Source organism: Glutamicibacter sp. BSL13 (genome assembly GCF_052928425.1).
Genome location: NZ_JAVGCZ010000022.1, coordinates 1 through 43,673, shown reverse-complemented (window position 1 = coordinate 43,673; position 43,673 = coordinate 1). Strand labels below are relative to the sequence as shown.

General features: G+C 63.2%; 40 protein-coding genes. 33 read left to right on the top strand and 7 right to left on the bottom strand.

From position 1 onward, the window contains the following. The 4 genes from RCJ92_RS06325 to RCJ92_RS06310 form a co-directional block, all read left to right on the top strand. Positions 1-469, top strand: a 469-nt coding sequence (locus tag RCJ92_RS06325) for a glycerate kinase (RefSeq protein ID WP_446754061.1), incomplete at its 5' end; no start/stop codon positions are given. A gap of 262 nt (positions 470-731) precedes the next feature. After that, positions 732-2,123, top strand: coding sequence for an exodeoxyribonuclease VII large subunit (locus RCJ92_RS06320; RefSeq protein ID WP_446754060.1), 1,392 nt, complete (start codon positions 732-734; stop codon positions 2,121-2,123). 359 nt (positions 2,124-2,482) lie between these two features. Next, positions 2,483-4,708: a polyribonucleotide nucleotidyltransferase gene (locus tag RCJ92_RS06315; RefSeq protein WP_346923109.1), complete on the top strand. Its 2,226-nt coding sequence runs from the start codon at positions 2,483-2,485 to the stop codon at positions 4,706-4,708. Positions 4,709-4,876: 168 nt separating this feature from the next. Next, positions 4,877-5,182, top strand: a complete 306-nt coding sequence (locus tag RCJ92_RS06310) for a hypothetical protein (RefSeq protein WP_446754059.1) — start codon at positions 4,877-4,879, stop codon at positions 5,180-5,182. A 46-nt stretch (positions 5,183-5,228) separates the two neighbouring features. Here RCJ92_RS06310 and RCJ92_RS06305 read toward each other — a convergent pair whose 3' ends face one another. Together RCJ92_RS06305 and RCJ92_RS06300 are read right to left on the bottom strand one after the other, a co-directional pair. After that, a complete protein-coding gene (locus RCJ92_RS06305; RefSeq protein ID WP_138925907.1) occupies positions 5,229-5,399 on the bottom strand; it encodes a DUF4236 domain-containing protein in 171 nt (56 codons plus the stop codon). Between the two features lie 102 nt (positions 5,400-5,501). Further along, positions 5,502-6,122 (bottom strand): phosphorylase family protein, encoded by a 621-nt coding sequence (locus RCJ92_RS06300; RefSeq protein WP_446754058.1) that lies wholly within the window; start codon positions 6,120-6,122, stop codon positions 5,502-5,504. 139 nt (positions 6,123-6,261) lie between these two features. On the opposite strand from RCJ92_RS06300, the gene RCJ92_RS06295 reads away from it, so the two are divergent. From RCJ92_RS06295 to RCJ92_RS06285, 3 genes are all read left to right on the top strand, one after another. Beyond that, on the top strand, positions 6,262-7,683 hold the full coding sequence (locus RCJ92_RS06295) for a 3' terminal RNA ribose 2'-O-methyltransferase Hen1 (RefSeq protein WP_446754057.1): 1,422 nt from the start codon (positions 6,262-6,264) through the stop codon (positions 7,681-7,683). Further along, positions 7,680-10,202 (top strand): polynucleotide kinase-phosphatase, encoded by a 2,523-nt coding sequence (locus tag RCJ92_RS06290; RefSeq protein ID WP_446754056.1) that lies wholly within the window; start codon positions 7,680-7,682, stop codon positions 10,200-10,202. Before RCJ92_RS06295 ends, RCJ92_RS06290 begins: the two co-directional genes overlap by 4 nt. Positions 10,203-10,374: 172 nt before the next feature. Continuing rightward, complete coding sequence (locus tag RCJ92_RS06285) at positions 10,375-11,745, top strand: M16 family metallopeptidase (RefSeq protein WP_446754055.1); 1,371 nt, start codon at positions 10,375-10,377, stop codon at positions 11,743-11,745. Between the two features lie 48 nt (positions 11,746-11,793). On the opposite strand, the gene RCJ92_RS06280 is transcribed toward RCJ92_RS06285, so the two are convergent. Continuing rightward, positions 11,794-12,174 carry a hypothetical protein gene (locus tag RCJ92_RS06280; protein ID WP_054820585.1) on the bottom strand — a complete coding sequence of 127 codons (381 nt, stop codon included), beginning with the start codon at positions 12,172-12,174 and terminating at the stop codon, positions 11,794-11,796. A 232-nt stretch (positions 12,175-12,406) separates the two neighbouring features. On the opposite strand from RCJ92_RS06280, the gene dapB reads away from it, so the two are divergent. Then, positions 12,407-13,165, top strand: coding sequence for a 4-hydroxy-tetrahydrodipicolinate reductase (gene dapB / locus RCJ92_RS06275; protein ID WP_054820584.1), 759 nt, complete (start codon positions 12,407-12,409; stop codon positions 13,163-13,165). Next, the gene (locus tag RCJ92_RS06270) at positions 13,162-13,614 is read left to right on the top strand and encodes a hypothetical protein (protein WP_054820583.1); all 453 of its coding nucleotides are present in this window, start codon (positions 13,162-13,164) and stop codon (positions 13,612-13,614) included. Before dapB ends, RCJ92_RS06270 begins: the two co-directional genes overlap by 4 nt. Positions 13,615-13,689: 75 nt before the next feature. Here RCJ92_RS06270 and RCJ92_RS06265 read toward each other — a convergent pair whose 3' ends face one another. Next, positions 13,690-14,841, bottom strand: coding sequence for a heparan-alpha-glucosaminide N-acetyltransferase domain-containing protein (locus RCJ92_RS06265; RefSeq protein WP_446754054.1), 1,152 nt, complete (start codon positions 14,839-14,841; stop codon positions 13,690-13,692). A gap of 67 nt (positions 14,842-14,908) precedes the next feature. On the opposite strand from RCJ92_RS06265, the gene dapA reads away from it, so the two are divergent. The 13 genes from dapA to dapF all read left to right on the top strand — a co-directional run bounded on the left by dapA (position 14,909) and on the right by dapF (position 30,761). Next, entirely contained in the window at positions 14,909-15,820 is a 912-nt protein-coding gene (dapA, locus tag RCJ92_RS06260) for a 4-hydroxy-tetrahydrodipicolinate synthase (RefSeq protein ID WP_446754053.1), read from the top strand. Between the two features lie 20 nt (positions 15,821-15,840). Continuing rightward, a complete protein-coding gene (locus RCJ92_RS06255; RefSeq protein WP_054820580.1) occupies positions 15,841-17,547 on the top strand; it encodes a ribonuclease J in 1,707 nt (568 codons plus the stop codon). Between the two features lie 391 nt (positions 17,548-17,938). Next, positions 17,939-19,915, top strand: coding sequence for an ATP-dependent nuclease (locus tag RCJ92_RS06250; RefSeq protein WP_446754052.1), 1,977 nt, complete (start codon positions 17,939-17,941; stop codon positions 19,913-19,915). A 159-nt stretch (positions 19,916-20,074) separates the two neighbouring features. After that, positions 20,075-22,960, top strand: coding sequence for a DNA translocase FtsK 4TM domain-containing protein (locus RCJ92_RS06245; protein ID WP_446754051.1), 2,886 nt, complete (start codon positions 20,075-20,077; stop codon positions 22,958-22,960). A 3-nt stretch (positions 22,961-22,963) separates the two neighbouring features. Further along, positions 22,964-23,560, top strand: coding sequence for a CDP-diacylglycerol--glycerol-3-phosphate 3-phosphatidyltransferase (gene pgsA / locus RCJ92_RS06240; protein ID WP_446754050.1), 597 nt, complete (start codon positions 22,964-22,966; stop codon positions 23,558-23,560). Positions 23,561-23,644: 84 nt separating this feature from the next. After that, a complete protein-coding gene (locus RCJ92_RS06235) occupies positions 23,645-24,142 on the top strand; it encodes a CinA family protein (RefSeq protein WP_346921806.1) in 498 nt (165 codons plus the stop codon). 193 nt (positions 24,143-24,335) lie between these two features. After that, entirely contained in the window at positions 24,336-24,764 is a 429-nt protein-coding gene (locus tag RCJ92_RS06230; protein ID WP_054821044.1) for a helix-turn-helix domain-containing protein, read from the top strand. A gap of 91 nt (positions 24,765-24,855) precedes the next feature. Then, positions 24,856-25,077, top strand: a complete 222-nt coding sequence (locus RCJ92_RS06225; protein ID WP_138173214.1) for a DUF3046 domain-containing protein — start codon at positions 24,856-24,858, stop codon at positions 25,075-25,077. 215 nt (positions 25,078-25,292) lie between these two features. Then, positions 25,293-26,345 carry a recombinase RecA gene (gene recA, locus RCJ92_RS06220; protein ID WP_138173212.1) on the top strand — a complete coding sequence of 351 codons (1,053 nt, stop codon included), beginning with the start codon at positions 25,293-25,295 and terminating at the stop codon, positions 26,343-26,345. Positions 26,346-26,351: 6 nt separating this feature from the next. Further along, positions 26,352-27,230 (top strand): regulatory protein RecX, encoded by an 879-nt coding sequence (locus RCJ92_RS06215; RefSeq protein ID WP_446754049.1) that lies wholly within the window; start codon positions 26,352-26,354, stop codon positions 27,228-27,230. Between the two features lie 114 nt (positions 27,231-27,344). After that, positions 27,345-28,874 carry a tRNA (N6-isopentenyl adenosine(37)-C2)-methylthiotransferase MiaB gene (miaB, locus tag RCJ92_RS06210; protein WP_281283957.1) on the top strand — a complete coding sequence of 510 codons (1,530 nt, stop codon included), beginning with the start codon at positions 27,345-27,347 and terminating at the stop codon, positions 28,872-28,874. A 7-nt stretch (positions 28,875-28,881) separates the two neighbouring features. Beyond that, positions 28,882-29,802 carry a tRNA (adenosine(37)-N6)-dimethylallyltransferase MiaA gene (miaA, locus tag RCJ92_RS06205; protein ID WP_446754048.1) on the top strand — a complete coding sequence of 307 codons (921 nt, stop codon included), beginning with the start codon at positions 28,882-28,884 and terminating at the stop codon, positions 29,800-29,802. A gap of 29 nt (positions 29,803-29,831) precedes the next feature. Then, positions 29,832-30,761: a diaminopimelate epimerase gene (gene dapF / locus RCJ92_RS06200; protein ID WP_446754047.1), complete on the top strand. Its 930-nt coding sequence runs from the start codon at positions 29,832-29,834 to the stop codon at positions 30,759-30,761. 64 nt (positions 30,762-30,825) lie between these two features. On the opposite strand, the gene RCJ92_RS06195 is transcribed toward dapF, so the two are convergent. Continuing rightward, a complete protein-coding gene (locus RCJ92_RS06195) occupies positions 30,826-31,431 on the bottom strand; it encodes a class I SAM-dependent methyltransferase (RefSeq protein ID WP_446754046.1) in 606 nt (201 codons plus the stop codon). A 430-nt stretch (positions 31,432-31,861) separates the two neighbouring features. Here RCJ92_RS06195 and hflX point away from each other — a divergent pair, with 430 nt between their 5' ends. Both hflX and RCJ92_RS06185 read left to right on the top strand, forming a co-directional pair. After that, positions 31,862-33,430 (top strand): GTPase HflX, encoded by a 1,569-nt coding sequence (hflX, locus tag RCJ92_RS06190; protein ID WP_343831293.1) that lies wholly within the window; start codon positions 31,862-31,864, stop codon positions 33,428-33,430. After that, positions 33,423-35,414: an ATP-dependent DNA helicase gene (locus RCJ92_RS06185; RefSeq protein ID WP_138174305.1), complete on the top strand. Its 1,992-nt coding sequence runs from the start codon at positions 33,423-33,425 to the stop codon at positions 35,412-35,414. Before hflX ends, RCJ92_RS06185 begins: the two co-directional genes overlap by 8 nt. Before the next feature lie 25 nt (positions 35,415-35,439). On the opposite strand, the gene RCJ92_RS06180 is transcribed toward RCJ92_RS06185, so the two are convergent. After that, positions 35,440-36,423 (bottom strand): NADPH:quinone reductase, encoded by a 984-nt coding sequence (locus tag RCJ92_RS06180; protein ID WP_446754045.1) that lies wholly within the window; start codon positions 36,421-36,423, stop codon positions 35,440-35,442. A gap of 141 nt (positions 36,424-36,564) precedes the next feature. Here RCJ92_RS06180 and RCJ92_RS06175 point away from each other — a divergent pair, with 141 nt between their 5' ends. Together RCJ92_RS06175 and RCJ92_RS06170 are read left to right on the top strand one after the other, a co-directional pair. Further along, positions 36,565-37,638, top strand: a complete 1,074-nt coding sequence (locus RCJ92_RS06175; RefSeq protein WP_446754044.1) for a glycoside hydrolase family 76 protein — start codon at positions 36,565-36,567, stop codon at positions 37,636-37,638. Continuing rightward, positions 37,635-38,108, top strand: coding sequence for an NUDIX hydrolase (locus RCJ92_RS06170; RefSeq protein ID WP_446754043.1), 474 nt, complete (start codon positions 37,635-37,637; stop codon positions 38,106-38,108). The genes RCJ92_RS06175 and RCJ92_RS06170 overlap by 4 nt, the downstream gene beginning before the upstream one ends. Before the next feature lie 126 nt (positions 38,109-38,234). On the opposite strand, the gene lexA is transcribed toward RCJ92_RS06170, so the two are convergent. Further along, entirely contained in the window at positions 38,235-38,954 is a 720-nt protein-coding gene (gene lexA / locus RCJ92_RS06165) for a transcriptional repressor LexA (protein WP_054820783.1), read from the bottom strand. A gap of 260 nt (positions 38,955-39,214) precedes the next feature. Between lexA and RCJ92_RS06160 the strand changes: the two genes are divergently transcribed. From RCJ92_RS06160 to RCJ92_RS06130, 7 genes are all read left to right on the top strand, one after another. Next, positions 39,215-39,571 (top strand): LysM peptidoglycan-binding domain-containing protein, encoded by a 357-nt coding sequence (locus RCJ92_RS06160; RefSeq protein ID WP_171021121.1) that lies wholly within the window; start codon positions 39,215-39,217, stop codon positions 39,569-39,571. 73 nt (positions 39,572-39,644) lie between these two features. Continuing rightward, on the top strand, positions 39,645-40,769 hold the full coding sequence (locus RCJ92_RS06155) for a histidinol-phosphate transaminase (RefSeq protein WP_138174317.1): 1,125 nt from the start codon (positions 39,645-39,647) through the stop codon (positions 40,767-40,769). Positions 40,770-40,781: 12 nt separating this feature from the next. Beyond that, the gene (gene hisB, locus RCJ92_RS06150) at positions 40,782-41,402 is read left to right on the top strand and encodes an imidazoleglycerol-phosphate dehydratase HisB (RefSeq protein WP_138174319.1); all 621 of its coding nucleotides are present in this window, start codon (positions 40,782-40,784) and stop codon (positions 41,400-41,402) included. Beyond that, positions 41,403-42,038 (top strand): imidazole glycerol phosphate synthase subunit HisH, encoded by a 636-nt coding sequence (hisH, locus tag RCJ92_RS06145; protein WP_446754042.1) that lies wholly within the window; start codon positions 41,403-41,405, stop codon positions 42,036-42,038. 2 nt (positions 42,039-42,040) lie between these two features. Beyond that, the gene (locus tag RCJ92_RS06140; protein ID WP_171021122.1) at positions 42,041-42,190 is read left to right on the top strand and encodes a hypothetical protein; all 150 of its coding nucleotides are present in this window, start codon (positions 42,041-42,043) and stop codon (positions 42,188-42,190) included. A gap of 33 nt (positions 42,191-42,223) precedes the next feature. Beyond that, on the top strand, positions 42,224-42,964 hold the full coding sequence (gene priA, locus RCJ92_RS06135) for a bifunctional 1-(5-phosphoribosyl)-5-((5-phosphoribosylamino)methylideneamino)imidazole-4-carboxamide isomerase/phosphoribosylanthranilate isomerase PriA (RefSeq protein ID WP_138174323.1): 741 nt from the start codon (positions 42,224-42,226) through the stop codon (positions 42,962-42,964). 126 nt (positions 42,965-43,090) lie between these two features. Further along, the coding region (locus tag RCJ92_RS06130; protein WP_446754041.1) for an SseB family protein at positions 43,091-43,673 on the top strand (583 nt) is incomplete at its 3' end.

Sequence of the window (43,673 nt, the reverse complement as noted above, 5' to 3'; positions counted from 1 at the left end):
CACCGATTTCGCCACCGCCCCGGGCACCGGGGCCTCCGGGGGACTGGGGGCCGGCCTGGCCGCCGTTGGGGCCAGCCTGCTGCCGCGCTTTGAGGCCTTGCTGGACTCCGGGCTGGCGGGAATCGACCTGGACGGGCTGCTGCGCGGGGCGGACCTGGTGATCACCGCAGAAGGGGCGATCGACTTCCAGACCCCGCGCGGCAAGGTGCCGGCCGAGGTGGCCCGGCGCGCGGCCCTGCACGGCGTGCCGGTGGTGGCGCTGGCCGGCACCCTGGGCCGCGGCTGCCGCGACGTACACGATATCGGCATTGATGCCATCGCCTCGATCGTGCCGATTCCCATGACGCTGCGCGAAGCCGTTGACGACGGGGAGCGCCTGCTGGTTGAAGCGGCCGAACGCTTCATGCGCACCATCATCCTTGGCGCCTCCATGGCCGCGGCCCGGCTAAGTGCGCGCGACGCCTGGTAACTTGCTAGCTGACGCGAGGAACCGTTCCTGAAGGAAACGCTTCCTCGCTCAGAAATCAGGTCGACCCTTGAAAGCCGTGTAGCAGTCGAAAGGAACAGATAACTGCCTGCTGTGTCGGCTGGAAGCAAAGAATTAGCAGGATCTCCGGTCTCGGATTTTTTGGCCCCAGACCGGAGGTCGGCTACCGCAAATAGGCGTTCAAAAGGGGCCCTCGTATACATGTGCACCCTTGTCTGTCGGGGCCGTCGACTAGGGTGCTGTCATGGATTCAACTCGATGGCAGTATCAGGATCGCCAAACATCATCACTCCAGGAGCAGCGACGAAAAGTTGCGCAGGCTGTATCGAGCGTTGGCCGTGCGGAATTCACCGGCGAAGTTGTTGGCAAAGTAAGTACCTATGGCTCCACTAGCTATCTCACCCTAAGGGACGAGAAGACGGATATCCGGCTGAAAGCCCACTCTTCTTTACTGCCAGCCGGAACGGCAGAGGGATCTGTACTACAGGTCAACGCGCGACCAGAGTACGATCCTTCGCAACGGATCCCTGAGTGGATAGTGGGCTCGAACGAATCGCAAGAGACAAATCGAATTCCGGTACGGAAAATCTCAGCCAAGGGGCCTATCGCCCGCTATCGGGAATCAGTTTCACGGCACTTTAACCTACCGGCCAAACCCAACACTAAGATTTCTCTCAGCGGGATTAATCAAGAGGTTTTGCGGATACGGCTACTGTGCGGTTACCACTCGCAGGTGTTAGACGATTTTAGAAATGCAGTAGGTGTGGCAGCAGACACACGCATAGAAATAGTGCAGGAGGTCACCGGAGTACAGGGGGATCATGCAATAGACCGAATAGCAAAGGCCATCAGTTCGGAAAACAACCGAACCAGCTCAGAAGCGGCTGACATGATCGTGATTCTCCGGGGTGGCGGCTTTGATTCAGATTTCCTAATCTTTGATGATGCGCAAATGATCGACGCGATCGCTAAAAGTAAAATTCCGGTTGCTACCGCAATTGGTCACAGTCAGCATGTTCCACTTGCTGCATTAGCTGCCGCCGTCAGTTTCGACACGCCGAGTACAGCGGGTAAGGAAATACGGAGCTTCAACTTTCGACAGGCCCGCAAGGATCGTCCTTCTTACCCGGACCTCGTCAGCGACAACGAGCGTCTCACGAAAACGGTGAGGCGGCTGGAAGAACTGAACAGAATTGACAAAAACTCACTGGCCGAAAAAGACGGCATGCTGGAGCGAATCACGGCCCGGGAGCAAGAGTTAAGCTTGCAACTCCAACGCTCGCATGATGCCCTCGATATTTTTTCAACGCAGGTGTTTAGCAAGACACAGGACTCCGCATTAGATACTGTGCGGCTCAAGGCTGTAAAGAACGGACTATGGTGGACCTTGTGGACAGTACTTTTGGCATCCGCAGCAGTTCTAGGAAGCCCACTGACGACCATGGAAGTTATGTGGTTGAGTGCTGCTCCCGCCGGCTGGGCAATGTTTACGTTCAGCGGAGGAGCGAGAGCCGCGAAATGGCTTCGAATCCATCAAGCGCAAATGCACACAGCGCAGGGTAGAGACCGAGCCATTCGACTGCTATCAAGGGCAACGGCACCAAGACATATTCGTCGAGCACTGCGCAACCGATAGCTATCGATGGCCATCGGACAGAGCGGTGAATCGCTTGAATTTGGGTCGAAACGGTAAATGAATCGAAGTACTCCTTCACGGCGCGCCGCACAGTAAGTGTTGTGGGTGACTGCGACTTTTTGCAATTCCCGGTACGCTTATATGTGGGTCTCCAGGTTGTACCGGAACCCATGATGAAAAATATCTCCCAAGACTGCGACACCGTAGGTCCCGACCGCTTCTAGATCGCGGTCCTCGGTAGTGGCTTTCGCTTTGGAACGCACCGAAGCGCGAGTCTCGATCGAAGACCAGATCTGGGTAGGGCTACACGGTTCGCCATGTCCCAAGCATTGGGAGCGACCGAAAGGAGCACCCCCTTAATGGAGGGTCCAGAAATCCAATTTGCCGAGGCAGTCATTGACAATGGCCGCTTCGGACAGCGCACCATCCGCTTCGAGACCGGCCGCCTGGCCAAGCAGGCCGCTGGTTCGGCAATGGTCTACATTGACGAAGAAACCGCACTGCTTTCGGCCACCACTGCCGGCAAGCACCCGCGTGAGGGCTTCGACTTCTTCCCGCTGACCGTGGACGTCGAGGAGCGCATGTACGCTGCCGGCCGCATCCCGGGCAGCTTCTTCCGTCGTGAAGGCCGTCCCTCGACCGAGGCCATCCTGGCCTGCCGCCTGATGGACCGCCCGCTGCGTCCGGCCTTCGTCAAGGGCCTGCGCAACGAGGTCCAGGTAGTCGTCACCGTCATGGCCATCCACCCGGATGAGCTCTACGACGTGGTCGCCATCAACGCCTCCTCCATGTCCACCCAGCTCTCCGGTCTGCCGTTCTCCGGCCCGATCGGTGGCGTACGCGTGGCCCTGGTTGACGACGGCAACGGCCCGCAGTGGGTTGCCTTCCCGCGCCACTCCGAGCTGAAGAACGCCGTGTTCAACATGGTGGTTGCCGGCCGTATCGCCGGTGACGATGTCGCCATCATGATGGTCGAGGCCGAAGCCACCGACCACGCCTGGGAACTGATCAACGAGCGCGGTGCCCAGGCCCCGACCGAAGAGGTCGTCGCCGAGGGTCTGGAGGCTGCCAAGCCGTTCATCAAGGTGCTGTGCGAGGCCCAGGCCGACCTGGCCTCCCGCGCCGCCAAGGAAACCGTTGAGTTCCCGATCTTCCGCGACTACGAGGAAGACGTGTTCGCAGCCGTCGAGGCCAAGGCCACTTCCAAGCTGACCGAGATCTACCAGATTGCCGGCAAGCAGGACCGCGACAACGCGGCATCGGCCTACAAGGAAGAGATCGTCGCCGAACTGTCGGGCGAAGGCGCAGAATTCGCCGATCGTGCCGGGGAAATCTCCAAGGCCTTTGGCGCCGTCACCAAGCAGGTGGTGCGCCAGCGCATCCTGACCGACCAGGTGCGCATGGACGGGCGCGGTCTGGCCGACATCCGTCAGCTCTCGGCCGAGGTCGAGGTGCTGCCGCGTGTTCACGGTTCGGCCATCTTCGAGCGCGGCGAAACCCAGATCATGGGCGTGACCACCTTGAACATGCTGAAGATGGAGCAGCAGATCGACTCGCTGAGCCCGGTCACCTCCAAGCGCTACATGCACAACTACAACTTCCCGCCGTACTCGACCGGTGAAACCGGCCGCGTCGGTTCGCCCAAGCGCCGCGAAATCGGCCACGGTGCCCTGGCCGAGCGTGCGCTCGTGCCGGTGCTGCCGTCGCGCGAGGAGTTCCCGTACGCGATCCGCCAGGTCTCCGAGGCGCTGGGCTCCAACGGCTCGACCTCGATGGGTTCGGTCTGCGCCTCGACCCTGTCGCTGCTGAACGCCGGTGTGCCGCTGAAGGCACCGGTGGCCGGTATCGCCATGGGCCTGGTCTCGGACACCGTGGACGGGGAAACCCGCTACGCCGCCCTGACCGACATCCTGGGCGCCGAAGACGCCATGGGTGACATGGACTTCAAGGTGGCCGGTACTTCCGAGTTCATCACCGCGATCCAGCTGGACACCAAGCTGGACGGCCTGCCGGCCTCCGTGCTGGGCGCCGCACTGACCCAGGCCCGCGAAGCGCGCCTGCACATCCTGAACGTGCTCAACCAGGCCATCGACACCCCGGATGAGCTCAGCGTCAACGCGCCGCGCATCATCTCGGTGAAGATCCCGGTTGACAAGATCGGCGAGGTCATCGGCCCCAAGGGCAAGATGATCAACCAGATCCAGGAAGACACCGGCGCGGACATCTCCATCGAGGACGACGGCACCGTGCTGATCGGCGCCACCGACGGCACCGCCGCCGAGGCTGCCCGTTCGGCGATCAACGCGATCGCCAACCCGCAGGTTCCCGAGGTGGGCGAACGCTACCTGGGCACCGTCGTGAAGCTGACCACCTTCGGTGCGTTCGTTTCGCTGACCCCGGGCAAGGACGGTCTGCTGCACATCTCCGAGCTGCGCAAGATCAACGACGGCAAGCGCGTCGAAGATGTTGAGGACGTTGTCTCGGTGGGTCAGAAGATCCAGGTTGAGATCACCAAGATTGATGACCGCGGCAAGCTCTCGCTCGCCCCGGTCGTGGAGGAAGAGGCACTGGCTTCGGCCGAGTAAGCTTCCCACTTCATTACGCCAGGCCCTGGCCCGCTACTTGCGGGCCAGGGCCTGGCGTTTAATGGTGGCGCTGAGCCGAAGGATAACAAGGAGATTGAGCAGCAGTGCCCGCGTCGGGAGGAAAGCCAGGGAAGGGCGCGTAGCTCCGAGACGGGCTACGATCATCTGATGACAAACAAAAAAATGCCATCGATTCCGTCCACGGAGTTCGTGCTCACCAGCGGAGATGGCCTAGAGCGTACAGGTCTGGTCGTCTCGGGTTTGGGCACGGTGCTGGGCATCCTGTTGTTGGTAACCTCCGGCTCCCCGGTGCTGCTGGGGCTAATTCCCATTGGACTGCTGCTGATGATCACCGGCTATACCAAAAAGTCTTCAACCGCGAACGTAGCCGCGTTCATTTTGGAAATGGAACGGTTCGAAGCCAGCCATGCAACTGATGGACGCACGCACCAGCCACCGGCAGCAGTCGAATAACCCTCGGGCCGCTCACCCACGCCTCGTCCCGTGCAGACAGAGGGTCCTAGAAGATCTTCTTGCGGAATCCCAGGCCCTTGCCGAGGCGAATACTGAGATTGCCGCGGGAAGACAGGGTAAACGGGCCGGCCTTCTTGGAAACAGATGGTCCGGACTTGTACACGTTCAACGTCAGACCCTTACCGAGCTTCTTACGTTTGCGAAAGACAAAGCCCACAGCAATCCCCGCCTTAAATCGATGTATACCGACACCATCAGCGTACGTCGCTGGTGGCAAAGAGGCGAGGGCTGAGCTGCAAATTCAACTTTGGGCGGGAAGCTAACCGACCAAAGCGCCATCGTTCAGGTGCTGTTCCCAGAACGTACGCAGTTGTGCGCTCTTACGGGCCACCACAGCCAACCAGTCTTCGATGGTGGTACTGCTGTCCGCGAAGTCTGAAGGCACCTTGAAGATCTGCAGCGGTACATTGAAGCGTTGGCAGATGCTGGCGTAGGCGTAGCCTTCCATGTCCACCAGGGCGGCACCCAACCCGGCGATGCGAGAGCGCTGATGATCATCACTGACGAAGACATCGCCGGTGGCCATGGTCAGTTGGTGTTCGGGAACGATGAGTTCACCCCTGGGGGCAAGCGGTTCAGTTTCCAAGGGAAAATCGTGCTGCAGCACCCTGGTCACCTGGTAGACAGTGTCCATGTCGGGGCGATCCGCACCGTCCGCGACAACCCCAGCGGTCCCGAGCACGACGACTCGTTGGAAATCGCCCTGGGCGAGTGCCCCGGCCAGCGCTGTTGCCGCGTTGATTTTCCCGATGCCAGTGACCAGATGTTCGACATCGCTGAATGCGGTAGCTTCTCCAGGATGGGCGAACACGTACAAGGACTTCTGGTCCGGCATGGATTTCCCTTCGTCTGTGGTCTCCGGGCGTGCGCCGCAGAGCATCCAATCCATTTTAGCGCCGACTAAAAACAGTCAGAACTGACGCAGTATTCCGATATCCACGAATCCTCGGTTCAACTGGGCGTTTATCGGCGTAGGCCAAGTAGCATAGGCTCAACTGTCGCACGCGAGAGGACCACAGGTGCTGTTGACCATTACTTTGGAGTCGAACCCGGAAACCGAGATCGATGCGACGGCACTGTCCCACTTGCTACGCAAGCATCCGGCGAAGGTCCAGTCCTTCAACCTGCCCGTCGGGCAGGCCCACATCTTGTACCCTGAGGTCTCAGCCCAGCTCACCACCGCGGCATTGCTGCTCGAAGTTGACCCCATCGGGCTGGTCCGCAACCGACGTTTCCGCGGCGATTCCGGCGTGCTGGACTACTACGTCAACGACCGGCCCTATGCCGCATCCAGCCTGATGTCTGTGGCGCTGGGAAAAGTACTTCGAAGTGCCATGACTGGCATGAGTGAAATGTACCCGGAATTGGCGCAGGCACCTTTGCCATTGAGGCTTGAATTGCCGGTGATTTCGGCTCGCGGAAATCAGCAGGAGGATTTGATTCAGCGGCTTTTTGAGCCACTGGGATGGTCGGTCGAAACTAGAATGCTTCCCTTGGATCCCAACTACGAGAATTGGGGCGCATCCAGGTATCACCACCTGAAGCTGGAGGGGCAGATCCGTCTTGATCACGCGCTGCGCCAACTCTATGTGCTGCTTCCGGTACTGGATGACTCGAAGCATTATTGGGTCAACGATGATGAAACCGAAAAGCTTGCCCGTCAGGGCGAAGGGTGGCTCGCTCAGCATCCGGAACGTGAATTGATCCTGCAGCGCTACCTCGCCCATCAAAAGGCTCTGGTCGGTCTGGCGCAGGAACAACTGACTGTCGCTTCTACGGAGCTCGGTGGGGAATCGGCAGATGACCTTCGGGAGTCCCCGGCCACCGGTCAAACGCCGTTGCGAGTACACCGCGCCAACACCGTTCTCAGCGTCCTCAAGGAATGCGGCGCACAAAGCGTGGTGGATGTGGGATGCGGTGCTGGAGCCTTGCTGCGTCGTCTGCAGCAGGACCGGTTCTTCACCCGCATTGTCGGCACTGATGTCTCGGTCCGCTCCCTGCAACAGGCAGCACGCAACCTTCAGCTGGAGGAGCGCTCTGACAGTGAACGAAGCCGTATCGACCTGCTGCACAGTTCGGTTCTCTACACCGATGAACGTTTGCGGAATCACGACGCACTCGTGCTGATGGAGGTCATTGAGCACATCGACCTGTCGCGGCTTCCAGCATTGGAGAACTCTGTCTTTGCCGAGGCATCTGCGGCGGTCGTGATCGTCACCACCCCAAATTCGGAATTCAATGAACTTTACCCACGGCTGGCGGCTGGCACGATGCGGCATGAGGATCACCGTTTTGAATGGACCCGCGAGCAGTTCGCGACGTGGTGCTCCGAGATCACTTCACGCTACGGCTACGCAGTGGAGATCCGGGGGATAGGCGATAACTCACCAAGAGCCGGAACACCAACCCAAATGGCAATCTTTCGAAAGGAGCAGGCATGAGTCGGTTATTGATCCCGGAGGTCGGCCTGGTTCTATTGATCGGTGCTTCAGGCTCTGGGAAGTCGCGCTTCGCTGCCGAACACTTTGGCAAGTTCGAGGTACTCTCCAGTGACTACTTTCGGGGACTGGTAGGTAATGACGAGACCGACCAATCGGTGACGGCCGCGGCCTTCGAAGCGCTGAACTTCGTGGCCGGCAAACGGCTGGAAGCGGGTTTGCTCACGGTGGTTGATGCGACCAGCGTGCAGCACTCGGCGCGCCAACAGCTGATTGAGGTCGCTCGCGCCCATGACGTGCTCGTCTCAGCCATCGTGTTGGATATGCCTTTGCGGCTGTGTCTCGAACGCAATGAGGCGCGGGTCGAGTATCGGGTTCCGCCCGCGGCCATCGAGCGCCAACATCAACAGCTGCGCAAGTCCTTGAAGGGTCTGCGCAAGGAAGGCTACGCGCGCCTTCATATTCTAAGTACTCCTGAGGAGGCTGCGCAGGCGACGGTCGTGCGGCACAAGCTGCTCAACGACTTCCGGGATCAGCATGGCCCCTTTGACGTCATTGGGGATGTGCACGGCTGTCTGGAAGAACTGGTTCTGCTGCTGCAGCGGCTGGGGTATCGGATTGGCCGCGACAAGCTGAACCGTCCGGTGGATGCGCTGCCGCCAGAGGGTCGCAGGGCGATCTTCGTCGGCGACTTGGTGGACCGCGGGCCGGATTCGGCCGGCGTGCTGCGGCTGGTGATGGGGATGTCCGCCTCCGGGCATGCCCTGGCGGTCCCGGGAAACCACGAAGACAAGCTGGTGCGGGCTCTGCGCGGGCGAAAGGTCAGCCTGGCTCATGGGCTGGAAGGAACCCTGCAGCAACTGGAAGCCGAGGGGCCCGACTTCAAGCGAGACGTGCTCGATTTTTGCTCCGGACTGGTTTCCCACATGGTGCTTGATGACGGAAACTTGGTCATCGCCCACGCCGGCCTGATCCAGCAGTACCAGGGCAGGGCCTCTGGTAGGGTCCGTGCGTTCGCCCTGTACGGCCAGGTGACCGGGGAGAAAGATGAGTATGGCCTGCCGGTGCGTTATCCGTGGGCCAGGGACTACCGCGGGCCGGCCACGGTGCTTTACGGGCACACGCCGGTGACCGAGGTGGCGTGGATCAACAACACCGCCTGCCTGGATACTGGCTGCGTCTTTGGAGGACAGCTCAGTGCCATGCGCTACCCGGAACGAGAAGTCGTCGCCGTGGATGCCCTCAGAGAACACAGCGAACCGATACGTCCGCTGGAGTCCCCACATGGGCCACAACGTGAACCTGGCGTTTTGTCCATGGAGGATGTCACCGGCCCGCTGCACTTGAAAGCCAAGGGGCTGGGCACCATCCGGATTCGCCAGGAGCAGGCTGCCGGGGCGCTGGAGACCATGAGCCGATTTGCCATTGACCCGCGCTGGTTGCGCTACCTGCCACCGACCATGGCTCCGGCGGAATCCTCCAAGAGTCCCGGGTACCTGGAGCACCCGACCGAAGCGTTCACCTATTTCCGCAAGCAGGGAATCACCACGGTGGTGTGCGAAGAGAAGCACATGGGATCCCGGGCGGTGCTATTGCTCAGCCGCAATCCCAAACGCTTTAACGCACCGGCTGAGTGGCTGGGGGCCCTGCATACCCGAACCGGGCGATCGTTTCTGGAGGGCGCCGCCGAGCGCGAGCTACTGCAACGGGCGCACCAGATCTGTGACGAGTCGGGGTTATGGGCGGAACTGGACACGGACTGGGTGATGCTGGACGGTGAACTGCTTCCTTGGTCTCTCAAGGCAGAGTCCCTGATCAAGGACACCTACGCGTCGGTTGCCGCCGCCGGGATCGCCGCGATGGCCGCAGGTGTTTCGGTGCTGGAGAAGGCAGCCGCCACGGGCTTGGATGTCACGGATCTGCTGTCACGCACCCGGGAGCGTGGCGAGCACGTGGTGCAATTCCGCGAAGCCTACCGCCGATACATCGGTTCACCCGATGAGCTGCGATTCGCTGCGTTCCAGGTACTGGCCTCTGAGGGGCAGACTCATGAGGTACGGGACCACGGTTGGCATCTGGACATCGCCGGGCGTTTGGCCCGGACCGGGCCGGACGTGTTTGCCGCAACCCGGTGGCAGCAGGTGAACCTCGAGGATCCACGTTCCGAACGGGAAGCGGTGCAGTGGTGGCAGGAACTCACCCAAACCGGCGGGGAGGGCATGGTGGTCAAACCGTGGAGCAACCTGACTCGCGGAGCCAAAGGCTGGGTGCAGCCCGGCATCAAGGTGCGCGGCCGTGAGTACCTGCGGCTGATCTACGGTCCTGACTACCTGAAGCCGGTAAACCTGGAGCGCCTGCGACAACGGGCCACGGACCGCAAGCGATCCCGGGCCTTGCAGGAGTACATTCTTGGACTTCAGGCCCTGCGCTTGACCGCCCAGGACGAACCGCTGTGGAAGGTGCACCAAATGGTGTTCGGGGTGCTGGCCCTGGAATCCGAGCCGCTGGATCCACGGCTCTAGCGTTCGGTTCGGCGGTGGCTCGTGCGCCGGTGATGGTCATGGGAGCCGAGGTGAGAGCTTGCTCCCACGCAAAGCTGAAATACAGGACGCTATGCGAGAATAGTTCAAGCTATTTTGGGGTTGGCGAGACCCCAAGATTCCAAGTTTTCTTCCCAGAAAAGGACGTTCCTCAGTGGTCATGATTCCGTTGCCGTTGCATTCACTGTCAACCAGTGAGTTCTCTTCGGTGGATCCGGCCGACCCCACCTTGGTGCACCGTGGGGACGGCGGTTCCGAGGTTCGGCGCAGCATTCTGCCTGGCGGAGTGCGGGTCCTGACCGAGGCCATGCCCGGGCAGCGTTCAACCACGGTTGGATTCTGGGTGCCGGTCGGTTCCCGGGATGAAACCGAAGGGCATCACGGTTCCACCCACTTCCTGGAACACTTGCTGTTCAAGGGCACCAAGAAGCGTTCAGCCCTGGAAATTGCCCACGCCTTTGACGAGGTCGGTGGGGAAGCCAACGCGGCCACAGCGAAGGAATCAACCTGCTACTACGCCCGGGTGCTCGACTCTGACCTGCCCATGGCCATGGAGGTCATTGCCGACATGGTCACCTCCGCGGTCATCGACCCGCAGGAGCTGGAGCAGGAACGCGAGGTCATCATCGAAGAAATCGCCATGGACGCCGATGATGCCATGGATGTAGCCCATGAAAAGTTTGTCGCCGCCGTCCTCGGAGACCACCCGTTGGCCCGTCCCATTGGCGGAACGCCGGAGGAAATCCGCAGCACCACCCGTGAAGCGGTCATGGAGCACTATCACGCCCATTACCGACCTAGCGAGCTGATCATCACTGCGGCAGGATCCCTGCAGCACGAAGAGGTGTGCCGCCTGGTGCTTGAGGCCCTGCAGGATGCCGGCTGGCACCTGGACCCGATGGCCGAGCCAGAACCGCGCCGCGACGCCACCCCGGCAGACATCACCGGCCACGCCGGCGTTGAAGTCATCACGCGCCCGGGGGAGCAGGCAAACATCATCATCGGTTGCCCCAGCATCACCGGCCACGACGAGCGCCGCCATACCCTGGCCGTGCTGAACTCCGTGCTCGGCGGGGGCATGAGTTCGCGCCTGTTCCAGGAGATTCGTGAAAAGCGCGGTCTGGTGTACTCGACCTATTCCTTCTCCGCCGCCTACTCGGATGCCGGCTATTTCGGCATGTACGCCGGCTGCACCCCGGCCAAGGCCGGGGAAGTGATCGGGCTACTGGAAGCCGAGCTGGAGAAACTGGCAGCGCAGGGCATCTCCGAGGAAGAACTGCGCAAGGCCAAGGGGCAGCTTTCGGGCGGCACCGTGCTGGCGCTGGAGGACCCGGGCAGCCGGATGTCACGCCTGGGACGGGCCGAAATGATCACCGGTGAATTCCAGGACCTGGACGAAGCCCTGGCCCGGGTGGCCGCAGTGACCTGCGAGAGCGTTCAAGAACTGGCGCGGGAACTGGCGGCCAAGCCACGTACCATCACCGTGGTTGGGCCATTTGACTCCGAGGCCGAGCTGGGGCTGTAACCCCTCCCGGCCGTCCGAAACCCGGCAACCGGCGAAGAGGGGCAGCCACTACTCTTCGCCGGGCACCGACGAGCTGACCCCGCCATACTTCTCAATGGTGGACCACAGATCCTCGGGGAAGGTTTTCTTGACGTCTTCCTGGTACTGCTTGCCTTCACGGGGTACCGTCACGGTTTCACCCTGAACCTTGAACGGGTAATTCGCTGACTGCTCGATTTGCCCGGAATCAACGTTTGACGCGTTGGTGCATTCGGCCCAGCCAAACGTCGTGTCCCCGTCCTGGCGGAATACCTCGATGCTGCACGTCGGGTCGTCCACCCACGTACTGGCCTCAATCTGCGCTACCAGATCCTGTTTCTCATCATCGCTGATGGCCTGTGGTTCGACTGCGTCGCTGCAGCCGGAAATCATGGTTGCCAGGGTCAACATCAAAGCCCCAACGGCCAACCCTGCTTTCGTGCGTGCCACGGTATTCCATTCCTAGATCCAATCCTGCGAAAAGCATTTCACCACTGACAGGGCAAAGGCAAGACGAAGTGGACAGCACCTGCGTACGGACAGCATCCGGGCAGGCCGCAACGCGCACCCTTGATGTCATGCCAGGTGCAGATCACTTAACCCAGCGACGAGTCAGCGCTGGGCAGGGGATAGGCTTAAACGCATGAGTGCACAAATCAAGGTGGCCGTGCTCGGTGCCGGCGGACGCATGGGTTCTGAAGCCGTCACCGCCGTCAAAGCGGCCGAGGATATGGAACTGGTCGCGGCCCTGGGGCGCAATGATGAATTGAGCGCCGTACTGGATGCCGGGGCAACACACATTGTGGATCTGTCGGTGCCCGCCGCCACCGAGCAAAACGTGCGTTTCGCCGTCGAGAACGGCCTGCATGCAGTGGTTGGCACCACCGGTTGGGATGACCAGAAGCGCGAAAGCCTCTGTGAACTGCTGCAGTCCAAACCCGACGTGGGTGTGCTCATCGCCCCGAACTTTGCCCTTGGATCCGTGCTCACCAGCGCCTTTGCGGCCACGGCCGCGAAGTACTTTGAGTCGGTGGAAATCATCGAACTGCACCACCCGAACAAGGTGGATGCCCCCAGCGGAACCGCAGTGCGAACCGCGGAGCTGATCGCCACCGCCCGGCAGGACGCCGGGGTCGCGCCAAGCCCGGATGCCACTGAAACCCAGCTGGATGGCGCCCGGGGCGCTGTTGTTGACGGGGTCCACGTCCACTCGGTGCGTCTGCGCGGCCTGGTGGCCCATCAGGAAGTCCTGCTCGGTGGACCGGGGGAGCAGCTGACCCTGCGTCATGACTCCTTTGACCGCGCCTCCTTCATGCCCGGCGTGCTGCTGGGGCTGCGGACCGTGGCCAGCCGGCCGGGACTGACCTACGGGTTGGACGGATACCTGGAGTTGGGCGCATGAAAACCAAGATTTGGGTAGGCGGAATTCTGCTCCTGTTTGTCCTCTATTTGCTGATGGCCTTCAACCAGGCGGTTCGGTTCTTGTCCACGGACGAACCGGTGGCGAAGGTCATGGGTGTGGCGATCCTGGTGATTCCCGCCTTGGGCGTGTGGATCCTGATCCGCGAAATCCTCTTCGGGCTGCGCACCCAGAAGATGGGCCAGCAGCTGGCCGACACCGGCGGGCTGCCCGCGGAACTGCCGCGCATGCCCTCGGGGCGCTTCGTGCGCGAAGCCGCCGACGCCGACTTCGAGAACCACAAGCGCGATGTCGAAGAGCATCCGGAATCCTGGCAGTCCTGGTACCGCCTGGCGTTGGCCTATGATGCCAGCGGGGACCGCAAGCGGGCCCGCACCTCAATGCGCACGGCGATCAACTTCTGGCTCGGCAAGCAGAAAACCAACAGCTAACCGGCAACAAAGACTCGTGCCCCCGCTTCCCAGCGGGGGCACGAGTCTTTGCCATACCGGCGGTAATCCGCCGCGCTACCTTGAATCAACGACGCTCAGGTACCTCACCCCAGCCTCCAGTGGCGCCGAGCGCCCCGTACGGGCCAGGGTGAGCGCCGTCAGCAGGACCACGGCACAGAGAATCCACCAGCAGGTTGTCGGCCGGAAGAACAGCTGCAGGATGGGCAGGAGAATCAGGTGCCCGGCATAGAGGGTCAGCGGCGCCCGGCCCGCGGCGGCGATCAGCTGACCCAGGTATCCGAGCCGGCCGGTGAGCAGAAGGAAGATTCCCAGTACCGCCACGGCGCAGGCCGCCGCGTGCACCGAGGCCACCAGGGAAGTGCTGTGCGGCGTGGGAAGCCACAGATACCTCGGATCGCCGAGGAACGCGTCAAGGTTCCCGCCAGCGGAGCGTCCGGTGAGCAGCGCGGTGCTCGCATCTCGCCTGCTCATGCCGGACGTGGAGGCTAACTCCCCAAGGAAGCGCTGGGCAGCGAACCAACCGGCGGCAAACGTTGCCGCCGCGATGGCCGTCCCGCCAGCGAAGAACCACCACGCGGTGCGCGGCTGGCCCAGCGCGAACCGGGAGAGCCACAGACCCAGCAGGCCAAACCCGCACCACACCAGCAGCGGGTAGTAGCCGGTGACCACCAGGTCTTGGAGCAGCAGCACGGGGTGGGCCAGATCCACGAACGTGGGATTGTGCCCGAGCACCTTCGGCTCCAGCAATGCCGCCAACGACCGCCAGGCCACCGGGGTCAGTGCCAGCCACAGCACCGCGGCCGGCCCCAGGATCCGGGCGGGCAGGAACACCGCGGCGGCAAGCACCGCAAACAGCAGCCCGTAATGCACCAGGATGTTCGCGATCCGCTCATTGACTGGTCCAAGCAGCATGCCCAGCGCCGCGATCACCAAGGCCCGGCGCAGGATCACGCTGGTGACCTGGCGGCGGGTCAGGCCGCGGCGCTGCAGGCTGCGGCAAAACAAGCCCAATGACACCCCGGCCAACACCATGAACAGGGCCGAGGCCCGCCCGGCTGCCAGCCACCCGGTCACCGTCGGCACAGAGCCGCCCACCAGCGGATCCTGGTGGTACAACGGAAAAACATGGGCGGCAAACATGCCCAGGATGGCCGCGGTGCGGGCCGCATCAAGACCCGACAGCCGGCCGGTTGTGCTCAGTCGCATAGCCCTTATGGCATCACAGATTAACAAGAAGATGCTATCGGCACGGTGCGACGTGTAGATTTGACTCATGGCTTCTAGTGCATCCGATTTCTCCACGTACCCGTTTGGCACCGTACTGACTGCGATGGTCACCCCCTTCACCACCGATGGTGAAGTTGACTATGACGCCGCAGCTAAGCTGGCCAACAAGCTCGTGGACGACGGATGCGACGGCCTGGTCGTCACCGGCACCACCGGCGAAACCTCCACGCTGACCGATGAGGAAAACATCGGCATGTTCCACGCCGTCGTGGAAGCCGTGGGGGACCGGGCCAAGGTCCTGGCCGGTTCCACCACCAATGACACCCGGCACTCGATCAACCTCAGCCGCGAAGCCGCCAAGACCGGGGTGGACGGCATCCTGGTCACCGCACCGTACTACAACAAGCCGAGCCAGGCCGGCATCGTCGCACACACCGAGGCCATCGCCAACGCGGTGGACCTGCCGATCATGATGTACGACATCCCGGGCCGCGCCGGGATCGCCATCGCCGCCGAAACCCTGATCCGCCTGGCCGACATCCCGCAGGTCATCGCACTGAAGGACGCCAAGGCCGACTACCAGTCCACGACTACCGTGCTGGCCAACACCGACCTGCACGTGTACTCCGGGGATGACGGGCTGACCCTGCCGCTGATGGCCGCCGGGGCCGTGGGCGTCGTCTCGGTCTCGGCCCACGTGGCCGCGGCCCAGTACCGCAAGCTGGTGGACGCCATGCTGGCCGGGGACCTGGCCACCGCGCGCGCCACCCACTTCGAGCTGGACCCGATCCAGCGCGCCGTCATGGGCCACATCCAGGGGGCCGTGGCGGCAAAGCACATTCTTCACTGGCAGGGTGTCCTGCCGACCAACACCGTCCGGCTGCCGCTGTTCGCTCCGTCGGACGCCGAACTCGATGCCATTCGTTCCGACCTTCGTGAGGGCGGCTGGGATCTGTAAAAGAAAGGGCGTTTTCGTTCATGACCGAATCCTCTGTCGGCAAGGCTGATACTGCACGGCTGCAGACACCTGCCAAACTCAAGAAGGGCACCCTGCGTGTGGTCCCGCTCGGCGGTCTGGGCGAGGTCGGCCGTAACATGGCGGTCTTCGAGATCGACTCGAAGCTGCTGATCGTTGACTGCGGCGTGCTCTTCCCCGAGGAGCACCAGCCCGGCGTGGACTTGATCCTGCCGGACTTCTCCTACATCAAGGACCGCCTGGACGACGTGGTGGGCATGGTGCTCACCCACGGCCACGAGGACCACATCGGTGCGGTGCCCTACCTGCTGCGTCTGCGCGAGGACATCCCGATCTACGGCTCCAAGCTGACCCTGGCGTTTGTGGAGGCTAAGCTGGCCGAGCACCGCCTGAAGGCCAACTCCACCGTCGTGGTGGAGGGCGAGGTCACCCAGATCGGCCCGTTCGAATGCGAATACGTGGCCGTGAACCACTCCATCCCGGATGCGCTGGCGGTGTTCATCCGCACCAAGGCCGGAACCGTGCTGCACACCGGTGACTTCAAGATGGATCAGCTGCCGCTGGACGGGCGCATCACCGACCTGCGCCACTTCGCCCGTCTGGGCGAGGAGGGCGTGGACCTGTTCCTGCCGGACTCCACCAACGCCGAGGTGCCCGGCTTCACCGTGCACGAGAAGGACATTGGTCCGGTGCTCGAGGCACAGTTCGCCAAGGCCCGCCGCCGGATCATCGTCGCCTCCTTCTCCTCGCATGTGCACCGCGTGCAGCAGGTGCTGGATGCCGCGGCGATCCACGGCCGCAAGGTCGCCTTCATTGGACGTTCGATGGTGCGCAACATGGGCATCGCCGAGCGCCTGGGCTACCTGCATGTGCCGCAGAACGTGCTGGTTGACCTCAAGCAGGTAGAGCAGCTGCCGGACCACAAGATCGTGCTGATGTCCACCGGTTCGCAGGGCGAACCGATGGCCGCCCTGTCGCGCATGGCCAACGGCACCCACAAGGTCGAGGTCGGCGCCGGGGATACCGTGATCCTGGCCTCCAGCCTCATCCCGGGCAACGAGAACGCGGTGTTCCGCGTCATCAACGGTCTGATGCGCCTGGGCGCAGAGGTGATCCACAAGGGCATGGCCAAGGTGCACGTCTCCGGGCACGCCTCGGCCGGCGAGCTGCTGTACTGCTACAACATCCTGCGCCCGAAGAACGTCATGCCGGTGCACGGTGAAACCCGCCACCTGATTGCCAACGGCCGGCTGGCCGCGCAGTCCGGGGTGCCGGAGGAGAACGTGATCCTGGCCGAGGACGGTTCGGTCATCGACCTGAAGGACGGGGTCGCCCAGCTGGTCGGCCAGGTTGACTGCGGCTACGTGTACGTGGACGGCTCCAAGGTTGGCACCATCACCGAGGATGACCTGAAGGACCGCGTGGTGCTCGGCGAGGAGGGGTTCATCTCGGTCATCACCGTGATCAACCGCCAGAACGGCACCGTGATCACCGGACCGGACATCCACGCCCGCGGCGTGGCCGAGGACGACAAGGTCTTTGACGAGATCAAGCCGAAGATCGAAGCGGCAATCGTGGAGGCGGTGGCGAACAACCCGTCGCACACCACCCATCAGCTGCAGCAGATCACCCGCCGCGTCATTGGTTCCTGGGTGTCGCGCAAGCTGCGCCGACGCCCGATGATCGTGCCGGTCGTGCTCGAAGCGTAAACTCAATCAGAACCAAAGAACCCCGCGTTGTCTCAAGGATGACGCGGGGTTCTTTATAGTACTCATAAGACAGTCCCTGCAGGCTTTATATCTTGACTATTCTTGTGATCAAGCCGTCCGCGAACAGACGGCGCGTCGCTGAATCCCGAGCGTCCCAGGGGCGAAAATCGAAACAAGACGAGAGGGCAAACTTCGCTTCGTATCCAGGGGCAAGCAGATGTCCTAACGTGGGTGCCGTAAGTGATTCGTCAGATACAGGGAAACCGGCTACATCGGCTTTTGACCGACTGATTTCATTAAGTATCTTATACACAAGTAACCTTTATCTAGACCGGTAAGACTTTCTGAGAGTTCGCCAGTCATAATGCGCTCATACATGATCGGAAGAACTATGCGTTTATCCCACTTCAAAATTCAGAACTACCGAGGACTACGGCTAGCTCAGGCCGACCAGCTCGATGAGCAGCAGCTTGTACTGATAACTGGCAAAAACGGTACAGGTAAAAGTCTGGTATTGGAAGCGCTGACTGCCGCGTGGACCGGAAATATAAACTTGCCTGAATTCGTAGGACCGTACGGTTCTTCGCTCGTCATTGAAATCGGCGTAATTTTCACTGACGAGGAGTACGAGCAAGTCAACAAGTGGCGCCAAGAGCGAGATATGGAGCCTGTTGAGCAGAAATGTATTCATGTTCTCGAGGCTGTTTCTGCAAACAGTGAAGAAACCGGCCGATACTCAAAACGTGATGACATGTTAACGACAGTTCAGAACGAGCTCTTTTCGAAAGACCACCCGTTTTCTTCCCTAGACCTTCTGTCCGCACGACGACAGGTATCTCTCACGACCAGCAGTTCCGTGGATCTAGATCTTCTGGATAAGACAGCTTCCGCTCGAAGTAGGCGGGATATGTATGAGCAAGAAATTCGATGGAAGTCGGCCATGCAGATGCCCGACATAGGAACCTACCTTATGTCTTTGGACTACCGGGATTTCCTAGCTACGCGCGGTTCAGTGGAGACCGAACCTGAGTATCGAAAGTTGCAGGAAATCTTTTTTCGGGCGACGAGAAAAGAAATTTTGGTTCCCGAGTACGATCCGCAGACTACCAAGAGTTCAATAAATGTCGTCCTTCCGTCAACTCAGAAGCATTCGCTCGAAGATTTGTCCAATGGTGAACGTGAGATGTTAGGAATGCTCTATTACATTTCGCAACTGTCGGCACAGGGTGGTGTTCTCCTGCTTGATGAGCCGGAGAAACATCTGCACCCGACGCTTCAATTAGCGGTCCTGCGGGCGATGGCATCCGTGTCCGAACGTTCCCAGATTCTCGTGGTCACTCACTCTCCCGGAATTATTGCCGCGACTCCGGCACAAAGCGTGGTTACTGTCCGGGCCGCGTGGGAAGCCGAAAAGAATCAGATTGAACGATTGGAGAGCGTTGATGAACAAGTGGAGCTGCTCGCAGACTTGGGGATTACTCAAAAGGAGTTGTACCAATCGAGTTTTCTACTTGTATTAGAAGGACCGCATGATGAAAAGCGATTGCAGATGCTACTTCCTGACGAAATGGCTGCTGCAACCGTTATCGTGGCCGGCGGCAGAGATGCGGCTTTGAAGACAGCAGATGCGCTACAGAATTTAGAGTTTCGGACTCCATGGCTGTGTGTTGTCGATCGTGATTTTTTGAGTGACTGTGAAGTCGATTCCTTAACAAAAGATAAAAACATATTTGTCTGGGATGCCCGCATGTTAGAATGTGTGCTATTAACGCCGGACATTTTGAATAATGTTTTTGCCTTATCTGGATACACGAAACAGCAAATTAAAGAAAAATTCGATGCCGCGCTCGAAGAGATCAGGCCTGTCGCGCTTGAGCAATTTGTGAGTGCTCGAATTAGAAGGCACTCGTCAGGTGAAAGCAATAGAGTCTCGACCACTGGCGCGGATAAGACTTTAGTAGCTCTTACGCAAGAACGAGACAAGTTAGAGTATATTGTTCAAAACTACGAATCGTTGAGAGCCTCTATCATTCAAGAGGTTGACAAAGATTGGCCTAACTCGTGGAATTACATTGTTGACGGTAAAGCAGTTTTCGCCAAGCTACAGACCGAAATCGGGCTCTACCGCAACATGGGAAGGCTGACGGAAGCGGTAATGGTCGCTATCCAAAAGGACGGGGATTTGATGCCGCCCGAAATCTCAAGACTGAAATCTGAGATACACGCCCGGATGGAAAGCCGGTCGCCGGTATCTTTTGATGAAGGGGAGTCAGAACAACGGGACTCGTGGGTCGCAAAAGTTGTTAGGGAGAATGAACCAGATCCCAGGCTGAACTTGGAAGAACCGCATTATGGATACGGTTGCTAACATCTTGCGCTACAGCTGTAAATCCTGGAAGTTCATCTGCGCTTCTGGTGTTCGCTTTGAGTTTAGGCAAGGTTGCTGTGACGAGCATCCAGGGCAGGGTTACAGACCTGTTCCGTGTAAATTCGGGTAGCGCACAAATTGGGGCGATACCCTAGTTATATGGCTCCACGTACCCAATCAAAGGGCGCGAAGACCTCCTCCACGCGCAAACCGCGGGGATCGAGTGGCGCGTCCAAGAAGAAGACCCCCGAGAATCCAGAGAATGAGCTGGCGCTGCCGCTGCGCGCCATCCTCGGTTTCTGGATGGGCATTGCCCGGGTGGTTGGCGGCGCGTTCCGCAAGATCGGGCGCAACGTCCGCCCGGACTATGAGGTGCGCCGTGACGGTACGGGACTGTTCCTGACCCTGATCGCGATCCTGGTCGCCATCGTCGAATGGTGGGGACTGCGCGATGTGGGATGGTTTGGCCGCGGCGTGCACGCGGTCGCCGGTGGTTCGCTGGGCTTCATGGCCGTCATGCTGCCCCCGATCCTGCTGATCGGCGCCGCCCGGCTCTTCCGTTACCCGCAGAACGATGCGGCGAACAACCGCATCGGCATCGGCCTGCTGGTGATGACCCTATCCGGGGCCGCGGTGGCGAACCTGGCCGCCGGCGCCCCGGCGGTGTCCTCCGACTTTGAGACCCTGTGGACCAGCGGCGGGATGAGCGGAGCCATCCTCGGGCCTCCGCTGGCGTCCCTGATCACGGTCCCCGGAGCCATGGCCGTGTTCATCTTCCTGCTGTTTATGTCGCTGCTGATTGTCACCGCCACTCCCATCACCCAGATCCCCACGCGGATCCGCGGAGGCTACAACCGGCTGCTCGGCCAGGACCCGAACGCCCCGCGCACCGCGGTGGCCCCGAAGGTCAACGACCTGGACCCGCACGCCGAGGAACACGACCAGTCCTACCTGTATGGGGAACCCGAGCCCGCCCCGGCCCCCAAGAAGAAGAAGTCCTCGTTCTTCAAGCCCAAGGCCAAGAAGGCCACCGAAGTCTACGACGTGGACGGGGAAGTGGAGCACGAGCGCGTCGGGGACGTGGCCTACGACAAGGCGGTCATCGACGATGCCGCCACCGTCTCCCTGGATCAGATCCCCGAACTGCACGGCGAAGCCGGACTGGACGCCGAACCGGCGACCGAGGCGATCAGCCACCCGGCCCCGGACACCCCGCCGCCGGGAGTCAAGCGACCCACCAAGGCCGAGGCCGAGATGGCGGCCATCATGAACCAGGTGGGCCTGGGCAAGGACGAACCGGAGGCGGCCACCGACGCGATGAGCACCGTGGCGCTGGACCGCACCAAGCCGGCCCCGCCGCTGAGCCCCATCCCGCAGCGCACCGAACAGCTGCAGCTCTCCGGCGACGTGACCTACACGCTGCCCTCCAACGACTACCTGCCCGCCGGCCCGCCGGCCAAGGAACACTCCGAGGCCAACGACGCGGTGGTCGCGGCGCTGACCAACACGCTCACCCAGTTCAAGGTGGACGCCCAGGTCACCGGGTTCTCCCGCGGCCCGACGGTCACCCGCTACGAGATCGAACTCTCCCCGGGCACCAAGGTGGAGAAGGTCACCGCCCTGTCCAAGAACATCTCCTACGCGGTCGCCTCCTCCGATGTGCGCATCCTTTCCCCAATCCCAGGCAAGAGCGCGATCGGCATCGAGATCCCGAACACCGACAAGGAAATCGTGGCGCTGGGCGACGTGCTGCGCAGCCACAACGCCAAGAAGTCCGCCCACCCGATGGTGATGGGCGTGGGCAAGGACGTCGAGGGCGGCTTCGTGGTCGCCAACCTGGCCAAGATGCCGCACCTGCTGGTCGCCGGTGCCACCGGTGCCGGTAAGTCCTCGTTCGTGAACTCCATGATCACCTCGATCCTGATGCGCGCCACCCCGGATGAGGTGCGCATGGTGATGGTTGACCCCAAGCGCGTGGAACTCACCGCCTATGAGGGCGTGCCGCACCTGATCACCCCGATCATCACCAACCCGAAGAAGGCCGCCGAGGCGCTGGCCTGGGTGGTGCGGGAAATGGACACCCGCTACGACGACCTGGCGAACTTCGGATTCAAGCACATCGATGACTTCAACAAGGCGGTGCGCGCGGGCAAGGTGCAGGTCCCGGCCGGGTCCGAGCGCGTGCTCAAGCCCTACCCGTACCTGCTGGTGATCGTCGACGAGCTCGCCGACCTGATGATGGTGGCCCCACGCGACGTCGAAGACGCGATCGTGCGCATCACCCAGCTGGCCCGTGCCGCCGGCATCCACCTGGTGCTGGCCACCCAGCGCCCCTCGGTGGACGTGGTCACCGGCCTGATCAAGGCGAACGTGCCCTCCCGCATGGCCTTTGCCACCTCCTCGGTCACCGACTCGCGCGTGGTGCTGGACCAGCCCGGCGCGGAGAAGCTGCTGGGCCAGGGCGACGCACTGTTCCTGCCCATGGGCTCCTCCAAGCCGATGCGCGTGCAGGGCGCCTGGGTCACCGAATCGGAGATCCAGCGCGTGGTCAAGCACGTCAAGGAGCAGCTGCAGCCCGAATACCGCGACGACGTGGTGCCCACGGCCGAGAAGAAGAAGATCGACGAGGACATTGGAGACGACCTGGAGCTGCTGCTGCAGGCCACCGAATTGGTGGTCACCAGCCAGTTCGGCTCCACCTCGATGCTGCAGCGCAAGCTGCGCGTGGGCTTCGCCAAGGCCGGACGCCTGATGGACCTGATGGAATCGCGCGGCGTGGTCGGCCCCTCGGAGGGCTCCAAGGCCCGCGACGTGCTGGTCAAGCCGGACGACCTGCCGGCGGTGCTCGCCGCCATGCGCGGGGACGAGGCGGCCAGCCACCAGGCCACCGCCGCCGAGCAGGCGCTGGTGGACGAGGCCAACGTGAACCACGCCGGCCCGGTTGACGAGGTGGCCGCGGACCTGGACAGCCGGGAAGCCGCGGTGGACTACTACGACGGTGACGACCAATCGGGCGAGGACGCCTGGAACCTGACAGGACGGTAATTGATGACCAGCCCCTCCAGCGGTGAAGCCCCGGTTCCCACGCTGAACATCGCCAATGTGCTCACCACGGTGCGCATCATCATGGTGCCCTTCTTCGTCTGGGCGCTGCTGGCCGACAACTCCACCCAGGGGGTGTGGCGCTGGGTGGCGGTGGCGATCTTCGCCGTGGCCATGTACACCGACAAGCTGGACGGGGACCTGGCCCGCAGCCGCGGGCTGATCACCAACTTCGGCAAAATCGCCGACCCGATCGCGGACAAGCTGCTCACCGGCTCCGCGCTGGTGGTCTTCTCCATCATCGGCGAACTGCCCTGGTGGGTGACGATCGTGATCCTGGTGCGTGAGTGGGGGATCACCCTGCTGCGCTTCGCCGTCATCCGTTACGGGGTGATCGCGGCGGACATGGGCGGGAAGATCAAGACCGTGCTGCAGACCGTGGCCATCATCCTCTACCTGCTGCCGTTCACCCACACCATTGACTGGTTGGGCACCACCGCCTGGATCATCATGCTGCTCACCGTCGCGGTGACCGTGCTGACCGGACTGGACTACGTCGTGAAGGCGGCGAAGCTGCGCTCCAACGCGCGCCGGACCCAGTAGGCGGCCAGGGGATACGGCCAGGCCTACCGCCGACGGCCGGCCAAGGATTAGAACATGTAGGACACGTGGAGGGAAGGCAGGAGCATGCATACGGAACTAGCAACTCGGGTTGTTGAGCTGGCCAGGGCCACCGGGCGACAGATCGCCACGGCCGAATCACTGACCGCCGGCATGATCAGCGCCACCCTCGCCTCGGTGCCCGGCTCCTCGGCCGTGCTGCAGGGCGGGGTGGTCTCCTATTCCTCCAAGGTCAAGGCCTCACTGTTGGATGTGCCCGCCGAGCTGCTCTCCACCCACGGCTCGGTGGATCCGGAGGTCGCACGGCTGATGGCCGTCGGCGTCCGGCAGGCGTGCGGTGCCGATGTGGCGGTCTCGGCCACGGGCGTTGCCGGGCCGGCCGCGCACGACGGCAAGGCCGTGGGCACCGTCTACATCGGCTGGGCCACAGCCACGCAGGCCGGGTCGGTGCTCCACCACTTCGTCGGCAGCCGGCAACGGATCCGGGAGCAGAGCACCACGGCTGCGCTGCAACAGCTAGTTGCCATGCTCGGCCAAGAAAATTCACAGGCTGGCTCGAAATAATTAGAAGCGGCAACACATATCGCAACAGTTCCCGTTAATTGGCTGGTGATGTGGCGTTCGTCGCAAAGTATTGATTAGGGTAAGGGTACCGGGAACAAAAGACCCGGTGGCACCGTTGAAACAGACAACGGCCGAGGGTATCTCGGCCGGGTCTCAGACCCGAATTTAGGACCCAGGAGCAAAGGCAACACACATGGTTAAGCAACCCGTCACAGTCAATGGAGTTGTCCGTTGGCGCGACATGGGCCAACCAGCCGAGGTCCAGCACGAGAAGGAGGAGCACAAAATGGTAGTACTCCGTCACGAAATCGGTGATGTCCTACGCGACGTCCGTCAGCGTCAGGGCCGCACTCTACGCGAGGTCTCCCATAGTGCCCGTGTGTCCCTCGGCTACCTTTCGGAAGTCGAACGCGGTCAGAAGGAGGCTTCCAGCGAACTGCTGTCCTCGATCTGCATCGCCCTGGAGGTGCCACTGTCACTGATGCTGCGCGAGGTTTCCGAACGCATAGCACTGGCCGAAGGCATCACCATCCCGGACACCATCCCCTCCGAGCTGTCCAGCGAATTCGCCACCGATCTTCCGGAGCGTTTCAACAAGCCGCTGGCTTCGGCATCCAACTAATCAACATCCCGGCATTTCAAACTTCTAAAACACCGGCAGGACCTTCGCCTTGGGCGGGGGTCCTGCCGGTATTTCGTGGGAGAATATCTACGTGCGATTAAGCGATTTTTGGCGAAACATGGAGCATGAGTTCGGTCCCCGGTACTCCCGGGTGCTGGCCGGCTCGTTGGCGCTCACCGAACTGGGCAGTCTGAACGCCTCCCAGGCGCTGGAGCGCGGAATCGACCCGAAAACAGTGTGGGAAGCGGTCTGCCGCATACAGGAAGTACCGACGGACCGTTGGCTGGGCCCGGACATCGAAATCAAGGAATAAACTTCCCGGCGTGTTCGAAGGCAGAAGCTTTGATTTCGAACATGTGTTCGGATACCGTAGTTTTCGTACACACGCGCAAGCGCAGAAAAACACAAAACTTCTCCACACTTGGCGTCATCGAGTCCAAAGTGTCGGAGCGCAGTCCTACTGTGGAGAGCAGTAAGACAAATATCGATAGGCATACCCAGGTAGCCACGACGACTTAAAGGTGAACCATGGCAGCAAAAAATGATCGGGAAAAGGCGCTCGAATCAGTCCTCGGCCAGATTGACAAGCAATTCGGCAAGGGCTCGGTCATGCGTTTGGGCGATGACACTCGCGCGCCCATCGAAGCCATTCCCACCGGTTCGGTCGCCTTGGACGTGGCCCTGGGCATTGGCGGACTGCCGCGCGGACGCGTGGTGGAGGTCTACGGCCCGGAATCCTCGGGTAAGACCACCGTGGCCCTGCACGCCGTAGCCAGCGCGCAGCGGGCCGGCGGCATCGCGGCGTTCATCGACGCCGAGCACGCCCTGGATCCCGAATACGCCAAGAAGCTGGGCGTGGACACCGACGCCCTGCTGGTCTCCCAGCCGGACACCGGTGAACAGGCCCTGGAAATCATGGACATGCTGGTCGGCTCCGGCGCCCTGGACATCATCGTCATCGACTCGGTGGCCGCCCTGGTGCCGCGTGCTGAAATCGAAGGCGAAATGGGCGACAGCCACGTGGGTCTGCAGGCACGCCTGATGTCCCAGGCGCTGCGCAAGATCACCGGTCGCCTTTCCGCCTCGAAGACGACCGCCATCTTCATCAACCAGCTGCGTGAAAAGATCGGTGTGTTCTTCGGCAGCCCGGAAACCACCACCGGTGGCAAGGCGCTGAAGTTCTACGCCTCGGTGCGCATGGACATCCGCCGCATTGAGACGCTGAAGGAAGGCGCCAACCCGGTTGGCAACCGTACCCGCGTGAAGATCGTGAAGAACAAGATGGCCCCGCCGTTCAAGCAGGCCGAGTTCGACATCCTCTACGGTGTGGGTATTTCCCGTGAAGGCAGCCTCATCGACATGGGCGTGGAGCACGGGCTGGTCAAGAAGTCCGGTGCCTGGTTCACCTATGACGGCGACCAGCTGGGGCAGGGCAAGGAGAACGCCCGCCGCTTCCTGCGTGACAACCCGGATCTGGCCAATGAGCTGGAACTGCAGATCAAGCAGAAGCTGGGCATTGTGGAAATGCCAGAGGCCGAGGGCGAGGACACCGAAGGCCTGCGCGTCGTCGAAGGCGAGTAAGTAGCAGTGCCCCCACGCAAGAAACGCGGCGCCGTGCCCGGAAACTCTTCCGGGTACGGCGCCGAGCGCGTATCCGATGAGTTCTTCGGTGACCCGCAGGAGATGCCCGACTGGGCCAGACCCGACCCCGACGAGCAGGCCGTAGACGACGATTCGGTTGCGGCGGGTGCCGCGGCGGATGCCTCCGCAGGCACACCTTCCACCGCGACGTCCGGTCCACTCGCATCCGCGCAATTGGCAGGTGCCGAGGACGGTTCGCCAGCCACGGTGGAGGAGTTGCGTGCCTCCATGGAGCGGATCATGCAATCACCTGCTCCGGCGCGGAAGGCCGAAAAAAAGAAGCGCTCCGCCAAGCGCCTGCCCAAGGCACAGCGGGAAACCGAAGAACCCGAAGAACTCAGCGATGACCAATGGCGGGAGAAGGCGCGCGCCATCCTGCTGCGCCAGCTGACCGCCAGCGACAAGTCTGCGAAACAGCTGAAGGACAAGCTGCTGGACAAGGAGTGTCCCGAGGCCATCGCCGATGAGGTCATCGAACGCTTCATCGAGGTCGACCTGGTGGATGACCAGAAGTTCGCCGACGCCTGGGTCCGTGCCCGCACCCGAACCCGGGGGCTGGCCCGCCAGGCGCTGAAGCATGAACTGCGGTCCAAGGGAGTCGATGACGAAATCGCCCAGATGGCCCTGGAGCAAGTGGATGACGCGGACGAGGAAGAGCGGGCCCGCGAATTGGCCCGGACCAAACTGCGTCCGGCATCCATGGGGGTAGACCGCGAAAAGGCACTGCGTCGACTGGTGGGGATGCTTGGGCGCAAGGGCTACAACGGATCCATGGCCTTCCGCGTCGCGCGTGAGGAATGGGACGCCCGCTTCGGCGAACACTAGGGCCGACGCGCGGATACGCAGCCGCGGCCCCCGACGGCTGCCGACGTCTTAGCCGGCGCTCAGAACAGCCAAGGCTAAGATGTCCGGACCGGTAAGATTCGGTAACCTTGAATGGTGACTGAGCAAGCAACCCTGACCCCGATTGACGACGAAAACCTGCCCCGCACCTATGAGGTGCGCACTTTCGGTTGTCAGATGAACGTGCACGATTCCGAGCGGCTCTCCGGCCTGCTCGAGGATGCCGGGTTGAGCCGCAAACCCGACGAGCAGGTCGATGACGTGGCCGACGTGATCGTCTTCAACACCTGTGCCGTGCGCGAAAACGCGGACAACAAGCTCTACGGCAACCTGGGACGCCTCGCCCCGCTGAAACGCGAACGCCCGAATATGCAGATCGCCGTCGGCGGCTGCCTGGCCCAGAAGGACCGGGACACCATCCTGAAGAAGGCGCCTTGGGTGGACGTGGTTTTCGGAACCCACAACATCGGCTCACTGCCGACCCTGCTGGCTCGCTCACGCCATAACAAGAAGGCCGAGCTGGAGATCCTGGAGACCCTGGACGTCTTCCCCTCCACATTGCCCACCCGCCGCGAATCCGTGTATGCCGGATGGGTGTCAATCTCCGTGGGATGCAACAACACCTGCACCTTCTGCATTGTTCCCTCCCTGCGCGGCAAGGAACGCGACCGCCGTCCCGGGGAGATCCTGGCCGAAATCAAGGCCCTGGTCGCCGACGGCGCCATCGAGGTGACCCTGCTGGGCCAGAACGTGAACTCCTACGGTGTGGAGTTCGGGGACCGGCTGGCCTTCGGCAAGCTGCTGCGCGCCTGCGGTGAGATTGAGGGCCTGGAACGCGTGCGCTTCACCAGCCCGCACCCGGCCGCATTCACCGATGACGTCATCGAGGCCATGGCCGAAACCCCGAACGTCATGCCCCAGCTGCACATGCCGCTGCAGTCCGGTTCGGACAAGGTGCTGAAGGACATGCGCCGTTCGTACCGCTCCAAGAAATTCCTGGGCATCCTGGACAAGGTGCGCGAGCGGATCCCGCACGCGGCGATCACCACCGACATCATCGTCGGTTTCCCCGGCGAAACCGAAGAGGATTTCCAGGCCACCCTGGATGTGGTCGAAGCCTCCCGGTTCTCCTCCGCGTTCACCTTCCAGTACTCGCCGCGCCCGGGCACCCCTGCGGCCACCATGGAGGAGCAGCTGCCCAAGGCCGTCGTCCAGGAACGCTTCGAACGTTTGACCGCGTTGCAGGACCGCATCGCCAAGGAAGAGAACGCCAAGCAACTGGGCCGCACCGTGGAGGTACTGGTCACCGAACAGTCCGGGCGCAAGTCCGAGGAAACTCACCGCCTGGCCGGGCGTTCCCAGGACCAGCGCCTGGTGCACTTCTCGGTGCCCGAAGGTGCCCAGAGCCCGCGCCCGGGGGACTTGGTGACCCTGCCGATCACCGAGGCCGCCGCATTCCACCTGATCTCCGACCCCAGCTTGGAGCAGTACTCGCTGCGCCGTTCACGGGCCGGGGACGCATGGGACCGCGCCCAGGCCGAAAGCTGCGGGGTGCCGGCCTCCGGCGGCAACAGCACCCCGGGCAAGACCAGCCTGGGCATGCCCACCCTGATGGTGCGCAAGTAGCCGGGACGTGGATGCAGCACACCTGCCGGTGATCGCGGTCGTCGGACCCACCGGCACCGGAAAATCGGATCTGGCGATCGCCCTGGCCCAACAGCTGGGCGGGGAGATCGTCAACTCCGACGCCCTGCAGTTCTACCGTGGGATGGACATCGGCACCGCCAAGCTGCCACTGGGGGAGCGCGGCGGCATCGAACACCACCTGATGGACATCATGGACATCACCGAGGAGGCATCGGTGGCCCGCTTCCAGGAACAGGCGCGCATCCGCTTTGAGCAGATCCGTTCCCGCGGCCGGGTGCCGGTCATGGTCGGCGGCTCCGGGCTCTATGTGCGTGCGGCACTGGATGTCATCGACTTCCCGCCCACCGATCCGCAAGTGCGCCGGCGCCTGGAAGAGCAGGTGGATCACGAAGGTGAAGCGCCGCTGCGCGCGCACCTGGCCGCGGTAGACCCGGTTTCGGCGGCCCGGAACCTGGACCTGCGCCGCGCCATCCGCGCCGTGGAGGTCCATGAGATCTCCGGGCGTGCGTTCAGCTCCTATATGCCCCACCGCCAGTACTTCCAGCCAGCCGTCCAAATCGGGTTGAACCTGGACCGGCCGGCACTGCATCAACGTCTGGCCGCCCGGGTGCACCACATGGATGCACAGGGCCTGGAAGATGAGGTGCGTGGCCTGCTTGATCGGGGGCTGCGTGAGGGGAAAACCGCGTCCCGGGCCATCGGCTACCAGCAGTATATTGACCTGATCGATGGGAAGCTCACCCGCGAGCAGGCCATCGACACCACCATCGTGGCCACGCGCAAGTTCGCCCGCCGCCAGATTACCTGGTTTTCGGCAGATGACCGGGTTACTTGGCTGGACCCCACCGAGGATGGAACCATAGAGCGGGCGCTGGAACTTGTCTCCAGCGACGCCGCCGCGCACTAGCGAAACCACCGCCAGCAAAGGACACCCCCATGGCTCATGCACTTGATCAGCTCACCGGTCTGTCCTATGCCAAGGGCCACGCTACCGGCAACGACTTCGTGCTGATTTCCGACCCCCAGGACCAGCTGGTGCTGCAGGCCGAGCACGTGGCCGCGCTGGCCGACCGGCACTTCGGGCTCGGCGGTGACGGGGTCATCCGTGCCGTGCCCACCGCAGCCGTGGAGGAGTACGCCTACCAGGTGGAGGCGCAGCCCGACGCATACTGGTTCATGGACTACCGCAACGCCGACGGGTCCATCGCGGAAATGTGCGGCAACGGGGTGCGCCTGTTCGTGCATTTCCTGATCCAGGAGCAGCTGGTGGACCTGCCGGTGGGCAGCACCCTACAGATTGGCAGCCGTGCCGGGGTGAAGCAGGTGACCCGGCTGGAGGACGGGTATGCGGTCAACCTGGGTCCCTGGGGGCTGATCCATTCCGAACAGGCCACCGACAACGCGCTGGACAGCCTGGTGCGAGCCCACGGCTGGGAGCAGGGACGCCCGGCCTTGTCCATCACCATGGGCAATCCGCACACCGTGGTGGCCCTGGCCGAGATGCAGGAGCTCTCGGCCCTGGATCTGAGCGTCGCGCCCGCCGTGGATCCGGTGCCCGAACACGGGACGAACGTGGAATTCGTGGTGCCGGCCGAGCCGTTGGTCTCCGAGGGGATTGGGGCCGTGACCATGCGGGTTCACGAGCGCGGGGTCGGGGAGACGCTCTCCTGCGGCACCGGAGCCTGTGCCGCCGCGGCGGCGGTCCGCTATTGGGCCGGCTCGACCACGGTAATCGATGACTGGGTGGTGAACATCCCCGGCGGACAAGTGGGGGTGGCTTTCCGCAAGAACGAGGACGGCACCGACGATGTCATCCTCAGCGGCCCAGCGGTCCTGGTCGGGCGCGGAGTATTGACCCGCGACTAGGCAGGCAGCGCTTCGTGCTGGCCAAGGCCAGCCACCTTTGAACGGCGCTTGGCCCGGGCACGGATTAGTTCGGCCGGGTGACCTTCAGGATGCGGAAGCCCTTGGAACTGGTCTCGCGGGTGATGCTCCAGTCCGTTGGCAGCTGCCCCACCAGCCACTTCTGCAGTGAATCGCTGCCCAGGTTCTTTTGGACCACCATCCACGCTTCACCGCCCGGAGCCAGCCGGGGCAGCCACTTCAGCAGCAGCTCGTGCAGCGCGTCCTTGCCGATGCGGATCGGCGGGTTGGACCAGATGGTGTCGAATTGCAGGTCATCCTCGATCCCGGCGGGGTCGCTGATGCTCAGGTTCTCCAGTCCAAGCGCCTGGGCGTTGAGCCGGGCCAAGTCGATCGAGCGCTCATTGATCTCAACCCCGTAAACCTTCGAATCCGGGTTCTGCAGTGCCGCGGTCATGGCAATCGGACCCCAGCCACAGCCGATGTCCAGGACGGTGCCGCGTGGGGCCGGCACATGCTCCAAGAGCACCGCGGTGCCCTTGTCCAGCCCGGTGGGGGAGAAGGTCCCCGAAGCGGTTTGCACCTGGTACTTCTGGCCGTTGAGCTCGACCGTGATGGTGCGCCGTTCATCGGCGGACGCGGGTGTGGCGCTGAAGTAGTGATCCGAGCTCATACACCGAAGATTATCCCGGAGTGTTCACGGCCAACAAACGATGTGCGCTACGCAATATCGCCAGGACCGGGCAACTGGTAGAATTTTTGGCATGATCCTGATTTTCGTCTAACACCGTCAGTACGGTAACCCGCGAATCCCGCTAACAGCCCGGGCATATTACTGATGCCCCCAGCGTTGAGATTCCATGGACGACATCAGGGTTTTTCTCTTTGGACTGCTTCCCTTCCTTGCCCAGCTCTCAAGGTGAAGTGTTTGCCAGGGATCTTGAATTCCCTTGTTCCAGCGTGTTGCCGATTCGAATCATTAATCAGCAGCGAACAGCGCAAGGAAGACAACCATGTCGAATCACACCGAACGTCCCCGTGGCCAATCGCCAACCGGGGGTAGCGAGCACTATTCTGGAATGTACAGCACTTCAAAGGGGAACATGACCAATACCGAGTCCAACGAGAACAACTCGCCGATGGATGACGAGCAGATCCAGGCTGCCATCGACCGGATCCTGGCTGCCGACAAGCAGCAGACGCCGACCACGCACCGGTTCGCCGCCGAGGACGAAGATGACATCTTCGCCAACCGCGCCACTGCCCTGGACAGTTTTGTCCAGGAGCACACCGAATACGACGGCTTCCAGGAAGATCTGGCCGATCGTCGCGCGCTGCGCCGCGTAGCCGGGTTGTCCACCGAACTCGAAGACGTCACCGAAGTTGAAAACCGCCAGCTGCGCCTGGAACGCGTGGTGCTGGCCGGGGTCTGGTCCGAAGGGACCGCCCAGGAGGCCGAGAACTCGCTGCGCGAACTGGCCGCGCTGGCCGAAACCGCCGGTTCGGAAGTCCTGGACGGGGTTGTACAGCGCCGCCTGAAGGTCGACCCGAACACCTATCTGGGGTCGGGCAAGGCCGAGGAACTGCGCGGCATCGTCGCCGACACCGGGGCGGACACCGTGATCGTGGACGCGGAGATCGCGCCCTCCCAGCGCCGTGCGCTGGAGGACATCGTCAAGGTCAAGGTCATTGACCGCACCGCATTGATCCTGGACATCTTCGCCCAACACGCCAAGTCCCGCGAGGGCAAGGCCCAGGTGGAACTGGCACAGCTGGAGTACCTGCTGCCGCGCCTGCGCGGTTGGGGTGAGTCGATGTCCCGTCAGGCCGGTGGCCGGGTTGGCGCCGCCGGCGGCGGCATCGGTTCGCGCGGTCCTGGTGAAACCAAGATCGAAATGGACCGCCGGCGCATTCGCGACCGGATGGCCAAGCTGCGCCGCGAGATCAAGGGCATGAAGCCGGCCCGCGAGGCCAAGCGCGCCAACCGCAGGCGCAACGAGGTCCCCTCCGTGGCGATCGCCGGGTACACCAACGCCGGCAAGTCCTCGCTGCTCAACCGGCTGACCAACGCCGGGGTGCTGGTGGAGAACGCATTGTTCGCCACCCTGGATCCCACCGTGCGCCAGGCGGCCACCGAGGACGGGTTGACCTACACGCTGGCGGACACGGTTGGTTTTGTCTCCAACCTGCCCACCCAGCTGGTGGAGGCGTTCCGCTCCACGCTGGAGGAGATCGCCGACTCGGATCTGATCCTGCACGTGGTGGATGCCTCCCACCCGGATCCCGAAGGCCAGATCGCCGCGGTGCGCAAGGTGCTCACCGAGGTGGAGGCCATGCACATCCCGGAGATCATCGTGCTGAACAAGGCCGACGTAGCCGACCCGTACGTCATCGAACGGGTGCGCAACCGCGAATCAAACTCGGTGGTGGTCTCGGCCTACACCGGGCAGGGCATCGACGAGCTGCTTGCCAAGATCAGCTCCTCGATCCCGCGGCCGGACATCCAGCTCGAAGTGCTCATCCCGTATGAGCGCGGGGACCTCGTGGCCAAGCTGCACCAGGCCGAAGCCGAGATCCTGGACAGCGAGCACCAGGAATCGGGCACCCGCATGATCGTCAAGGTCCGCAAGTCGCTGGCTGCGGAGTTGGAGCAGTACAACATTCATGGATAAGCAGAAGCAGGCGTTGGACCTGTTGGAGACCGCCGTGTCCTCCATGGGCGGCCAAAGCCGCACCGGGCAGCAGGAAATGGTGCGCCAGGTGGTGCGCGCCCTGGAGGAGGACGAGCACCTGCTGGTGCAGGCCGGCACCGGTACGGGCAAGTCGATGGGGTACCTGATTCCGGCCCTGGCCTACGCCCAGACCTCGGCCAAGCCGGTGATCGTCTCCACCGCCACCCTGGCGCTGCAGTCCCAGATTGTGGGCCGCGATGTCCCACGCCTGCTTAACGCCCTGAAGGGCAAGCTTTCGCGTCCCATGGACGTCTCCCTGCTCAAGGGCAGGGCCAACTACCTGTGCCAGTACAAGCTCGGCGGCGGGTACCCGGATGACGAGGGCACGCTGTTCGCCATGGACGAGGCTCCGGCCGCCGGCCAGGTCTTCTCCCCGCTGGCAACCGAGGTCATGAAGCTGCGCGAGTGGGCCGAGGAAACCGAGACCGGGGACCGGGACGAACTGGTGCCCGGGGTCTCGGACAAGGCCTGGCGCCAGGTTTCGGTTTCCGCCATGGAATGCCTGGGCTCCCAAAAGTGCCCGATGGCCGATGAATGCTTCTCCGAGATGGCCCGGGCCCGGGCCGCCGAGGCCGACGTGGTGATCACCAACCACGCGTTGCTGGCGGTGTCCGCGTTCGAAGGGCTCTCGGTGCTGCCGGACTTCGATGTGGCGATCATCGATGAGGCCCACGAACTGCAGGACCGGGTCACTTCCTCGGTGGCCAGCGCGCTGTCTCCGCGCACCGTGCTCACGGCCGCCGGGTCGATGAAGCGCCACTGCGCGGTCAACGTCGATGAAATGGTCAACGCCGCCAACCGGTTGGACAAGGCGCTGTCCGGGCAGGCCACTGGCCTGCTGGAACGCGGCTTGGACGAGGCCAGCGGGATTGCATTGAACGACATCGCCGAACAGGCCCGGGTCATCTTGTCCCTGACCAAGCCCGAAGCCGGGGATCCGGTGGACGGTGGCCGGCAGACGGCCCGATCGCAGATGCAGGCGGTGCTCGATGACTCGCTGCGGATGCTGGAGCACGAGGAACGCCGCGAGGTGATCTGGACGTCACGGCCGCGCGAGTTCGTTGAGGGCCGCGGCTACGTGGAGGCCGATGAATCCACCCCCGCCACCCTGAACGTGGCGCCGCTGTCGGTGGCCGGCAAACTGCGCGAGGGCCTGTTTGACGGGCGCACCGTCGTGCTCACCAGCGCCACCCTGGCCATCGGCGCCCAGTTCGACTCCGTCGCCGGGGCGCTGGGCCTGATGGGGGAGGGCGCCCCCTCCTGGCAGGGCGTGGACGTGGGCAGCCCGTTCAACTACCCCAAGCAGGGGATCCTGTACGTGGCCAAGCACCTGCCCAAGCCAGGGCGGCAGCTCAGCGCCGAAACCCTGGATGAGATCGAGGATCTGATCGAGGCCTCCGGGGGAGGGGCGCTGGTGCTGTTCACCTCGAAGCGCTCCGCCGAGGAGGCAGCGGCGATCCTGCGCCCGAAGCTGGACGTGCCGATCCTGTGCCAGGGGGAGGCGAGCATGAAATCCCTGGTCGCCGACTTCAGCGCCGACCGGGATGCGTGCCTGTTCGGCACCATGACCCTGTGGCAGGGGGTGGACGTGCCGGGGGACGCCTGCCGGCTGGTGATCATCGACAAGATCCCGTTCCCGCGCCCCGATGACCCGATCTCCAAGGCCCGCACCCAGGACATCGCCCGCCACGGCGGCAACGGATTCATGCAGGTCTCCGCCGCCCACGCAGCGGTGCGCCTGGCCCAGGGGGCCGGACGCCTGATCCGCTCGATCAACGACAAGGGCGTGGTGGCGGTGCTGGATTCCCGGATGGCCACCGCACGCTACGGCGGCTACCTGAAGAGCTCGCTGCCGCCGATGTGGCCCACCCCGGACAAGAAGGTCATCCTCGGGGTGCTCAAACGGCTGAACCCGAACAAGTAGCCGGTGCCGGCCGCCCCCGCCCGGGTCAGCCGCGCAGGCGCACCAGAACCTTTCCATGAAGCCCACCGGCCTCCACCAGCCGGTGGGCTTCGCCCGCCTGCTCCAGGGGCAACTCGCGATCCACCCGGTACTTCAGCTCCCTCGTGGCCAGCAACTCATTCAGCGCGGCGGCCGCCGCAGAAAGTTCCTCGGCTCTCGCGTTCGAGACGGCGAAACCCTTCACGCTCACATCCCGGGTGTAGAGCGCACCGACCGGAATGCTGGCCTCGGCCTGCAGGCCCGCGGAAATCAACACGGTGCCCCGGTTGGCCAGCGCCGGGATAAGCTGGGCCAGCTGCTGGTGACCCGACGTGTCCCACCAGATCGCCGTACCTTCGGGCACGTGGGAGGCCACCGCTTCGATGAGGTCGGGCCGGGCATAGTCCAGCACGGTGTCAGCCCCCAAACCCCTGACCCACGAATGATCCGCTGGGGCGGCGCTGGCAATCACCCGGGCGCCGCGGGCGCAAGCAAACTGCACGGCTGCACTGCCCACGGCACCGGCCGCCCCACCAATGAACACCGACTGCCCGGCGGCCAGCGGTGCGCTGCGCCCCAGCCCCAGCCACGCGGTGGTCATGGCATGGGACAGCGCCACCACGCCGCGCAAATCCGCCACGTTCTGCGGGACCGTGAAAAGCCGTGCGGCCGGCACCACGCAGAATTCGGCAAAGGACCCCTGCCGCCTGTCATACCCCAACGAGTTTGACCAGACCCGGTCCCCGACGCTGAACCCGGTGACCGACTCACCCACGGCCTCGACCGTGCCGGCCACATCCCGACCGATGATGAACGGGGAGGGAAGCTCGGTGGCGTACGCGCCGGAACGCACAAAGGTGTCCACATGGTTCACGCAGGAGAACTCGGCGCGCACCAACACCTCGTCCGGTTTCGGTGTGGGAATCGGAACCTCACGCACCGCAACGGATTCAGCCGGACCTGGAACATCGATAACCGCTGCACGCATCATGTCTCCAGCATGCTCCCGCGGCCGGCGCCAAGCCAAGTACGGCGGCAAATGCGCGCGCTGGGCGGGAAACGTAGACTCGTCACAGAACACCGCCGCACCCGGTGGTTGCCCGCCGACCCCTGTCAGGTAGAGGAGCAGTGCATGACCCACAGCTGGACCGCGCTGGCCGACAACGCTGCCCGTGATGTCAACGACCGTTTCGGGCACCGGCTCATGGGGCTGCCCGGCACCTGGATCGGAGCGTTGCGGGCACCGGTTCCCACCCCTAAGGCGCCGGCAGCCCGTGGGCGCCGGATCCGAGGGGACGCCCCATGGTCTGAATGGCACTACTGGTGGCAGGCCCACTACCTGGACGCGATCGTGGACATGGGGTGTCACTATGTGCGGGCCGGCGCACCCGAGGCAGCCAAGGCCGAGGTGCGCCGCGGGCTGCGGCTGCTGCGCGGGATCAAGATCCGCAACTTCGGGGTGTTCCCGAACTATTTTTTTGATGACATGGCCTGGCTGGCGCTCTCCAGCCACCGGCTGAACGCGCTGTCCCTGGAACTGCACCAACAACCGGCAAAACTTGCCCAGTCGGCGGTGGACTCGCTGACCCGCCAACTGCGCAGCGGTCAGGATTCGGTGCTTGGCGGCGGCCTGTACTGGTCACGCAAACGCGCGTTCAAGAACGTGCCGGTCAACGGCCCCGCGGCCCTGCACTTCGCCCGCATCGGGGACCGGAAAACCGCTGGCGCGCTGGTCGACTGGATGCGCGAGAAGCTCTTCGACCCCACCCTGGGCCTCTACCTGGATGGGATCTATCTGGTTAACGCCGGGCATCGGCTCGAAGGACAGATCTACACCTACAACCAGGGCCCAATCCTTGGGGCCTGGCTGGAGCTCGGGGACGAACGGTACCTGCGCCAGGCCGCCGACCTCATCGACGCGGTGGACCATCGGCTCACCGTTCCCCAGCAGGGGCTGCGCCTGGAACAGGGCGGGGATGGGAGCCTGTTCACCGGAATCCTCTGCCGCTACCTGGCGCTGGCCGCTACGGATCACCGGCTGCCGCAGCAGGCGCGGCAAACCGCCGCGCGGCTCGTTTCCGATACCGCCGCCACCGTCCTGGACAAGCAGACGGCCCAGCTGTCCGAAGCCGTGCAGCGCTGGAGCATCCTCTCGGCCGCAGCGGTCGTCACGCGGAGCACCGACCTGAAACGACGGACCTCATGAGCCTTCCACCGCAGGACTTGCCTCCGGCTCGCAGCGGACTCACCGCAGTGTGTTACGTGATCTTTCGCCAAGCCGACGCCGTGCTGCTGCAACAGCGGCGAGGCACTGGTTTCCTGGACGGGTACTGGGGCGCTGCCGCCGCCGGGCATCTGGAGAATGGGGAAAGCGCAGTAGCGGCAGCCATTCGAGAAGCTGGCGAGGAGCTGGGTGTACGGGTCTGCCAAGAACATCTTCACCCCCTGACGGTGCTGCAGCGCCCGGCTGCGGTCAAGGATCAGCCCGGCCGCGTCGACTTCTTTTTCGAATGCCGCACCTGGCAGGGCACACCCGAGATCCACGAGCCGGACAAAGCCGTGGATCTTCGCTGGTTCGGGCTCGATGACCTGCCAATCCCCGTGGTGCCCCACGAAAAGGTGGTCCTTGAACAACTGCGCCTGCCACTGCAGGACTTCACCTGCCTCGCTCCCTAGCGGACGTTATCCGGATGAATTGATTCCCGGCTTGGGTGGGAGCGTCGAGCAGAGCCAAAACAAAATCCCGGCGTGCCGCGTTTGGCAACGCGAAACACCGGGACTGTGCCGAAGGTGGCAGGAAGGCTAGAGCGAACGCATCACCGAAACAACGCGGCCCATGATGGTGGCGCTGTCGCCCAGAATCGGTTCGTAGCGCGAGTTCTGCGGAAGCAGCCAGGTGTGGCCATCACGCTGGCGGAAGGTCTTGACGGTGGCTTCCTCATCCAGCAGGGCGGCAACGATGTCGCCGTTGTCGGCGGTCTGCTGACGGCGCACCACCACCCAGTCGCCGTCGCAAATGGCGGCATCCACCATGGAGTCGCCCGAAACCCGCAACATGAACAGCTCACCGTGGCCCACGAGCTGACGCGGCAGGGAGAAGACATCCTCGACGCTCTGCTCAGCCAGGATCGGACCACCGGCGGCAATGCGTCCAACCAGTGGCACCATCGTGGTGTCCGCCGAGGTGCTCAGCTCAATGACCTTGGTGTCATCGGCCGGCTCCGGCTGGGCGGCCGGTTCCTTGGAAGCGGATTCAGACTCGTCGTTCAGCTGCAGCGGAAGCAGAATTTCCATGGCGCGGGGGCGGCGCGGGTCCCGGCGGATATAGCCGAGCTTCTCCAGCTGACCCAACTGGTGGGTTACCGAGGAGAGGCTGGCCAACCCGACCGAGTCGCCAATCTCACGCATCGAGGGCGGGTAGCCGTTGTTCCCGATGGCCCGCTGGATGGTTTCCAGGATCTTCTTCTGGCGGATGGTCAGCGACCGAGCATTGGCACGCGGAGTGCGTTGTGATGCTGACATGTAATTTCTGCCTTCCCTAACGATTGCGAGTCATGGCCGAGCGGTCAAACTGTCGGTGCTGACTGTTGTGATGTCTTCATGCTCGATTTACTTCGAAATCCTAGTGGATTTCGAAGCCTCTTTCAAAGATTTGTTCGAACTATCTAGACAAGTGTCGCCGAGCTCTGTTAGAAAAGATGTACTAGATCCGAACATATCTTCGAATGGGATGTTCGAACATTAGAAACTCGCATCACGCTCGTCCTGAGAGGAGATCGGCCATGGCCACTACGGCACTGGATAAAGATCAAAGCACCACACGCATGCGAATCCGCCTGACCCGACGCGGCTGGGTTGTGTTGATCGGGGTTCCGGTCTTCCTGCTGGCCCTGGCCGCAACTTTCCTGCTGACCACGTTCTCCAACTCCGTAATGGCCTCCGACCAGGAGCCAGTAGGCGTTGAAACGGTGGAGGTGACCGTCATTCCCGGGGACACCCTGTGGGACTTGGCCAGCGAATACGCGCAAGGCTACAACCAGGAAGATGCCATTCGCTACATCGGCGAAATGAACTCGCTGCATGGCGGCGTGCTGCAGGCCGGACAAACCCTGCAGATTCCGGTCCTGGACCAGCAATAGCCCGCGGTTCATTGTTACCGCCTGGAGCGTCACTGATTCACTGCCAGCGCCCGCCCCAGCTTAGAATTACCGTGTGAAAGACCGCAGTGAACTGTTAAGTCAACTGCCCTTGCGTGAGAATCTCCGCGGGCTCTCTCCCTACGGCGCGCCGCAAATCGACGTGCCCATCCAGTTGAACGTCAACGAAAACACCCATCCACTGCCGCCGGCCGTGGTCGAGGCAATTGCACAAGAAGTGGCCAAGGCCGCCACCACCCTCAACCGCTACCCGGACCGCGAATTCACCGAACTGCGTGAACTGCTCGCCGACTACCTGGGGCATGAACTGCGCGCCGAGAACATCTGGGCGGCGAACGGCTCGAACGAAATCCTGCAGCAAATCCTCCAGGCCTTCGGTGGACCGGGACGCAGCGTCATGAGCTTCGTACCCACGTACTCCATGTACCCGCTGCTGGCCAGCGGCACCGATACCGCCTTCATCGCCGGAACCCGTGCCGCGGACTTCACGCTCAGCGCCGAATCGGCCGCCAGTCAGGTGCGCGAACACCGCCCGAACATCGTGATCCTCTGCTCACCCAACAACCCCACGGGTACCGCCCTGGGGCTGGATGTCATCCAGGCCGTCTACGAGGCGGCCAGCGAGAACAACGCGATCGTGATCGTCGATGAGGCCTACGCCGAGTTCGCGTTGGCCGGCACCAAGTCCGCGCTGGGCCTGCTGCCCGGCCGCCAGCGCCTGATCGTCACCCGGACCATGTCCAAGGCGTTTGCGCTGGCCGGGGCACGCCTTGGCTATCTGGCCGCGGCCCCTGAAGTCAGTGACGCCATCCGGTTGGTGCGCCTGCCCTACCACCTCTCGGCGGTCACCCAGGCCACCGCGATCGCGGCACTGAAAAACGTGGACGCACTGCTGGCCGAGGTCGAACAGATCAAGACCCAGCGTGACCGGATCGTCACCCGGTTGACCGAACTGGGCCTGCAGCCCTCGGTCAGCGATTCGAACTTCGTGTTCTTCGGCGGGCTGCAGGATCCGGAAGCGATTTGGCAGGGCCTGCTCGAGGCAGGGATCATTGTGCGTAACAACGGGATCCCTGGCACCCTGCGCGTCACCGCCGGCACCGAGGCGGAAACCACCGCCTTCCTCGACCGGCTCAGCGAGCTGCTCGAACCGGCGCACCAGCAAACTGCCAGAAGCTAGCGAAGGAAGAAGATGTCTGCCGAATCCCTGGGCGGCCGCAAAGCCCGCATGGAACGCGTGACCAGCGAGTCGTCCGTGTTCGTTGAACTTGACCTGGACGGCACCGGCAAGTCCGAGATCAGCACCTCCGTGCCGTTCTTCGACCACATGCTCACCGCACTGTCCAAGCACTCGCTGATCGACCTGACCGTGCGCGCCACCGGCGACACCCACATCGACGTGCACCACACCGTGGAGGACACCGCCATCACCATTGGCGAGGTGCTGCGCACTGCCCTGGGCAACAAGGCCGGCATCCGCCGGTTCGGCACCGCCTACGCGCCGTTGGACGAGGCCCTGGCCCGCGCCGTCGTGGACATCTCCGGCCGGCCCTACCTGGTGCACGGCGGGGAGCCGGCCGGCCAGGAATACCACCTGATCGGCGGGCACTTCACCGGGTCGATGACGCGCCACGTCTTCGAGTCGCTGACCTTCCACGCCCAGATCTGCGCCCACATCGAGGTACTCTCCGGGCGCGACCCACACCACATCGTTGAAGCGCAGTTCAAGGCCCTGGCACGGGCGCTGCGCGAAGCGGTGGAAACCGACCCCCGCATGGGGGACCAAATCCCGTCCACGAAGGGTGCGCTGTAGGTGGGAAGTAAAAACGTAGTCGTCCTGGACTACGGGTCCGGCAATGTCCGCTCTGCGGTACGCGCCCTGGAGGCGGCCGGAGCCAATGTGGAGTTGACCGCCAACTCCACCGCGATCCTGGAAGCCGATGGCCTGGTGGTCCCCGGGGTGGGGGCCTACGCCTCGGTGATGCAACAGCTCAAGGCCATTGACGCGCCGCGCTGGATCGGACGCCGGGTTGCCGGCGGCCGACCGGTGCTGGGCATCTGCGTTGGCCACCAGGTCTTCTTCGATGAGGGCGTGGAACACGGGGTGCGCAGCCAGGGCCTGGGCGAATGGCCCGGCGTCGTGGAGCGCCTGGAAGCCGAAGTGATCCCACACATGGGCTGGAACACCGTCCAGGTTCCCGAGGGCAGCCGATTGTTCGAGGGGATCGAACAGGAGCGGTTCTACTTCGTGCACTCCTACGGCGTGCGCCACTGGGAGTTTGACATCACCCAGCCGGCGATGAGCGCCCCCAAGGTCACCTGGAGCACCCACGGCACCCCGTTTGTCGCCGCCGTGGAAAACGGTCCGCTCTCCGCGGTCCAGTTCCACCCCGAGAAATCCGGCACGGCGGGCAACCGCCTGCTGCGCAACTGGTTGGAGACCCTCTAAACATGTGGACCGTTGTCTTGTTGGGAGTCGGAGCCTTCCTGGCCGGGGGAGCGATCTCCCTGAAAAGCCAGAAAGCCCACATCTCCTGGATCATCGCCTGCTGGGCGCTGGCCGCCATGGCAGTCATTGCCGGGTGGGTCCTGACCCTGTAGCGCCCTACGCCACCGCAGAACACAAAGGAAACAATGAGCGAGCAAACACACCTGGAACTGCTTCCCGCCGTCGACATCGCCAACGGGCAGGCCGTACGCCTGGTCCAGGGCGAAGCCGGCTCCGAGACCGGCTACGGCGATCCGCTGGAAGCCGCCTTGGCCTGGCAGAACGACGGCGCCGAATGGCTGCATCTGGTGGACCTGGACGCCGCCTTTGACCGCGGACACAACACCGACATTGTCCAGCGCATCGCCCAGGAACTGCAGATCAAGGTGGAGCTCTCCGGCGGCATCCGCGATGACGCCTCACTGGAGCGGGCCCTGGAATTCGGCGCCACCCGAGTGAACCTGGGCACCGCCGCCCTGGAGAACCCCGAATGGACCGCCAAGGCCATTGAGCGCTTCGGCGACAAGATCGCCGTCGGCCTGGACGTGCGCGGCACCACCCTGGCCGGTCGCGGCTGGACCAAGGAAGGCGGGGACCTGTGGGAGGTGCTCGCCCGGCTGGAGGACGCCGGCTGCCCGCGCTACGTGGTCACCGACGTCACCAAGGACGGCACCCTGCGCGGCCCGAACGTGAAGCTGCTGCTGGAAATGTGCGCCAAGACCGACAAGCCGATCGTGGCCTCCGGCGGCATCTCCTCCCTGGATGACCTGCGCGCGCTGCGCGAACTGGTTCCCGAGGGCGTCGAAGGCGCCATCATGGGCAAGGCGTTATACGCCGGTCGCTTCACCCTGCAGGACGCTCTGGAAGTCGCGGCCGGACGGGCTTAAGGGGTTCGCACAATACGGTTCGAAAGTGGGCTGGGCCCGGTGGAAGACACCGCGCCCGGCCCACATCACGTTTAACCGAAGTCACAAGCGGTCCGGCGCACTTGCGCGAGCTTATAGCATGGGTACATGAGCTCCACTTCCTCCTCCCAGCCCGAGCCCAAACGCCACCTGCCCGGCCACATCGCCGCGGCCTTGGCGCAGGCCGGAAGCAAGTCCGATTCGGCCGGCCAAAGCTGGGAAGGACGTGACCTGAGCGGGGACGGCAACCCGCTGCACAACTTCGACAAGGACGACGGCCTGGCCAACGCGCAGGTCGTCGAGGCGCTGGATCAGCTGCGCGCCGGCACCGGCGATGAAGCCGCGGTGCACCGGGCGCTGGCCGAGGCCCGGGTGTTTGTCGCCATCGTGGCCCAGCTGGGGGAAGAGGCGATGACCGAGCATGGGTTCGCCTCCGACAAGGAAGCGGACATGGCGCTGGTGAAGATCAAGGCGCCGGATGGCCGGATGGCCCTGCCGGTGTTCACCACCGTGGAACGCCTGCAGGCCTGGCACCCCGAAGCCCGCCCGGTGGCGGTCTATGCCCCGCGCGCGGCACTGTCCGCGGTCAGCGAGGAAGCGGACCTGCTGGTGCTGGATCCGGGCAGCGACTACACCTTTGTGCTGCGCCGCCCCGGGGTGTGGACCCTGGCCAAGCAGGTGCAGTGGACCC

Bases quoted from the DNA above. Each gene is read 5' to 3' on its own strand.
- RCJ92_RS06315 (WP_346923109.1), top strand. From the start codon at position 2,483: ATGGAGGGTCCAGAAATCCAATTTGCCGAGGCAGTCATTGACAATGGC.
- hflX (WP_343831293.1), top strand. From the start codon at position 31,862: ATGACCAATACCGAGTCCAACGAGAACAACTCGCCGATGGATGACGAG.
- RCJ92_RS06300 (WP_446754058.1), bottom strand. From the start codon at position 6,122: ATGCTCTGCGGCGCACGCCCGGAGACCACAGACGAAGGGAAATCCATG.
- hisB (WP_138174319.1), top strand. From the start codon at position 40,782: ATGTCTGCCGAATCCCTGGGCGGCCGCAAAGCCCGCATGGAACGCGTG.
- RCJ92_RS06320 (WP_446754060.1), top strand. From the start codon at position 732: ATGGATTCAACTCGATGGCAGTATCAGGATCGCCAAACATCATCACTC.
- RCJ92_RS06250 (WP_446754052.1), top strand. From the start codon at position 17,939: ATGCGTTTATCCCACTTCAAAATTCAGAACTACCGAGGACTACGGCTA.
- RCJ92_RS06270 (WP_054820583.1), top strand. From the start codon at position 13,162: ATGAAAACCAAGATTTGGGTAGGCGGAATTCTGCTCCTGTTTGTCCTC.
- RCJ92_RS06310 (WP_446754059.1), top strand. From the start codon at position 4,877: ATGACAAACAAAAAAATGCCATCGATTCCGTCCACGGAGTTCGTGCTC.
- RCJ92_RS06235 (WP_346921806.1), top strand. From the start codon at position 23,645: ATGCATACGGAACTAGCAACTCGGGTTGTTGAGCTGGCCAGGGCCACC.
- RCJ92_RS06195 (WP_446754046.1), bottom strand. From the start codon at position 31,431: ATGAGCTCGGATCACTACTTCAGCGCCACACCCGCGTCCGCCGATGAA.
- priA (WP_138174323.1), top strand. From the start codon at position 42,224: ATGAGCGAGCAAACACACCTGGAACTGCTTCCCGCCGTCGACATCGCC.
- RCJ92_RS06290 (WP_446754056.1), top strand. From the start codon at position 7,680: ATGAGTCGGTTATTGATCCCGGAGGTCGGCCTGGTTCTATTGATCGGT.
- RCJ92_RS06175 (WP_446754044.1), top strand. From the start codon at position 36,565: ATGACCCACAGCTGGACCGCGCTGGCCGACAACGCTGCCCGTGATGTC.
- RCJ92_RS06180 (WP_446754045.1), bottom strand. From the start codon at position 36,423: ATGATGCGTGCAGCGGTTATCGATGTTCCAGGTCCGGCTGAATCCGTT.
- dapB (WP_054820584.1), top strand. From the start codon at position 12,407: ATGAGTGCACAAATCAAGGTGGCCGTGCTCGGTGCCGGCGGACGCATG.
- recA (WP_138173212.1), top strand. From the start codon at position 25,293: ATGGCAGCAAAAAATGATCGGGAAAAGGCGCTCGAATCAGTCCTCGGC.
- RCJ92_RS06280 (WP_054820585.1), bottom strand. From the start codon at position 12,174: ATGTTGACCCTGGCAACCATGATTTCCGGCTGCAGCGACGCAGTCGAA.
- dapA (WP_446754053.1), top strand. From the start codon at position 14,909: ATGGCTTCTAGTGCATCCGATTTCTCCACGTACCCGTTTGGCACCGTA.
- lexA (WP_054820783.1), bottom strand. From the start codon at position 38,954: ATGTCAGCATCACAACGCACTCCGCGTGCCAATGCTCGGTCGCTGACC.
- dapF (WP_446754047.1), top strand. From the start codon at position 29,832: ATGGCTCATGCACTTGATCAGCTCACCGGTCTGTCCTATGCCAAGGGC.
- RCJ92_RS06185 (WP_138174305.1), top strand. From the start codon at position 33,423: ATGGATAAGCAGAAGCAGGCGTTGGACCTGTTGGAGACCGCCGTGTCC.
- RCJ92_RS06255 (WP_054820580.1), top strand. From the start codon at position 15,841: ATGACCGAATCCTCTGTCGGCAAGGCTGATACTGCACGGCTGCAGACA.
- RCJ92_RS06170 (WP_446754043.1), top strand. From the start codon at position 37,635: ATGAGCCTTCCACCGCAGGACTTGCCTCCGGCTCGCAGCGGACTCACC.
- RCJ92_RS06160 (WP_171021121.1), top strand. From the start codon at position 39,215: ATGGCCACTACGGCACTGGATAAAGATCAAAGCACCACACGCATGCGA.
- pgsA (WP_446754050.1), top strand. From the start codon at position 22,964: ATGACCAGCCCCTCCAGCGGTGAAGCCCCGGTTCCCACGCTGAACATC.
- RCJ92_RS06230 (WP_054821044.1), top strand. From the start codon at position 24,336: ATGGTTAAGCAACCCGTCACAGTCAATGGAGTTGTCCGTTGGCGCGAC.
- RCJ92_RS06245 (WP_446754051.1), top strand. From the start codon at position 20,075: ATGGCTCCACGTACCCAATCAAAGGGCGCGAAGACCTCCTCCACGCGC.
- RCJ92_RS06265 (WP_446754054.1), bottom strand. From the start codon at position 14,841: ATGCGACTGAGCACAACCGGCCGGCTGTCGGGTCTTGATGCGGCCCGC.
- RCJ92_RS06140 (WP_171021122.1), top strand. From the start codon at position 42,041: ATGTGGACCGTTGTCTTGTTGGGAGTCGGAGCCTTCCTGGCCGGGGGA.